The sequence below is a fragment of the Pseudoxanthomonas daejeonensis genome, from assembly GCF_010093205.1.
GTDB classification, from domain to species: domain Bacteria; phylum Pseudomonadota; class Gammaproteobacteria; order Xanthomonadales; family Xanthomonadaceae; genus Pseudoxanthomonas; species Pseudoxanthomonas daejeonensis.
Genome location: NZ_PDWN01000001.1, coordinates 113,285 through 170,574 on the forward strand (window position 1 = coordinate 113,285; position 57,290 = coordinate 170,574).

48 protein-coding genes and 1 pseudogene (1 of these 49 cut by a window edge) are annotated in these 57,290 nt (G+C 69.1%); 23 read left to right on the top strand and 26 right to left on the bottom strand.

What is annotated here, in order from left to right; all coding sequences use genetic code 11:
• Positions 1-275, bottom strand: partial view of an SURF1 family cytochrome oxidase biogenesis protein gene (locus CSC65_RS00505; RefSeq protein ID WP_162408010.1) — the start only. The gene continues 451 nt to the left of window position 1, outside the view; only the first 275 of its 726 coding nucleotides appear in the window; it begins with the start codon at positions 273-275; its stop codon lies off the left edge, out of view.
• Positions 276-341: 66 nt separating this feature from the next.
• On the opposite strand from CSC65_RS00505, the gene CSC65_RS00510 reads away from it, so the two are divergent.
• Positions 342-560, top strand: a complete 219-nt coding sequence (locus CSC65_RS00510) for a twin transmembrane helix small protein (RefSeq protein ID WP_162408011.1) — start codon at positions 342-344, stop codon at positions 558-560.
• Positions 561-678: 118 nt separating this feature from the next.
• Here CSC65_RS00510 and CSC65_RS00515 read toward each other — a convergent pair whose 3' ends face one another.
• The 6 genes from CSC65_RS00515 to CSC65_RS00535 all read right to left on the bottom strand — a co-directional run bounded on the left by CSC65_RS00515 (position 679) and on the right by CSC65_RS00535 (position 5,549).
• Positions 679-1,548 carry a cytochrome c oxidase subunit 3 gene (locus CSC65_RS00515; protein WP_162408012.1) on the bottom strand — a complete coding sequence of 290 codons (870 nt, stop codon included), beginning with the start codon at positions 1,546-1,548 and terminating at the stop codon, positions 679-681.
• Between the two features lie 20 nt (positions 1,549-1,568).
• Complete coding sequence (locus CSC65_RS00520) at positions 1,569-2,171, bottom strand: cytochrome c oxidase assembly protein (protein ID WP_162408013.1); 603 nt, start codon at positions 2,169-2,171, stop codon at positions 1,569-1,571.
• The gene (locus tag CSC65_RS16105; protein WP_202922800.1) at positions 2,168-2,305 is read right to left on the bottom strand and encodes a hypothetical protein; all 138 of its coding nucleotides are present in this window, start codon (positions 2,303-2,305) and stop codon (positions 2,168-2,170) included. Before CSC65_RS16105 ends, CSC65_RS00520 begins: the two co-directional genes overlap by 4 nt.
• A 100-nt stretch (positions 2,306-2,405) precedes the next feature.
• Positions 2,406-4,019, bottom strand: a complete 1,614-nt coding sequence (ctaD, locus tag CSC65_RS00525) for a cytochrome c oxidase subunit I (RefSeq protein ID WP_162408014.1) — start codon at positions 4,017-4,019, stop codon at positions 2,406-2,408.
• A 77-nt stretch (positions 4,020-4,096) separates the two neighbouring features.
• On the bottom strand, positions 4,097-5,047 hold the full coding sequence (gene coxB, locus CSC65_RS00530; protein ID WP_162408015.1) for a cytochrome c oxidase subunit II: 951 nt from the start codon (positions 5,045-5,047) through the stop codon (positions 4,097-4,099).
• A 19-nt stretch (positions 5,048-5,066) separates the two neighbouring features.
• Positions 5,067-5,549 (bottom strand): DUF2244 domain-containing protein, encoded by a 483-nt coding sequence (locus CSC65_RS00535; RefSeq protein WP_162408016.1) that lies wholly within the window; start codon positions 5,547-5,549, stop codon positions 5,067-5,069.
• Between the two features lie 421 nt (positions 5,550-5,970).
• On the opposite strand from CSC65_RS00535, the gene CSC65_RS00540 reads away from it, so the two are divergent.
• The 6 genes from CSC65_RS00540 to CSC65_RS00565 all read left to right on the top strand — a co-directional run bounded on the left by CSC65_RS00540 (position 5,971) and on the right by CSC65_RS00565 (position 15,777).
• Positions 5,971-6,357 (top strand): BlaI/MecI/CopY family transcriptional regulator, encoded by a 387-nt coding sequence (locus tag CSC65_RS00540; protein ID WP_162408017.1) that lies wholly within the window; start codon positions 5,971-5,973, stop codon positions 6,355-6,357.
• On the top strand, positions 6,354-7,808 hold the full coding sequence (locus CSC65_RS00545) for a M23/M56 family metallopeptidase (RefSeq protein ID WP_162408018.1): 1,455 nt from the start codon (positions 6,354-6,356) through the stop codon (positions 7,806-7,808). Before CSC65_RS00540 ends, CSC65_RS00545 begins: the two co-directional genes overlap by 4 nt.
• Positions 7,809-7,932: 124 nt before the next feature.
• Positions 7,933-10,155: a TonB-dependent receptor plug domain-containing protein gene (locus CSC65_RS00550; protein ID WP_162408019.1), complete on the top strand. Its 2,223-nt coding sequence runs from the start codon at positions 7,933-7,935 to the stop codon at positions 10,153-10,155.
• Between the two features lie 173 nt (positions 10,156-10,328).
• Positions 10,329-11,027, top strand: coding sequence for an AraC family transcriptional regulator (locus CSC65_RS00555; RefSeq protein WP_162408230.1), 699 nt, complete (start codon positions 10,329-10,331; stop codon positions 11,025-11,027).
• A 174-nt stretch (positions 11,028-11,201) separates the two neighbouring features.
• Entirely contained in the window at positions 11,202-14,444 is a 3,243-nt protein-coding gene (gene putA, locus CSC65_RS00560; RefSeq protein WP_162408020.1) for a bifunctional proline dehydrogenase/L-glutamate gamma-semialdehyde dehydrogenase PutA, read from the top strand.
• A gap of 181 nt (positions 14,445-14,625) precedes the next feature.
• Positions 14,626-15,777, top strand: coding sequence for a GGDEF domain-containing protein (locus tag CSC65_RS00565; RefSeq protein ID WP_162408021.1), 1,152 nt, complete (start codon positions 14,626-14,628; stop codon positions 15,775-15,777).
• A 288-nt stretch (positions 15,778-16,065) separates the two neighbouring features.
• Here CSC65_RS00565 and tyrS read toward each other — a convergent pair whose 3' ends face one another.
• Positions 16,066-17,304: a tyrosine--tRNA ligase gene (gene tyrS, locus CSC65_RS00570; RefSeq protein ID WP_162408022.1), complete on the bottom strand. Its 1,239-nt coding sequence runs from the start codon at positions 17,302-17,304 to the stop codon at positions 16,066-16,068.
• 171 nt (positions 17,305-17,475) lie between these two features.
• Between tyrS and CSC65_RS00575 the strand changes: the two genes are divergently transcribed.
• Entirely contained in the window at positions 17,476-18,891 is a 1,416-nt protein-coding gene (locus CSC65_RS00575; RefSeq protein WP_162408023.1) for a M23 family metallopeptidase, read from the top strand.
• A 161-nt stretch (positions 18,892-19,052) separates the two neighbouring features.
• Positions 19,053-20,165 (top strand): anhydro-N-acetylmuramic acid kinase, encoded by a 1,113-nt coding sequence (locus tag CSC65_RS00580; protein ID WP_162408024.1) that lies wholly within the window; start codon positions 19,053-19,055, stop codon positions 20,163-20,165.
• Between the two features lie 225 nt (positions 20,166-20,390).
• Here CSC65_RS00580 and CSC65_RS00585 read toward each other — a convergent pair whose 3' ends face one another.
• From CSC65_RS00585 to CSC65_RS00595, 3 genes are all read right to left on the bottom strand, one after another.
• The gene (locus tag CSC65_RS00585) at positions 20,391-23,423 is read right to left on the bottom strand and encodes a TonB-dependent receptor domain-containing protein (protein WP_162408025.1); all 3,033 of its coding nucleotides are present in this window, start codon (positions 23,421-23,423) and stop codon (positions 20,391-20,393) included.
• 84 nt (positions 23,424-23,507) lie between these two features.
• On the bottom strand, positions 23,508-24,605 hold the full coding sequence (locus CSC65_RS00590) for a FecR family protein (RefSeq protein ID WP_162408026.1): 1,098 nt from the start codon (positions 24,603-24,605) through the stop codon (positions 23,508-23,510).
• Positions 24,583-25,173, bottom strand: a complete 591-nt coding sequence (locus tag CSC65_RS00595; RefSeq protein ID WP_162408027.1) for an RNA polymerase sigma factor — start codon at positions 25,171-25,173, stop codon at positions 24,583-24,585. Before CSC65_RS00595 ends, CSC65_RS00590 begins: the two co-directional genes overlap by 23 nt.
• 338 nt (positions 25,174-25,511) lie before the next feature.
• On the opposite strand from CSC65_RS00595, the pseudogene CSC65_RS16310 reads away from it, so the two are divergent.
• Together CSC65_RS16310 and CSC65_RS16315 are read left to right on the top strand one after the other, a co-directional pair.
• Positions 25,512-26,072 (top strand): annotated as a pseudogene (locus tag CSC65_RS16310) (cyanophycinase); the annotation flags it as partial.
• A 204-nt stretch (positions 26,073-26,276) separates the two neighbouring features.
• Positions 26,277-27,257 carry an isoaspartyl peptidase/L-asparaginase family protein gene (locus tag CSC65_RS16315; RefSeq protein WP_338015084.1) on the top strand — a complete coding sequence of 327 codons (981 nt, stop codon included), beginning with the start codon at positions 26,277-26,279 and terminating at the stop codon, positions 27,255-27,257.
• A gap of 24 nt (positions 27,258-27,281) precedes the next feature.
• Here CSC65_RS16315 and CSC65_RS00605 read toward each other — a convergent pair whose 3' ends face one another.
• The 4 genes from CSC65_RS00605 to CSC65_RS00620 form a co-directional block, all read right to left on the bottom strand.
• Positions 27,282-27,791 (bottom strand): O-acetyl-ADP-ribose deacetylase, encoded by a 510-nt coding sequence (locus CSC65_RS00605; protein ID WP_162408028.1) that lies wholly within the window; start codon positions 27,789-27,791, stop codon positions 27,282-27,284.
• An 11-nt stretch (positions 27,792-27,802) separates the two neighbouring features.
• On the bottom strand, positions 27,803-28,030 hold the full coding sequence (locus CSC65_RS00610) for a hypothetical protein (RefSeq protein WP_162408029.1): 228 nt from the start codon (positions 28,028-28,030) through the stop codon (positions 27,803-27,805).
• Between the two features lie 70 nt (positions 28,031-28,100).
• Positions 28,101-29,420, bottom strand: coding sequence for an AmpG family muropeptide MFS transporter (locus CSC65_RS00615; protein WP_162408030.1), 1,320 nt, complete (start codon positions 29,418-29,420; stop codon positions 28,101-28,103).
• Positions 29,417-30,226: an exodeoxyribonuclease III gene (locus CSC65_RS00620; RefSeq protein WP_162408031.1), complete on the bottom strand. Its 810-nt coding sequence runs from the start codon at positions 30,224-30,226 to the stop codon at positions 29,417-29,419. The genes CSC65_RS00615 and CSC65_RS00620 overlap by 4 nt, the downstream gene beginning before the upstream one ends.
• A 304-nt stretch (positions 30,227-30,530) precedes the next feature.
• Between CSC65_RS00620 and pyrE the strand changes: the two genes are divergently transcribed.
• Together pyrE and CSC65_RS00630 are read left to right on the top strand one after the other, a co-directional pair.
• Positions 30,531-31,190 (top strand): orotate phosphoribosyltransferase, encoded by a 660-nt coding sequence (pyrE, locus tag CSC65_RS00625; protein WP_162408032.1) that lies wholly within the window; start codon positions 30,531-30,533, stop codon positions 31,188-31,190.
• Positions 31,191-31,212: 22 nt separating this feature from the next.
• Entirely contained in the window at positions 31,213-31,914 is a 702-nt protein-coding gene (locus tag CSC65_RS00630) for a hypothetical protein (protein ID WP_162408033.1), read from the top strand.
• Positions 31,915-32,205: 291 nt separating this feature from the next.
• Here the strand turns inward: CSC65_RS00630 and CSC65_RS00635 are convergent, their stop codons facing one another.
• Genes CSC65_RS00635 through coaBC form a run of 3 tightly spaced genes read right to left on the bottom strand, consistent with a single transcriptional unit; the run spans position 32,206 to position 36,257 of the window.
• A complete protein-coding gene (locus CSC65_RS00635; protein WP_162408034.1) occupies positions 32,206-34,530 on the bottom strand; it encodes a phosphomannomutase/phosphoglucomutase in 2,325 nt (774 codons plus the stop codon).
• Between the two features lie 27 nt (positions 34,531-34,557).
• Complete coding sequence (gene dut, locus CSC65_RS00640) at positions 34,558-35,019, bottom strand: dUTP diphosphatase (protein WP_425501289.1); 462 nt, start codon at positions 35,017-35,019, stop codon at positions 34,558-34,560.
• A 5-nt stretch (positions 35,020-35,024) separates the two neighbouring features.
• Entirely contained in the window at positions 35,025-36,257 is a 1,233-nt protein-coding gene (coaBC, locus tag CSC65_RS00645; protein WP_162408036.1) for a bifunctional phosphopantothenoylcysteine decarboxylase/phosphopantothenate--cysteine ligase CoaBC, read from the bottom strand.
• Between the two features lie 95 nt (positions 36,258-36,352).
• Here coaBC and radC point away from each other — a divergent pair, with 95 nt between their 5' ends.
• From radC to CSC65_RS00670, 5 genes are all read left to right on the top strand, one after another.
• Positions 36,353-37,027 (top strand): RadC family protein, encoded by a 675-nt coding sequence (gene radC / locus CSC65_RS00650; protein WP_162408037.1) that lies wholly within the window; start codon positions 36,353-36,355, stop codon positions 37,025-37,027.
• A gap of 55 nt (positions 37,028-37,082) precedes the next feature.
• A complete protein-coding gene (locus CSC65_RS00655; RefSeq protein ID WP_162408038.1) occupies positions 37,083-37,667 on the top strand; it encodes a DUF1697 domain-containing protein in 585 nt (194 codons plus the stop codon).
• Positions 37,668-37,702: 35 nt separating this feature from the next.
• The gene (gene argS, locus CSC65_RS00660; RefSeq protein WP_162408039.1) at positions 37,703-39,391 is read left to right on the top strand and encodes an arginine--tRNA ligase; all 1,689 of its coding nucleotides are present in this window, start codon (positions 37,703-37,705) and stop codon (positions 39,389-39,391) included.
• 41 nt (positions 39,392-39,432) lie between these two features.
• The gene (locus CSC65_RS00665) at positions 39,433-40,170 is read left to right on the top strand and encodes an SPOR domain-containing protein (protein ID WP_162408040.1); all 738 of its coding nucleotides are present in this window, start codon (positions 39,433-39,435) and stop codon (positions 40,168-40,170) included.
• A 228-nt stretch (positions 40,171-40,398) separates the two neighbouring features.
• Positions 40,399-41,148, top strand: coding sequence for an SDR family NAD(P)-dependent oxidoreductase (locus CSC65_RS00670; protein ID WP_162408041.1), 750 nt, complete (start codon positions 40,399-40,401; stop codon positions 41,146-41,148).
• Between the two features lie 66 nt (positions 41,149-41,214).
• Here CSC65_RS00670 and CSC65_RS00675 read toward each other — a convergent pair whose 3' ends face one another.
• Both CSC65_RS00675 and speA read right to left on the bottom strand, forming a co-directional pair.
• Entirely contained in the window at positions 41,215-41,892 is a 678-nt protein-coding gene (locus CSC65_RS00675) for a MarC family NAAT transporter (RefSeq protein ID WP_162408042.1), read from the bottom strand.
• A 94-nt stretch (positions 41,893-41,986) separates the two neighbouring features.
• Positions 41,987-43,876: an arginine decarboxylase gene (speA, locus tag CSC65_RS00680; RefSeq protein WP_162408043.1), complete on the bottom strand. Its 1,890-nt coding sequence runs from the start codon at positions 43,874-43,876 to the stop codon at positions 41,987-41,989.
• A 154-nt stretch (positions 43,877-44,030) separates the two neighbouring features.
• Here speA and speE point away from each other — a divergent pair, with 154 nt between their 5' ends.
• The gene (speE, locus tag CSC65_RS00685) at positions 44,031-44,891 is read left to right on the top strand and encodes a polyamine aminopropyltransferase (RefSeq protein ID WP_162408044.1); all 861 of its coding nucleotides are present in this window, start codon (positions 44,031-44,033) and stop codon (positions 44,889-44,891) included.
• Positions 44,892-45,053: 162 nt separating this feature from the next.
• On the opposite strand, the gene CSC65_RS00690 is transcribed toward speE, so the two are convergent.
• Both CSC65_RS00690 and CSC65_RS00695 read right to left on the bottom strand, forming a co-directional pair.
• On the bottom strand, positions 45,054-45,299 hold the full coding sequence (locus CSC65_RS00690; protein ID WP_162408045.1) for an SHOCT domain-containing protein: 246 nt from the start codon (positions 45,297-45,299) through the stop codon (positions 45,054-45,056).
• Between the two features lie 164 nt (positions 45,300-45,463).
• Entirely contained in the window at positions 45,464-45,802 is a 339-nt protein-coding gene (locus tag CSC65_RS00695; RefSeq protein ID WP_162408046.1) for a P-II family nitrogen regulator, read from the bottom strand.
• Between the two features lie 179 nt (positions 45,803-45,981).
• Between CSC65_RS00695 and ubiK the strand changes: the two genes are divergently transcribed.
• The 3 genes from ubiK to CSC65_RS00710 all read left to right on the top strand — a co-directional run bounded on the left by ubiK (position 45,982) and on the right by CSC65_RS00710 (position 50,166).
• Positions 45,982-46,260 (top strand): ubiquinone biosynthesis accessory factor UbiK, encoded by a 279-nt coding sequence (gene ubiK / locus CSC65_RS00700; RefSeq protein WP_162408047.1) that lies wholly within the window; start codon positions 45,982-45,984, stop codon positions 46,258-46,260.
• 7 nt (positions 46,261-46,267) lie between these two features.
• A complete protein-coding gene (locus tag CSC65_RS00705) occupies positions 46,268-47,788 on the top strand; it encodes a YifB family Mg chelatase-like AAA ATPase (protein ID WP_162408048.1) in 1,521 nt (506 codons plus the stop codon).
• Positions 47,789-48,078: 290 nt separating this feature from the next.
• The gene (locus tag CSC65_RS00710) at positions 48,079-50,166 is read left to right on the top strand and encodes a S9 family peptidase (protein ID WP_162408232.1); all 2,088 of its coding nucleotides are present in this window, start codon (positions 48,079-48,081) and stop codon (positions 50,164-50,166) included.
• Positions 50,167-50,284: 118 nt separating this feature from the next.
• On the opposite strand, the gene CSC65_RS00715 is transcribed toward CSC65_RS00710, so the two are convergent.
• Positions 50,285-51,451, bottom strand: a complete 1,167-nt coding sequence (locus CSC65_RS00715; RefSeq protein ID WP_162408049.1) for a putative peptide maturation dehydrogenase — start codon at positions 51,449-51,451, stop codon at positions 50,285-50,287.
• A gap of 81 nt (positions 51,452-51,532) precedes the next feature.
• Between CSC65_RS00715 and CSC65_RS00720 the strand changes: the two genes are divergently transcribed.
• Complete coding sequence (locus CSC65_RS00720; RefSeq protein WP_162408050.1) at positions 51,533-51,850, top strand: NHLP-related RiPP peptide; 318 nt, start codon at positions 51,533-51,535, stop codon at positions 51,848-51,850.
• On the opposite strand, the gene CSC65_RS00725 is transcribed toward CSC65_RS00720, so the two are convergent.
• The 3 genes from CSC65_RS00725 to aceA all read right to left on the bottom strand — a co-directional run bounded on the left by CSC65_RS00725 (position 51,835) and on the right by aceA (position 57,107).
• The gene (locus CSC65_RS00725) at positions 51,835-54,408 is read right to left on the bottom strand and encodes a putative peptide modification system cyclase (RefSeq protein ID WP_425501282.1); all 2,574 of its coding nucleotides are present in this window, start codon (positions 54,406-54,408) and stop codon (positions 51,835-51,837) included. The two genes, CSC65_RS00720 and CSC65_RS00725, sit on opposite strands and share 16 nt — an antisense overlap.
• 10 nt (positions 54,409-54,418) lie before the next feature.
• On the bottom strand, positions 54,419-55,456 hold the full coding sequence (locus CSC65_RS00730; protein WP_162408052.1) for a GGDEF domain-containing protein: 1,038 nt from the start codon (positions 55,454-55,456) through the stop codon (positions 54,419-54,421).
• Between the two features lie 358 nt (positions 55,457-55,814).
• Entirely contained in the window at positions 55,815-57,107 is a 1,293-nt protein-coding gene (aceA, locus tag CSC65_RS00735; protein ID WP_162408053.1) for an isocitrate lyase, read from the bottom strand.
• Positions 57,108-57,290: the final 183 nt, after the last annotated feature.

The following is a 57,290-nucleotide window of genomic DNA, read 5'->3' on the forward strand; positions in this document are numbered from 1 at the left end:
CGCCCGTCGCGGTTCTGGTTGTCCAGCAGCACCGCCGGCAGTGGCAGGAAGCGGCCTTCGCCGGCCGCCCAGTCGTAGGCGCGCGTCCTGGAGGGATCGGCGGCCCATTCAAGCGGCTGCGCGCGGCGTTCATCCAGCACCTGCGCCGACGCTTCCAGCAGGGCCTGCTTGGCGTGCATGCGCTGCAGCTGCCACAGGCCCAGCAACGCGCATGCGCACGCCACGGCCAGGGCCAGCAGCCAGCCCGCCCACAACGGCAGGCGCCGACGGCTCATCGCGCCATCCCCGTGCGCGCCTGCGATAATGCCGGCCATCGCATTGCTGCCGCCAAGGCCACCGCCATGAACGACTCGCTGAAGACCCTGCTGGTGGTGGCGTTCCTCATCGTCATCCTGTGGAACCTCGGTTCGGCCCTGTACTACCTGCTGGTCGACCGGGGCCAGAGCAAGCGCACGGTCAACGCGCTGACCCGCCGCATCGGCCTGTCGGTCGCGCTGATCCTGCTGGTGATCCTGGGCATCTGGACCGGTGTGATCCAGCCGCACGGCGTGGGTCGCTGACCACCGACCCGCGGGCGCAAGCCCACGCTTTCCGTTTCCTGAAAACAGCAGGGACGCCCGGAGGCGCCCCTGTCGTTGTCGCGTCGCGCTTCAGGCTGCCGGCCAGGGCCGGCGGCACTCAAAGCACGTAGACGAACAGGAACAGCGCCAGCCAGACCACGTCCACGAAATGCCAGTACCACGCGGCTGCTTCGAAGGCGAAATGGTTGTCGGAAGTGAAGTGGCCCTTGGCCACGCGCAGCCACATGATCGCCAGCATGATCGTACCCAGCAGCACGTGCGCGCCGTGGAAACCGGTGAGCATGAAGAACGTCGAACCGTAGATGCCCGAACCGAGGGTCAGGTTCAGGTCCCTGTAGGCGTGGATGTATTCCTCGACCTGGAAGAACAGGAACGCCAGGCCCAGCACCACGGTCAGGCCCAGCCACAGCAGCACCTGGCCGCGGGCATTCGCCTTGAGCGCGTGGTGGGCAATGGTCAGGGTCACGCCCGAGGTCAGCAGGATCAGGGTGTTGAGCAGTGGCAGGCCCCAGGCCGGGATGGTCTGGAACTGGCCACCGACCTCGCCCGGGCCGGCGGTCGGCCAGGCGGCGGTGTAGCCGTCCCACAGCAGCGCGTTGGTCATCACGCCGTCGCCTTCGCCGCCAAGCCACGGCAGGGCCAGGTGGCGGGCATAGAACAGCGCGCCGAAGAACGCGGCGAAGAACATCACTTCGGAGAAGATGAACCAGATCATCCCCATCCGGAACGAGACGTCGACCTGGCGGTTGTAATGCCCGGCCAGCGACTCACGCACCACCTCGCTGAACCAGTAGAAGAGCACCGCCAGCATCGCGGCCAGGCCGACGAAGAACGTCCACTTGCCCCACGTGATGCCGTTGAGCCACGTGGCCACGCCCAGCATCAGCGTGAACAGCGCGACCGAAGCCATGATCGGCGCCTTGCTGTGGGTCGGTACGAAATATTGGTCCGCGTTCGGTTGGGCCATGGCGTGTGGTTCCGTGCTCGTCAGGGCGCCGAATGCGGCGCGTTTGAAGCCTGTGCCACGCCAAGTCGCGCGGTCAGGTCGTCGTTCTTGAAGAAAGTGTAGGACAGGGTGATCGTCTTGACGTCGCCCGGCAGGTCGGCGTCGACGATGAAGCGCACCGGCATGTCGCGCGATTCGCCCGGCTGCAGGGTCTGCGCGGTGAAGCAGAAACATTCGGTCTTGGTGAAGTGCCCCGACGCGCGCGCCGGTGCAACCGACGGCACCGCGCTTCCGACGATGGGCCGGTCGCCGTCGTTGCGGGCGAAGTACATCGCCTCGTTCAGTTCGCCGGGCACCACCTGCATGGTCAGCTGCTCGGGCTCGAACGCCCAGGGCAACTTCGAGTTCACGCCGCCATCGAACTGCACGGTGACGGTGCGCGCCTTGCGCGCCTCGCCGGCGACGGCCGCGGTGCCCGCGCGCGCCTGGCCGGTGCCGCCCTCGAGGCGGATGCCGAACACTTTTTCGCAGGCGATCCGGTACAGCGGCACCAGCGAGAAGGTGAAGGCGAACGCGGCCAGCGCCACGCCGGCCAGCTTGAGCCAGCCCGCACCGCGCTTCGCCTGGGCCCGGGGCTCGCTCATGCCGCGCCCAGCACGCCGGACAGGATGAAGCCGACGTAGATCGCGATCGCGATGATGCCCACGATCCACGCCGTGCGCGCCACGCCCTTGCGGCGCTGCGTGCTGTCCTGGTTGTGGTTGCTCGGTGCGGTCATGGCTGCTGCTTTTTCTTCAGTGCCGGCATCCGGTCGGAGGCCAGCGCTTTCGGGTTGATCACCCGCACATGAATGTGCGGGCTCTTGCGAAGGACTCGCCTCAGTGACTCACGTCACCGTGGGCCAGGTCGCCATCCTTGATCACCGGCGGCGTGGCGAAGGTGTGGTGCGGCGCCGGCGACGGCACGGTCCACTCCAGGCCACGCGCGCTTTCCCACGCGCGGGCATCGGCCTTGGCGCCGTTGCGCAGAGAGTGCAGCAGGATGCCGGCCATCAGGAACGGGGTGGCAAACATGCCGAACGCACCGATCGAGCTGACCAGGTTCCAGTCGGCGAACACCACGTTGTAGTCCGGGATACGGCGCGGCATGCCGGCCAGGCCCAGGAAGTGCTGCGGGAAGAACAGCACGTTGACGAACACCATGGTCCACCAGAAGTGGAACTTGGCAGCGGTCTCGTTGTACATGCGCCCGGTCCACTTCGGCCACCAGTAGTAGACCGCGGCGATCAGGCCGAACACCGCGCCGGTGACCAGCACGTAGTGGAAGTGCGCCACCACGAAGTAGGTGTCGTGATACTGGAAGTCCGCCGGGACAATGGCCAGCATCAGGCCGGAGAAACCGCCGATGGTGAACAGGATCACGAACGCGACCGACCACAGCATCGGTGCTTCGAAGCTCAGCGAGCCCTTCCACATCGTGCTGACCCAGTTGAACACCTTCACGCCGGTCGGCACCGCGATCAGCATGGTCGCGAACATGAAGTAGATCTCGCCACCCAGTGGCATGCCCACGGTGAACATGTGGTGGGCCCAGACGATGAACGACAGGAACGCGATCGAGGCGGTCGCGTAGACCATCGCCTGGTAGCCGAACAGCGGCTTGCGGCTGAAGGTCGGGATGATCTCGCTGACCACGCCGAAGGCGGGCAGGATCATGATGTAGACCTCGGGGTGTCCGAAGAACCAGAAGATGTGCTGGAACATCACCGGGTCGCCGCCACCGGCGGCGTTGAAGAAGCTGGTGCCGAAGAACTTGTCGGTCAGCAGCATCGTCACCGCGCCCGCCAGCACCGGCATGACCGCGATCAGCAGGAACGCGGTGATCAGCCAGGTCCAGCAGAAGATCGGCATCTTCAGCAGGTCCATGCCCGGCGCGCGCATGTTCAGCACCGTGGCGATGATGTTGATCGAGCCCATGATCGAGCTGACGCCCATCATGTGGATGGCGAAGATCGTGAACGCCACGTTGTAGCCGCCCTGCAGCGACAGCGGCGGGTACAGCGTCCAGCCGCCGGCAGGCGCGCCGCCCGGCAGGAACAGCGTCATCAGAAGCAGGGTGAAGGCGAACGGCATGATCCAGAAGGACCAGTTGTTCATGCGCGGCAGCGCCATGTCCGGCGCGCCGATCTGCAGCGGGATCATCCAGTTGGCCAGGCCGACGAAGGCCGGCATCACGCCACCGAAGATCATGACCAGCGCGTGCACGGTGGTCATCTGGTTGAAGAATTCGGGGGTGACGTGCTGCAGGCCCGGCGTCATCAGCTCCAGGCGGATGATCACGCTCATGCCCGCGCCGATGATGAACATCACGAAGGAGAACAGCAGGTACAGCGTGCCGATGTCCTTGTGGTTGGTCGAGAAGAACCAGCGATCGAAGAACCCCTGCTTGTGGCCGTGGTGGTCGTCGTGGTGGTCGACTGCGGAATGGGCCATGGCGTTGCTACCTCTGGAATGCGTGTGCGTGGCGGCCGCCGGGCGGCCGTTGCCTTGTTCTTGTCGGACCGGGCGGATCAGCCCTGCGCGGCGCCGGCTTCGGGAGCGGCGTCCGGCGCGGCGGCTTCGGGAGCGGCGCCGGCATCGGCCGGGGCGCCGGCGTCGACCGGAGCGGCCTCGGGTGCCGGGGCAGGCTCGACCGGTGCAGCAGGCGCGGGCTTCTTCGATGCCAGCCAGCGGGCGAACTCTTCCTTCGACACCGCCTCGACCACGATCGGCATGAAGCCGTGGTCCTTGCCGCACAGCTCGGCGCACTGGCCGCGATACACGCCGGGGGTCTTGATCTCGGTCCAGGCCTCGTTGATCAGGCCGGGGATCGCATCCTGCTTCCAGCCCAGCGCCGGCACCCACCAGGCGTGGATGACGTCGTCGGCGGTGATGACGAAGCGGACCTTGGTGTCGACCGGCAGGACCAGGCGGTTGTCCACGTCCAGCAGGTAGTGCGGGTTGGCCTCGAGGGTCGGCTGCTCGCCGCTCTGGCGGATGCGGTCGGACTCGCGGTCCAGGCGGCTGGTGAACGACACGCCCTCGCCCAGGTAGTCGTACTTCCACATCCACTGGTAGCCGGTGACCTTCACGGTCATCGCGGCGTCGCGGGTGTCGTACATCGCGATCAGCTTGGCCGTCGCCGGCCAGGCCATGGCGATCAGGATCACGACCGGGATCACCGTCCAGATCACCTCGGCGGTGGTGTTGTGGCTGAACTGCGCCGCGACCGCGCCCTTGGAGCGGCGGAACTTGAACATCGCGTAGCCCATCGCACCGAACACGATCACGCCGATGACCACGCACACGATCAGCACGATCATGTGCGCTTCATACGCGTTCTGCGAGGAAGCGGTCACGCCGCGCCCCATGTTCAACTGCCAGCGGTGCGGATCCGCCGACTGGGCCCAGGCCAGCGCGGGGGACGCCAACAGCGCGCCCGTCGCGATCAACCGCTTCCACCAACCCTTCGCTTGCATCATTGCCTAGACCCTGTCTGCGTCATCGGTTGCGGCCATCGCCATGGGCTGCGGCCGCCAGGAATTCGTTCAAACACCGCGCCAGTTGCGAGCGTTCGGCCGGGCCCAGGAAAGCGCCCACCTCGACCCGTCTGCCGCTGGACGACAGCGTGACCCTGCCGTCGTCCCCCTCCACGCGCACCCGCACCCAGTACGGATGGGCGCTGAAAACAGCATCGGCCCCGCGACGGACTTCCACCGTCCCGGGACCGATGGCGATCTCCTCGCCCCGTTCCCCGCTGCGCCACACCCATCGCAGCGCCAGCGCGACCCCCGCGCTGTGCAGCAGGGCGAAGGCCGGCGCGAAGACGTTGCCAGCCAGCCAGCCAAGCCCGGCCACCAGCCACATCGCCCCCGCCAGCGCGGCGAACAGCGACCTGAACTGGCGGGCCGTCAGCGCCCGCGGCGGGCGCAGCCGCAGCTGCGCGCCGGCGTCGCCGGATCTGGACGGAACCACCTCGATCATGTCGCCCACCGCCGCTTGCCGCCTGCGGAAAACACTAAAGATGGTAAGCGTTGGGCATACCCAGCGGCAACTTGCATTGATCCGGAGCAAGTAATGGAGCGGGGACTGCCGGGACTCGCAGCGCCCGCATGCCGGGTCCGTGGCCCCGTCTCCAGCACCGCCACGCGAGCCTCTGGACGGGACAAGGTGACATCGCCAATGCACAGGCCAGCTACGTCTGGACACCGATGCCGGCCCGCCCTCGGCCGCCAACGATCCATCACATGGCCGAGCAATCAGCCTTCTCCCACCCGTTAGACGATGGCTCATCGCGACCGCACAGAGGGGCAGCAGGAAGCCTAGCCCGGAATTCGGACGCCTCTTGACGACGTGCGACACATGTCGCATGGTTGCGACACAAATCAAACGCCGGAGCGCCTCGATGGGCAGTTCGCCGACCCCGTCCAATGCGGAACTGGAAATGCTGAAATGCCTCTGGCGCCACACCGCCTGCAGCGCCCGCGAGCTGCACAACAGCGTGGCTCCGGCGCTGGACTGGTCCTACTCCTCCACCCGCAAGACCCTCGAACGCATGGTCGACAAGGGGCTGGTGGCGGAGGAATCCCTCCACGGCCTCAACGTGTACCGGGCCAAGGTCGGCAAGGTGGCGACCCTGGCTGCGCTGAGCGCGGACTTCGCCCGCCGCGTGCTGGAGATCGATGGCCCCTTGCCGGTGCAGGCGTTCGCCGACAGCCGCCTGCTGAGCGAGACGGAGATCGAACAACTCGAAGCGTTGTTGCGCTCCCCCGACGCGGAGGACCGGTCATGAGCCTGCCCGCCTCCAGCTTCTGGATCGTCCATGTCTTCGGCTGCCTGGTGGCCGGTGCACTTGCCTGGGGCCTGGGAGTAGGGCTGCAGCGCTGGCTGCGCATCTCCCATGCATCGCGCAACTACTGGCTCGGGTTGTGGCTGCTGGCGGCAGCGCCGGCCGTCATCGCGGTTGCGCTGGATCTGTGGGCTCCTGCGGTCGTTCCGCTGCCGGCGTACTTGCCCCTGCCTTTGGCGATCGACGACGGCGTGGATGCCGGGATTGCCGCAAGAACGTCGGCCCTTTCCCTGCCGCAACCTGCCCTGCTGCTGGCCGCGCTGTACCTGGCCGGTGTCGGCGTCGCCCTGCTCGCCCAACTGCGTGGCGCGCTGGCGGTACGGCGCGTGTTGCGCGCATCAACGCCCGTGGGCCGTACCCGCTGGCCGGGGCAGGCCTGCGCGGAGGAAGTGCGGCGCCTGATGAATGCCGGGATCGGTGTGCGCCTGACCGCGCAGACGGTCAGCCCGTTTGCGGTGAGCTGGCCGCAGCCGGTCATCGTCCTGCCGGCCACCGCGCTGGAACGCTTCAGCGACCGCCAGCTGCACATGGTCATCCGCCATGAGGCCGCGCATCTGCTGAACCACGATCCGCAGCGGGCGGCATGCATGCGGCTGGCCGGCGCCGTGCTCTGGTTCGACCCGTTCGTCCGCCTTCTTGCCGCGCGCGTCCAGATGGCGGCCGAACTGCGCTGCGACGCCTGGGCGCTGCAGGTCGATACCGCGGCCGGACGCGACCTTGCTTCGGCCTACGTCGACACGTTGCGCATGGACCACACCGGCGGCCACGCCACCATGGCGTTTGCCGGGCGGCGCATCGACGATCACCTGCTGCGCTTGCGGCACATGCTGGGCGGAGATCCGGACCGGGCCTTGCCGCTACGTCTACGCGTGCTGTTCACGGCCATGGCGATAGCCGTCGGCGGCCTGCTGGCCTCGATGCAGGCCGCGCTGGCGGACCCGCGCGTTCCCGTCGCCAGTTCCAGTGTCGGTACCGCCCTCCATGTAGCCGTGGCCGAGCCCGAGCCGCTTTTCTCCAGCCCTGTCCCCTCGGCACGCGTGAGCAGCCATTTCCAGGACACCGGCGGCGGCCGCAAGCGAGCGCACAACGGCATGGACCTGGCAGCCCGGCGAGGCACGGACGTGCTTGCGCCCGCCGACGGCATCGTCGTGGCCGCCACCACGCAGTACCCGGGCGGCCCGCGCTACGGCACCGTGGTCGTGCTCGACCACGGCCACGGCTGGCAGACGCTGTATGCCCACCTGGACAGCTTCGACGTGACGCCGGGCCAGCAGGTCAAGGCGGGCGAACGCATCGCCGGCATCGGCACCACCGGCGAGACCACCGGTCCCCACGTGCACGTGGAGCTGCTGCGGCACGGGCAGCGGATCGATCCGGAACCGCGACTGCGATGAACGCGTAGCCCGCCCCACAGATACCCCTTCTTCAGGCGCACCACTTTCCTGGCCGCAGGACGGGCGAGTGCGCGCGCGAAACACCCCACGACACGGAGAACACGACCCGATGCCATGCCGCCGCATGCTTCCCCTGGCGATCGCGATCGCCCTGCTGTGCGCCACCCCGCTCGCTTCGGCGCAATCAACCCAGGCGCAATCCGCTCCGGTGCAAGCGACCTCGGCGCCTGCCCCGGCCCCCTCCGTGCCGGCGACGCCCGCCAACGCGACCGCCACCACGGACCTGGACAGCGTATCGGTGCAGGGTGAACGCTACGACGCCCGCCGCGACGACACCGCGACCCGCATCGTGATCGCTCGCGAAGAACTGCTCCGGCAGGGTGACACCACGCTGGGCGAGGCCCTCAAGCGGCTGCCCGGCGTCACCATCGGCAGTGGCACGCCCGGGCGCTCCGGAGCGGTCGCGTTGCGCGGCATGGCCGGCTACACCCAGGTCCTGATCGACGGACAGCGCGCACCCACCGGCTTCGATTTCGACTCGCTGACGCCGGACATGGTCGAGCGCATCGAAATCCTGCGCTCCCCGACCGCCGACCTCAGCGGCGAGTCCATCGCCGGAACGATCAACATCGTGCTGGCGCAGACCGCGCGCACGGACGCCAGGCAACTGACCCTGGCCTGGGCCACGGCCGATGGTCGGCAGGCGCCATCGGCAAGCTGGCGCTCGAGCCGTCGCGAGGAAAGCCGCAGCCATGTGCTCACCGCCACCGCGGCGCGGCGCGAGTTCCTCTACGAAGACACCGGCCTGGAGCGCGGCTACGATCCTGCCGGCGTGGAAAACCTGCGCCGCACCACCCGACTGCGCTCCATCGGCGTGCGCGATGGGCTAACCCTCGCCCCCACCCTGGACCTGCGCCTGGCCAACGACGACACCCTGGCGCTGCAGGCCTTCCTGGACAGCAGCCATCTCAAACGCACCGGGGACGTGGACTGGGAAACGCTGCTCGGCCCGCAGCTGGACCACGTCCGCTACCGCCAGGGCAACGACATCGACAACACCCAGTTCAACGCCAGTGTCGCGTGGACCCACCCGTTCGCGGCCGCCGGCACACTGACCGCCAAGGCCAACGCCGCCTGGAACCGCGAGGACTACCTGTTCCGCGAACAGGGTTACGCAGCCGACGGCTCGCTCAACCTGGAGGACCACACCACCGCCGACATGGACGTCCACAACCTCGGCAGCAGCGGCAAGTGGTCGTTGCCGCAGGCCGGGCGGCACCAGGTCCAGGCCGGGTGGGATGCCGGCGTGGACCGGCGCCGCGAAACCCGCGTCCAGCACCTGTTTCCGGTGGCGGGCAACCAGGAGTGGATCAGCGACCTGTCGTTCGATGCGCAGATCCGTCGCCTCGCTGCCTACGCCCAGGACGACATCACGTTCTCGCCGCAGTGGTCGATGTACCTGGGCCTGCGCTGGGAGACGATCGAAACCACCAGCGACGGCAGCGGACTTGCCGCCGTGCGCAATCGAGCCAGCGTGCTTTCCCCGGTCATGCAGTCGCTGTGGAAGATGCCCGGAAGCGACAAGGACCAGGTCCGCCTGGCGCTGAGCCGCACGTTCAAGGCACCCACCCTGGCCGCGCTCAGCGCGCGCCCCTACACCTCCACCAACAATCGCCCGTTGAACCCGGACGTGCGCGGCAATCCCGGACTGGAACCGGAACTGGCCACCGGCCTGGATGCGGCATACGAACGTTATGGCAAGGACGGCGCGCGACTGAGCGTCGGCGGCTACGTGCGCCGGATCCGCGGCGTGATCCGCACTGAAACGCGGATGCTCGAAGGCCGCTGGGTCGCCTTCCCGGCCAACGGCGGCGACGCCAGCGCCTGGGGCCTGGAGATGGATGCGCGTGCCGGCCTGGCGCAGCTGCATGCCGGTGCCCCGGCCATCGACCTGCGCTTCAACGCCACCCTCAACCGCTCCAGGGTCGACGGTGTTCCTGGCCCCGACAACCGCATAGACCAGCAGGTTCCGTTCAGCGCCACACTCGGCGCCGATTGGAAGTTCGATCCGGAGTGGACCGCCGGCCTGGGCTACACCTATCGCAGTGGCGGCCCGGTGCGGATCACCGCCTCCCGCGGCAACCTGGACGCGTACCGGCGCGAGCTGGACATGTACCTGCTGTGGGCTCCGGCCAGGCGCGCGAAACTGCGCCTGGCCGTCACCAACGCCCTGTATCCGACCCTGGAAACAGGCCAGTGGTATCTGGACGCCGATGGCCTGCAGCGGATCGACCGGCAGCGCCGCCCGCCGGTGGGCGTGCGGCTGCAATGGGAGATGCAGCTGTAGCCTGCGGCGATCAAAGGACGACGTCGAAACCGGCCAACGCACGCGGCAGCGGGGGCATGCCGCAGGTCCTGACCCGTCCGCAAGCGGGGCACCGGCCCGGCAAGCCCTAGAATGGCCGCCTCCCGTCCGCTCCGGACCCCTGCGCGCCCCGTCACGCCGTGAAGCCCACCCCCCTGGCCGTGGATGCCGCCGAGGTCGAAGCCCTGTTCGACTCGATCCCGGACGTGCTGTTCTTCATCAAGGACCGCGAGGGCCGCTACACCCACGTCAACGCGACCATGCTGCGCCGGCTGGGCCTGCGTTCGCGGCGCGAGATCATCGGCCGCCGCGCCATCGAGCTTTACCCCGGCGGCCTGGGCGTGACTTATGGCCTTCAGGACCAGCAGGTGCTGGAAGGCGCGGTGATCGACAACCTGCTGGAACTGCAGCTGTTCCCCGACCAGGAGCCGGGCTGGTGCCTGACCTGCAAGCGGCCCTTGCTGGTGGACGGGCAGGTGGCCGGCCTGGTCGGCATCTCCCGCGACCTGGCCAGCCGCGAGGGCCTGGCGGCCGACTACCAGTCGCTGCGGGAAGCCCTCGTCCACATGAACCGGCATTACGCCGGGAACATCCGCATCCACGACCTGCTGGCGATCACCGGCTTCTCGGCTTCCAAGCTTGAACGCACCTTCCAGAAAGTGTTCCAGCTCACGCCGCTGCAGCTGCTGAGCCGGATCCGGATCCAGGCGGCGATGCATCGCCTGCACGGCCCGGGCAACATCGCCTCGATCGCCCAGGCCTGCGGCTTCGGCGACCAGAGCGCATTCACCCGCCGCTTCGTGGCCCTGGTCGGAATGACCCCGAGCGAATACCGGGCGCTGCGCCAGCCCTGAGCCTGCCGCGGGGCGGTTTGTGCCGGCCCGGGCGGCCATCGCGCCGGAATCCGTCAAGCCAGCCGCGGCCGGCGGCGCCATCATGGCCGCTTCCCGCGCCCGCCCGGGCCCGTCGCCACTGCGCCCGTCCGAAGCCGGATGCCGGCGGCGTTCGTCCTCCTGCCGATACCCGCCATGACCGCCCAAGCCACGCCCCCATCCTGCACGCCGCCCGCCGACGCCCCCGCTGCCGATGCGCCGATCCCGGTCGTCGCCACCGGCAGCGCCGCCACGCCATCGCCGCTGCGCGCCGCGATCACCGCGGCTTGGCTGCGCGACGAGGACACCCACGTCCGCGAGCTGCTGGTGCAGGCCCGGCAGGACGCGCTGGCACAGGACGAGATCGACGCGCTGGCCGCCGACCTGGTCCGCCGCGTGCGCGCCCGCGCCCAGGACCAGGGCGCGATCGAAGCCTTCATGCGCCAGTACGACCTGGGCAGCGAGGAAGGCGTGCTGCTGATGTGCGTGGCCGAAGCCCTGCTGCGCATCCCCGACCAGGAAACCGCCGACAAGCTGATCCGCGACAAGCTCGGCGACGCCGACTGGGAAAAGCACCTGGGCCAGAGCGAATCGGTGCTGGTCAACGCCTCGACCTGGGGGCTGATGCTCACCGGCAGGCTGGTCAACCTCAACGACCTCACCCGCCACGACGTGCCCGGCGCGTTCAAGCGCCTGGTCGGCCGCGTCGGCGAGCCGGTGGTGCGCCTGGCCGTGCGCCAGGCGATGCGGATCATGGGCCATCAGTTCGTCATGGGCCGCACGATCTCCGAAGCGCTGTCGCGTTCGAAGAAAGGCGACAACGCCGCCTACCGCTATTCGTTCGACATGCTCGGCGAAGGCGCGCTGACAATGAAGGACGCGCAGCGCTACCTGCAGGCGTACCGCGACGCGATCCACGCGATCGGGCGCAGCGGCAACCATGCCGCTGGCGACGTCTTCGCCGCGCCCAGCATTTCGATCAAGCTTTCCGCGCTGTTCCCGCGCTACGAACACGCCAAGCGCGAGCGGGTCATGGCCGAGCTCGCACCGGCGGTGCTGGAACTGGCGCACCTGGCGAAGGGCTATGGCATCGGCTACACGGTCGATGCCGAGGAAAGCGACCGCCTGGAGCTGTCGCTGGACCTGATCGAGGCGACCTTCTCCGATCCGTCCCTCGATGGCTGGGAAGGCTACGGCCTGGCGGTGCAGGCGTACCAGAAGCGCGCGCCGTTCGTGATCGACTTCCTCGCCGACCTGGCCCGCCGCGTCGGCCGCCGCATCCCGGTGCGCCTGGTCAAGGGCGCGTACTGGGACGCGGAGATCAAGCGCGCCCAGGTCGAGGGCCAGGCCGGCTACCCGGTGTTCACCCGCAAGCAGAACACCGACGTGTCCTACCTGGCGACGGCCCGGCGCATGTTCGGCCATGGCGACGCCTTGTACCCGATGTTCGCCACGCACAACGCGCAGACCATCGCGGCGATCAGGGCGATCGCGAAGGGCCGGCCATACGAGCACCAGAAGCTGCACGGCATGGGCGACGACCTGTATGCCGAAGTGGTGCCGGCCGACCGCCTCGGCGTGCCGTGCCGCGTGTACGCGCCGGTGGGCAGCCACGAGGACCTGCTGCCGTACCTGGTGCGCCGCCTGCTCGAGAACGGCGCCAACTCCAGCTTCGTCAACCGGATCACCGACGAGGACGTGCCGGTGGCCGAACTGATCCAGGACCCGGTCGCCGCGGTGGCCGGCTTCGATTCGGGCGGCTCCTCCATCGCCCATCCGCGCATCCCCTTGCCGCGCGATCTCTTCATCCAGCAAGGCTTCGACAGGAACAACTCCATGGGCGCCAACTTCGCCGACGACAACGAACTGAAGACGCTGGCCGGGCGCCTCGGCGAACATGCCGGCCCCTGGCGCGCCGCACCGCTGGTGCCTGGCGCCGCGCAGGCCAGCAGCGAAAGCCTCGCGGTCACCAGTCCAGCCGACCGCCACCAGGTCGTGGGCCACTGGCAGCCGGCCGATGCCGCCACCGTGCAGCGCGCGCTGGCCAATGCCGTGTCCGCGCAGCCGGCCTGGGACCTCACCCCCGCCGCCAGCCGCGCCGCGATCCTCGAACACGCCGCCACCCTGCTCGAGCAGCGCATGCCGGAGTTCATGGCGCTGTGCGTGCGCGAAGCCGGCAAGACCCTGCCCGACTCGGTCGCCGAAGTGCGCGAGGCGGTCGACTTCCTGCGCTACTACGCCAGCCAGGCGCGCCGCCAGTTCGGCGCACCCGAGCAGCTGCCCGGGCCGACCGGCGAATCCAACGTGCTGCAGCTGCAAGGCCGCGGCGTGTTCGTGTGCATCAGCCCGTGGAACTTCCCGCTGGCGATCTTCCTGGGCCAGGTCGCCGCAGCGCTGGCCGCCGGCAACAGCGTGATCGCCAAGCCGGCCGAACAGACCAACCTCATCGGGCATGCGGCGGTGAAGCTGCTGCACGAAGCCGGCGTTCCCGAACAGGTCCTGCAGTTCGTGCCCGGCGACGGCGCCACCGTCGGTGCGGCGCTGACCGCCGACGCGCGCGTGGCCGGCGTGGCCTTCACCGGTTCCACCGACACAGCACGCGCGATCAACCGCGCGCTGGCCGCGCGCGACGAGGCGCCCATCGCGGTGCTGATCGCCGAGACCGGCGGCCAGAACGCGCTCATCGCCGACTCCTCCGCACTGCCCGAACAGCTGGTCAAGGATGCGATCGGTTCCGCCTTCACCTCCGCCGGCCAGCGCTGCTCGGCCGCGCGCGTGCTGTTCGTGCAGGACGACATCGCCGACAAGGTGATGACGATGCTCGCCGGCGCGATGGCCGAACTGAAGGTCGGCGACCCCGGCCTGCTGGCCACCGACGTCGGCCCGGTGATCGATGCCGACGCACTGGAGCTGCTGCAGGCCCATGCCCAGCGCATGGACCGCGAGGCCCGGCACATCGCCACCGTCCCGGTGGACGCCGGCGCCGCGCAGGGCACGTTCTTCGCCCCGCGCGCCTACGAACTGCAGTCGCTTTCGCAGCTGCGAAGCGAGGTGTTCGGTCCGGTGCTGCACGTGCTGCGCTGGAAGGCCGAGCACCTGGACGCGGTGATCGAGCAGGTCAACGCCACCGGCTACGGCCTGACCCTGGGCATCCATTCGCGCATCGACGAGACCGTGGACCGGATCGTGTCGCGGGTGAAGGTCGGCAACGTCTACGTCAACCGCAACCAGATCGGCGCGGTGGTCGGCGTGCAGCCCTTCGGCGGCCAGGGCCTCTCGGGCACCGGCCCCAAGGCCGGCGGCCCGCACTACCTGCCGCGCTTCGCCACCGAGAAGACCGTGACCGTCAACACCACCGCCGCCGGTGGCAACGCTTCGCTGCTGACCCTGGGCGACTGATCGCAGCTGAACGCGAGTGACGGAGGAAGGGGCGCTCGATGCGCCCCTTCCTGTTTGCGCGCGCGGGTGACTTCAGGGGCTTGCCTGCCCGCAACGCATCGGCGACGCTTGGGTCGTCCCGATGGAAGCGGGGCACATCGGAGGCGGGCCGGCGGCGTCCGCGGCGGGGACAGGGAGGCGGATGACTACCGATTTCTACAACCTTCTGCTGACCGACTGCGCGCTGGCACTGATCCTGCTGGGCCTGTTCTGGTACGTGTCGAGGGTTTCGCGCGGGGTGCGCGGCATCGCGTCGTGGGGCGCGGGGCATTTCATCTATTCGCTGGGTGCGGCGATGCTCGACGGCACCGCCACCGGGCTGGAGCGCGCCGGTTCGGCGACCGCGACCGTGGTGGTCGCGGCCATCGGCGGCATCCTCGCCTGCGGCGGCCTGGCCGTGCTTGCGGGCGCGACCATCAAGTTCGTCCAGCAACGCCCGCTGCGGCGCACCGAATGGATGCTGGTGCCGGCATTCGTCGCCCTTTCTTTGCTGGCCTGGCTGGCCGGCGACGCGATCGACGGCCAGGGCGCGGCGATGAGCCTGGCCGAACTGGCCATGCTGGCGGTGATGCTGTGGCAGCTGCGCCAGCTCGACACCCCGCCGCTGCGCGTGCCGGCGCGACTGGTGATGCTGGGCTGCATGGTGCTGGCCTTCCTCTATGGCCGCGACCTGTTGCATGCCTTCACCGGCCGCTACGGCCCCAACGACGCCTGGGTCAATGTCGACCTGTCGACGTGGTACCTGATCAACTTCTGCATGCTGATGCTGACCAGCTTCCGCGCCGCCGAATCCTTGCGGCAGACCGCGATGCTCGATCCGCTCACCGGCACGCTCAACCGGCGCGGACTGTTCGCCCGGCTCGACCCGGACCTGGAACGGCTGACCCGCGAGGGCCACCTGGCGGTGATCGCGCTGGACCTGGACCACTTCAAGCGGGTCAACGACCGCTACGGGCACGAGATCGGCGACCTGGTGCTGCAGAAGCTCAGCGACACGATCCGCAGCCAGACCCGCGAGCACGACGTGTTCGCGCGCACCGGGGGCGAGGAGTTCGTGATCGTGGTGACCGGCCCGGACGCGCATAACGCGCACCACCTGGCCGAGCGCATCCGCGTCTCGCTGTCGACCATGCGCCTGGATCCGCCGGCGCCGCCGGTGCGGGTCACCAGCAGCCTGGGCGTGGCCATGTCGAACCGGTCGATGCCGCTGTCGATGCTGATGCGCGGCGCCGACGAGGCGCTCTATACCGCCAAGCGTGCCGGCCGCGACTGCGTGGTGACGCACACGCTGTAACGGCGTGCAGGCGCCAGTTCCACCGCTTCCCACAGGGTTGCGCCGACTTGCCTCTCTTTGTAGGAGCGGGCATGACCGCGACACCGACGCCGTCGGTAGATGCGACACCTTCGTCCACCAATGCTCCGGCCGTTACTACGTCATCCAACATGACGGCCGTGCACCACTTGCAGGCGCGAGGGAGAAGGCATCGACGGACCGGGGCGCCTTCAAACGTCGATCATGCCGACGGCGTCGGTGTCGCGGTCATGCCCGCTCCTACAGAAGCGGAGCAATGCGTCGGCCGCTTCAGCCGGCGACCAGCCTCACCCGCGCGAAGTTGCGCTTGCCGACCTGCAGCACGCCTTCGAAACCGGGCGCGAACGACTGGGTCGCGTCCTCGACCACCACGCCCTCGACCTTGACCGCGCGCTCCTTGAGCTTGCGGTTGGCCTCCGAGTTGGACGGGGTGATCCCGGCGGCGGTGAGCAGCGCGGCGATGCGGATACCTTCGGCCGGCACCAGCACGTCCTGCAGCGGCAGGGATGAAGTATCGCCCTGTCCGGTGACCACCGCATGCCAGCCGGCGATGGCCTGCTCGGCGGCGGCGGCATCGTGGAAACGCGTAGCCAGCTCGCGCGCCAGGCGCAGCTTGACCTCGCGCGGGTTCAACGCGCCGGACTCGACGTCCGCGCGCAGCTTCGCCGCCTCGGCCACCGAGATGTCGAAGCTGAGCAGGTCGATCCAGCGCCAGGTCAGGTCGTCGCCGATCTTCATCGTCTTGGTCACGATGTCGATCGCCGGCTCGCTGATGCCGATGTAGTTGCCCAGCGACTTGCTCATCTTGTTGACGCCATCCAGGCCTTCCAGCAACGGCATGGTCAGCACGATCTGCGGCTTCTGCCCGTGGTGCTCCTGCAGGCCACGGCCCATCAGCAGGTTGAACTTCTGGTCGGTGCCGCCCAGCTCCACGTCCGCCTCCAGCGCCACCGAGTCGTAGCCCTGCACCAGCGGGTAGAGGAACTCGTGGATGGCGATCGACTGCTGCGCCGCGTAGCGCTTGGCGAAGTCGTCGCGCTCGAGCATGCGCGCCACCGTGTGCTGGCCGGCCAGGCGGATCATGTCGGCCGCCGACATCTTCCCGAACCACTCGCTGTTGAAGCGCACTTCGGTGCGCTCGCGGTCCAGCACCTTGAACACCTGCTCCTCGTAGGTGCGGGCATTGGCCAGCACGTCCTCGCGGGTCAGCGGCTTGCGGGTGACGTTCTTGCCGGTCGGGTCGCCGATCATCCCGGTGAAGTCGCCGATCAGGAAGATCACCTGGTGCCCCAGGTCCTGGAACTGGCGCATCTTGTTCAGCAGGACGGTGTGGCCGATGTGCAGGTCCGGCGCGGTCGGGTCGAAGCCGGCCTTGACCCGCAGCGGGCGGCCCCCGGCCTTCATCGAGGCGGCGAGGCGCTCCGCCAGCTCCTCGCGCTTGAGGATCTCGTCGGCACCGCGACCGAGCAGGGCTAGGGACTCTTCAACGGACTTCTGCTCGGAAAACACGACCGACTCCACAGTTCTGGCGATGACAAACTTGAACGAAATGTTACGTGCGGGTTAACTGGAAAGCCAGAAGAAAGTTCAGGTTCTTCAATGGTTTGACGCACTACTTTCAGGTGACTATGTTACGCGCCAGTGGGCCGCGCTCCGGGGTCCCGTGAAGGAAGTTAAGCGATGTCCCTGACCGACCACGGCCGCGTCCGCAAGCAGCAGTTCCACGACCGCCTCGGCATCCTTCACCACCGTAACCTGCACCGCAAGCTGAAGGAGCGGTTCCCCGCCGCCTTCAACACCCGCTGGACGCGCCGCCACTGGCTGCACGCCAGCCTGTTCGCCACCCTCGGCGCGCTGCTGGCCACCATCGTCCCCGGCTTCTCCGCGCAGCTGGAACCGGAGCGCCAGGCCAACGCGATGCTGCCGCTGGTCCTGCCCCCGCTGACGGTGCGCTCCACCGGCGAGACGGCCGGCTACTGGGAAGTCGTGCAGATCGAGCGCGGGCAGACCCTGGGCTCGGTGTTCGGGCAGGTCGGCGTGCCGGCCAGCACGATGCACCGGATCCTGGACAACCCGGCCAACCGCGACGCGCTGACCCGGCTGCGTCCCGGTGCCGAAATCGCTTTCCAGCGCGACGCCGACGGCGAGCTGCGCGGCTTCCGCTTCGACCGCAGCCCGACCCAGCGGGTCGAACTGCGCCTGCAGGGCGAAAGCATCCACGAGAAGGTGCTCGAGCGCGCCACCACCACCCGCCTGGCGGTGACCAGCGCCGAGATCGACCACTCGCTGTATGCCGCGGGCCGCAAGGCCGGCCTGAGCCCGGCGGCGATCGCGGTGATGACCGACGAGATCTTCAAGTACGACATCGACTTCAAGGACGTCCAGCCGGGCGACCGCTTCAGCGCGGTGGTCGAGGAGACCTGGCGCGAGGGCGAGCGGATCGGCACCGGCCGGATCCTGGCCGCGACCTTCAGCACCAACGGCAAGAGCTATACGGGCTTCCGCTTCGAGCGCAACGGCAAGGCCGAATACTTCACCGCCGACGGCCGGCCGCTGAAGAAGAGCTTCATCCGCATGCCGATCCCGTATGCGCGCCTGTCGTCGAACTTCGGCGCGCGCCGGCACCCGGTGCTGGGCAAGATGCGCATGCACAAGGGCGTGGACTATGCCGCCGGCACCGGCACGCCGATCATGGCCGCAGGCGATGCGCGCGTGCAGTTCGTCGGCACCCAGCGCGGCTACGGCAACGTGGTGATCCTCGACCACGGCCGTGGCCACACCACGCTGTACGCGCACATGTCGCGCTTCGGCAAGGTCAGGAAGGGCCAGCAGGTCGGCCAGGGCACCGTCATCGGCTACGTCGGCGCCACCGGCCTGGCCACCGGCCCGCACCTGCACTACGAATTTCGCGTCAACGGCGTGCACCGCAACCCGCTGTCGGTGACCATGCCCCCGCCGGAGCCGCTGAAGGGCGGCGACCTGGCGGCGTTCCGCGCGGCGACCGCGCCGACCCTGGCGCGGATGGAGTCGATGGAGAAGCTGATGTTCGCCCACGCCGACACGGCCAAGGCGAAGAAGAAGGACAAGCGCGGCTGAGCCCAGCGCAGGCGCCCCGGCGCGGACGCCTGCCCGCGAACCGCCACGCCAGGGATGCCGCATCACCACCTCCGTCGTCCAGACGCCCTGTCGCGGCCATGCCTGCTCCTGCAGGCGGATGCGCCATCGCCGCGACCCCGGGTTCCGGATAACCTGCGCGCATGTCGCACCTCTACCTTGGCCTGATCTCCGGCACCAGCGCCGACGGCATCGACGCCGCGCTGGTCGAATTCCCCGATGGCACCAGTGCACGCGGCCTGCAGTTGCGCGCCGCGCGCGTGCACCCCTGGCCCGCCGCCCTGCGCGAGCGCCTGGTCGCACTGGGCCAGGGCGGCGAGCTGACATCGCTGGATGAACTGGGCCGGCTCGACGTGCAGGTGGCGCAGCAGTTCGCCGACGCGGCCCTGTCGCTGCTCGACGATGCAGGCATCAGCCCGCGACAGGTCGCCGCGATCGGTTCCCACGGCCAGACCCTGCGCCATCGGCCGCATGGCGATGCACCCTTCACGATGCAGGTCGGCGATGGCAGCGTGATCGCCGAACGCACCGGCATCGCCACCGTCGCCGACTTCCGTCGCCGCGATGTCGCCGCCGGTGGCCATGGCGCACCGCTGGTGCCGGCCTTCCACGCCGCGCTGCTGCATTCGCCGGACGAAGACCGCGCGGTGCTCAACCTCGGCGGGATCGGCAACTACACGCTGCTGCCGCGCGTGGGCACGGTGCGCGGCTTCGATACCGGCCCGGCCAATGCCCTGCTCGATGCCTGGTGCCTGCGCCACACCGGCGAGGCGTTCGACGCCGGTGGCGCGTTCGCCGCCCGCGGCCGGATCGACGACGCGCTCCTGGCACGGCTGCTCGACGACCCCTGGTTCGCACTGCCGCCGCCCAAGAGCACCGGCCGCGAACAGTTCCACCTGGACTGGGTGCGCACGCGACTGCATGGCGGCGAATCACCCGCCGACGTGCAGGCGACCCTGCTGGAGCTGAGCGCGGTGACCATCGCCCGCGCGCTCGGTGCGCACCAGCCGGGCACCGCGCGGGTGATCGCCTGCGGCGGTGGCGTGCGCAACCCGCAGCTGCTGGCGCGCATCGCCGCGCACCTGCCGCACGCGCGCATCGGATCCACCGACGCGCATGGGCTGGATCCGGATTTCGTCGAGGCCATGGCGTTCGCCTGGCTGGCGCGGGAAACGCTCGCCCAGCGGCCGGGCAACCTGCCCGCGGTGACCGGCGCGCGCGGGCCGCGCGTGCTCGGCGTGGCGCATCCCGCCTGAGAGCCGAGCGCTCGCAGAGCGGGCATCGCTCCGCTGCTCCTTCGCTTTTCATAGGACGGGGCTTGACCCGCTGCCTTGCGTTGCCGTGTGCGTGAAGAGCAGCGGGCCAAACCCCGCTCTACGAAGCCGCCGCGTCGTTATCGATGCGAGTGCCGCACCGGCACCGCCAATCGAAAAATGAAACGGCCCCGCCTCCGCCATGGAAGCGGGGCCGTTTTGCGATCGTTACTGCGCGCTGCCGCCGAAGTGGTGGGTGAACTGCAGGTTGATCGTGCGGCCGACCGAATCGAACCAGGAGATGTCGTAGTACGGATACGCCGTGTAGGTCGGATCCTTCGGCGGCATCTTGTTGGCCAGGTTGGTCACCGCCAGGGCCAGGCGCGACTGGCCGTTGAAGCGGTACGACACCGACGCGTTGTAGCGGTAGGTCGCCTCGATCCACGGACCCGGGTCGCCCTCCTCCCACACCTGGTCGTAGGACCAGCCATTGGGCAGGCTGCCCAGGCGCTGGCCGTAGAGCGTCGCCGACCAGGTCCCGTTCTCCCAGCCGATGCTCGCATTGCTCTTGTTGCGCGGGATGTCGAAGCCGCTGTTGATCGCGAACTCGTCCTCGACCGGATCTCCGGGGAACTGCTGGAAGTCGTGCTCGTTGACCCAGGTGTGGTTGAAAGTGAAGGTCCAGCGCCCGATCGAGGTGTCGAAGCGGTAGCGCGCGGCCACGTCCACGCCGTTGGTCCTTTCGCGGGCGACGTTGATCGGGTTGACGTAGATCCCGTACAGGCTGTCGTTGGACGTGCGGGTCACCCGCGAGAGCGCGTCCACGCAGGTCGGCGAAGCGATGTCCAGTTCGCCGAGCCTGCACGCGGCCTCGTCGCGCAGGATCGCGTCCACGCTCATGTCCTGGACCTGGTCGCGCATGTCGATGTCGAACCAGTCCGCCGACAGGTCCAGGCCCTGCAGCGGCGACCAGACGAAACCGGCGGTCCACGACGTGCTGGTCTCGGCGTCCAGCTCGCGGTTGCCCTCGCGCGTGCGGATCAGGCCTTCCTCGTAGTCGGAGCAGTCGTCGGCATCGTCGAGCAGGCAGTAGTAGTAGTCGTTGCCCGAGGTTTCGTCGTTGCCGATGCCCGAATAGACGTAGTGCAGGTCCGGCGCGCGGAACGCGGTGCCGTACGAGCCGCGGACCAGCAGGCTGTCGACCGGCCGCCATTCCAGGCCGGTGCTCCAGGTCGGCTTGCCGATCGAGTTGCCCGAGTAGCGGTACTGGTCGTAGCGCGCGGCCAGGCTCCAGTTGAGGCTGTCCAGCACCGGCATGCGCAGCTCGCCGGCGGTCGCCCAGCGGTTGCGGCTGCCATGGCCGTCCGAATCCTTCCAGCTGTAGTAGTAGTACTGCGTGGCCAGCGGATCGGGGTTGAGGTCGTAGGACTGGTTGCCGAACTCCACCGTGCCGGCGAAACCGGCGTCGCCGCCGGACAGCGTGAACAGGTCGGCCTTGCTCACCGTCAGCGCGAGCGTGCCGGTTTCCGATTGCGGCCTGTAGACCGAACGTGCGGCGATGCTGTCGAACTCTTCGCGGGTCAGCGGCGTGTACAGGCGGTCGGGGTCGGCGCTGAAGATCGGGAAATCGTCGTCGTCCACGCCCAGCTGCGGGCCCAGGAACAGTTCGTTGGCGCGCGCGGCCACGATCTGCGGCCAGCTGATCTCGGCCTTGTACTGCGAGTAGCTCAGCGAGGCCTCGTAGTCCCAGTCCTGGGCGAAGGTGCCCTTGAAGCCGGTGGTCAGGCCGAAGGTCTTCTGCGTGGTCTCGACCATGCCGCGATCCAGCCCGCCCATCTCCTCGGGCGAGAACTGGCGCTGCCAGTACTCCACGTCGCCAGTGGCGTCGTTGTAGAAGTAGCCTTCCTCGTTGCCGTCCGGCGCCATGTAGCTCCACGAGCTCACGTCGCGGAACAGCTCGACGTTGTGGTAGCCCAGCTGCACGTCGGCGAACCATTCGCTGCCGTTGTCGAACGCGTAGGACAGCGAGGCGTAGCCGTTGGCGCCACGGCGCTTGCTCAGGATCGTGCCGTAGCCGATCGACTCGTCGCTGCCGCAGTAGTAGCCGTAGCGTGGGCGGAACGCGTAGTAGGTGGTGCCGCCGTTCTGGCCGGCCAGCGCGTCGCAGGTGTCCTGGCCCGGATCGAGGTAGTCGTCGTACCAGTCGGTGCGCAGGTAGGCGCGGCGCGCGATCTGCGAGCCGGTGGTCGGCCCGTCCTTGGTCGAATCCTGGATCGGGCGCTCGTAGGCCCACAGCGGCGTCTGCGACTGCAGCTCGATGCCGTACAGGCCGCTGAAGCGGCCGCGCTCGAAGCCGTCGACGAAGGTGCCGTTGAACGACTCGCCGCCGCCATCGCTGGTGGTGCCCAGGCGCATGTCGACCAGGACGCCATCCACCTTCTTCTTGAGGATGAAGTTCACCACGCCGGAGATCGCGTCCGAGCCGTAGATCGCCGAGGCGCTGCCGGTCAGCACCTCGACCCGCTCGATCATCCCGATCGGGATGCCCGAGATGTCGGTGAAGTTGCTGCGGCCCTTGAACGGCATCGGGAAGTCGGCGATGCGGCGGCCGTTGACCAGGACCAGGGTGTGGTTCGGGCCCAGGCCGCGCAGGTCGACCTGCTGCGCGCCGGGCGAGAAGTCCGCGCCGCTGGCCGACTGCTGGCTCTGCGTCTCGCCGCCGTTCTGGGTCATGCCGCGCAGGATGTCGGGCACCGACGTGAAGCCATTGGCGCGGATCTCCTCGGCGGTGATCACGCTGATCGGGGCGGGGCCATCGATCTGCGCGCGCGGGATGCGCGAGCCGGTGACCTGGACCGCTTCGATCTCGGTCACTTCCTCTTCCTGGACGACGGGCGGGCTGCCGGAGCTGGCGTCCTGCGCGGCCGGTTGCGGGGCCGGCGCGCGGCGCGCGGTATCGACCCGCGCCACCAGCACCGCGCCGGTGGCCTGGTCGCGTTGCGCACCGAATCCGCTGCCATGCAGCAGCTGCTGCAATGCCTGGTCGGTCGAGGCCGCGCCCTGGACGCCGGCGGTGCGGCGGCCCTTGAGGTCATCGGCCCGGTAGACCAGCTGGGTATCGGACTGGCGGGCCAGGGTATTGAGCGCGGCCGCCAGGTCGCCGGGCGGGACATTGATCGGACCGGACGAATTGGCCGCCTGCGCCGCCAGCGCGGTCGAACAGGCCAGGCTCAACAGCAGGACTCGCGACGGATGACGCATCGGTTCTTCTCCCCGGTACCGGAACGGCACTCTTTCGAGCTATGGACGAACGACGCGGCCGATGCCCCCATGGCCGCGCATGGATCAACGCGAATGCAGCACGATCCGGTCCGGATGACGCTCGGCACGGACCGGGAAACCCTGTTCGAGCAGGCCCACGAAACCTTCGAGGTTGGACCAGCGGAAATTGCCGCCGATGCGCAGCTGGGCCACGGCAGGATCGGCCAGTTCGAGCCGGCGGGCATTGAAGCGGTTGAATTCGTCGGCCGCGGTCGTGAGCGGCACGTCCTCGAAGGCCAGGAAGCCCTTGCGCCACTCCAGGTAGCGCTTCGCCTGCGCCAGCGGCAGGGAGCGCACCAGCACGCCTTCGCGGCCGGCCGTGGCCAGGCTGCCGGCCGGAAGCAGGGCGGAAGGCACAGCGCGGCCATCGGCACCCGGCGCGGACTCCAGCCGCACCCGGCCCTCGGTCACCACCACCCGCAGCGTCTCGGCGTCGCGGCGCACCGCGTAGCGCGTGCCCACGGCCACCGCGCGATGGCCGTCGGCCTCGACCACGAACGGACGCGCGCGGTCGTGGGCGACGTCGAAGAACGCCTCACCCCGGACCAGGGCGACATGGCGCTGGCCGCGGTCGAAGCGCAGGTCCAGCCGGCTGTCGCTGCTCAGGGTGGCGCGGCTGCCATCGGCCAGCACGACCTCGCGCACCTCGCCGATGGCGCTGGCATAACTGGCCTGGTGGCGCCCGCCCAGCTGCCACCCGCTCCAGCCCAACCCGGCCGCCAGGAACAGGACCGCGGCGGCGGCCGCCGCCGAGGGCCAGCGGGCGCTGCGTGTCGCCCTGGGCCTGGGCGCGAATGCGAGTGCGCGCAGGTCCGGGGCCGCGTTGACCGCGGACCCGACCGCATCCATCGGAACTGACACCGGCTCGCGCGCGCCTGCCACGATCCAGTCCGACCACTGGTCGCGCGGTGGAATCTCGCCTTCCGGCAGGCCCGCGGCCAGCGCCTGCAGGCGCCCCGCTTCGGCCCAGGCCGACTGCAGGCGCAGCAGCGCCACCCGGTGCGCGGTGCTCTCGGCCAGCCAGGCCTCCAGCGCCTGCTGGTCCTGCGCGGTCCACGGCCCGGCATCGCGCCGGGCCAGCCAGGCCGCGGCGGCGGATTCAATCTTCCTGCTGTCGGCCATGTCCCGGATCCCCTTCCGCGTCGGCCCGTGGCACCCGCCGGCCGGGTACGGGCGCGCCGCCACCGTAGAGGTGGTCGGCGATCAACCGCATGCCCTTGGCCAGGTGTTTTTCCACGGTCCTTCCGCTGATGCCCAGGCGCTGGGCGACGTCGTTCTGCGACAGCTCCTCCACCCGCCGCAGCCAGACCACCTGGCGGCAACGTTCGGGCAGCGCGTCCAGGGCTTCGGCCAATCGCCGCAGCGCCTGGCGGGTGCCGACCCAGCGTTCGGGCGACACCTCGTCGATCAGGTAGACGTTCGAGGACTCGAAATCACCCACCGGCTCGATCGACACCACCCGGCTGCGGCGCAGCCGGTCGGTCATCAGGTGCCGGGCGGTGGTGAACATGAAGGCGCGCGGGGCGGTCGGGCGACTGCGCGCGGCGGCTTCGTACACGCGGACATAGACCTCCTGGCGCAGGTCGTGCAGTTCGTCACGGCGCGGCCAGCAGCGCTGCAGGAACTGCATCAGCGCCCGCTCGTGGACCAGGACTTCGCGGACGAACCAATCGTCTAGTTCGGTGGACATGCCCGCACTCTAGCCCAGCGCGCGGCCGGCGATGGGGGGACATCGATGGGGGAATGCAGCCGCAGGTTCGTCTAGGCTGGTGGCGGCCCGCGGTGTCCTTCCGCGGCGCCAGAACCGGGAGTGCTGGAATGACGATGCGTGGCGGCAGTTTGCGGAAGGTAGCGGGCGCGGTCCTGGCGGGCCTGCTGGGGGCCGGCATGCTGGCGATGCCGGCGGCGGCGGCCGACTACGGCCACTACGTGCTCGGCGACACCACGGCCCGCACCCCGGGCAAGGTCCAGCCGGGCCTGCTGCTGATGGGTGGCGGCGACCGCAACTTCGACGCGATGCACTGGTTCATGAAGAAGGCCGGCAACGGCCACATCGTCGTGCTGCGTGCCTCGCAGGGCGGCGAGATCGGCGAGGAGTTCTTCAACGAGATCGGCGGCATCGCCTCGGTGGAGACCTTCGTGTTCAAGGATCGCGAGTCCGCCTCCGATCCGGCCGTGCTGGCCGCGCTCAAGCGCGCCGACGGCATCTTCCTGGCCGGCGGCGACCAGTCGCGCTACGTGCGCTACTGGCGTGGCACCCCGGTGGCCGAGGCCCTGGACGCGCACGTGCGCGCCGGCAAGCCACTCGCCGGCACCAGCGCCGGCCTGGCGATGCAGGGCGAATACCTCTACGGGGCGATGGACGGCGGCAGCCAGACCACCCCGCAGGCGCTGGCCGACCCGCTCGGCGACGGCAACACGATCGAGACCGGCTTCCTGCACCTGGACAAGCTCAAGGGCGTCATCACCGACACCCACTTCACCGAACGCGGCCGGCTTGGCCGCCTGGTCGCCTTCGTCGCCAAGGGCGAGTCGCTGGCCGGAAGGCCGCTGATCGGGCTGGGCGTGGACGAGGACGCGGCGGTCGCGGTGGAAGGCGACGGACGCGCCCGCGTCTACGCCACCGCGCCGGGCGCCGGCGCCACGGTGGTCAAGGGCGGCTTCGCGCAGAAGCAGGCCGAAGACGAACCGATGCAGCTGGCGCAGGTGGAAACCGTCGTCGCCGGCGTGGATTCGGTGCTGCACCTGCCATCGGGCAAGATCGACCGCCCTGCCGCGCAGCGCCGTTACGCGGTGCGCGACGGCGTGCTGGTCGCGCTGGACGCGCCTTTGCTGGTGATCCATGGCGGTGCCGGGGTGGAGCGCGCCAGCCTGTCGGCGGAGGAAGAAGCCGAGGCGCGCAAGGCGCTGGCCGCCGCGCTGCGTGCCGGACACGCGCAACTGAAGGCTGGCAAGCCGGCGGTCGAGGCTGTGTCCGCCGCGATCCAGGTGCTGGAGGATGCGCCGCAGTTCAACGCCGCCCGCGGCGCGGTGTTCACCCACGACGGCAAGAACGAACTGGACGCCTCGATCATGGACGGCGCCAGCAATCGCGCCGGCGCGATCGCCGGCGTGCACCGGGTGAAGAACCCGATCCTGCTGGCGCGCGCGGTGATGGACCACTCCCGGCACGTGATGATGGTCGGTGACGGCGCCGAGGCGTTCGCCGCCGAACAGGGCATCGCGCTGGTCGATCCGTCGTACTTCCGCACCGAGAAGCGCTGGCAGCAGCTGCAGCAGGCGCTGGCCGAAGAAGCCAAGGCGCAGGCCTCCAGCACGCCGCTGGTGCTGCCGGGCAAGGCCTACTTCGGCACGGTCGGTGCGCTCGCCCTCGATGCGCAGGGCAAGCTGGCCGCAGGTACCTCCACCGGCGGCATGACCAACAAGCGTTATGGCCGCGTCGGCGACGCGCCGATCATCGGCGCCGGCACCTGGGCCGACGCGCGCTGCGCGGTGTCGGGCACCGGCTGGGGCGAGTTCTATATCCGCAGCGCCGCCGCGCACGAGATCTGCGCGCGCGTGCGCCTGGGTGGGCAGCCGCTGGCGCGCGCGGCCGAAGGCGTGATCGACCGCGACATCCCCAAGGCCGGCGGCGACGGCGGCGCGATCGCGCTGGGCGCGGACGGCAGCGTCGCCTTCCCGTTCAACACCGAAGGCATGTACCGCGGCTGGATCGGTGCCGACGGCGTACCGCACGTGGCGGTGTTCCGCGGCGAAGAACTCGCCCGCCCCTGATCGCACCCTGCCCCGGCGCGGATTTCACTCCGCGCCGGCGAGCAGCGCCTCGTAGCACTGCAGGTCGGCGACGGAGAAACAGCAGAACAGCACTTCACGGACCGCACGGCCGCTGGAGCCGGCGACGCTGGCCACCGCGACCGGTGCCGCCAGCGCCAACGGATAGCCGTACACGCCGGTGCTGATCGACGGAAAAGCCACGCTGGCGCAGCCGGCCGCGTCGGCCAGGGCCAGGCTGTTGCGGTAGCAGTCGGCCAGCAACGCCGCCTCGCCGTCGCCACCACCGCGCCAGACCGGACCGACGGTGTGGATCACGTACCGCGCCGGCAACCGGTAGCCGGCGGTGATGCGCGCCTGGCCAGTCGGGCAACCGCCCAGCGCCCTGCACTCGGCCAGCAGTTGCGGACCGGCGGCGCGGTGGATCGCGCCATCCACGCCACCGCCGCCAAGCAGCGAAGCGTTGGCCGCGTTCACGATCGCATCGACCGCCAGGGTGGTGATGTCGACGCGGACCGCGCGCAGGGCCGGGCGCATGGGCCGGGCGCTCAGAAACCCTTGCCCGCCGGCACTTCCTTCAGCGCGGCGATCGCATCGGCGAGCGCCTCGACTTCGGTGTTCTCGAAGCCGCCGCGGACCTCGTGTTCGGATGCGAACAGGCCCTGTTCGAGCAGGCGCAGGATGGTTTCGTGCTGGTCCCAGCCGCGCGCCACGGAGACCCGGCGGATCCGCTCGGCCAGGATCGGATCGATGTCGCGAAGCAGCAGGTCGGTCATGACGCCCCCTGTCGGCTGTCCCAAGACTGCCATGAATCGAACGCCGGCTGGTATCCCGAACGGCCGGCCATCACCCCGTCGCCGGCGCGCCCTGCTCGCGGATGCGCGGCCACAGCCACGCCAGCAGCAGCAGGGTCGGCACCACGGTCAACGCGCTGAATGTGAAGAACGTGGCGTACGAACTGGCCTCGACCAGGTATCCGGACAAACCACCGGCGAACTTGCCCGGCAGGTTGGCCAGCGACACCATCAGCGCGAACTGCGTGGCGGTGAAGTTGCGGTCGGTCAGCGAGGACATGAAGGCGACCAGGGTGGTCCCGGCGAAACCCTGGGCCACGTTGTCGAAGGTGATGGCCGCGTAGAACGCCCAGATCTCCGACGGGTGCGCGGCCATCAGCAGGAACGCGAGGTTCGAAAGCGCCACGCCCAGCGCCGCTGCCAGCAGCATGCGCCGGAACCCGAACGCGGCCACGCACACGCCACCGAGGAACGCACCGCCGATCCCGGCCCAGATGCCGTACAGCTTGGACACGGTGGCGATGTCGGCCTTGGTGTAGCCCGAGTCCAGGTAGAACGGGCCGGCCATCACCCCGATCACCTGGTCGGGGAACTTGAACAGGCCCACGAACAGCAGCAAGGCGATGCCGAAGGTCAGGCCGTTGTTGGCGAAGAAACTGGAGAACGGCTGCCAGAACGCACCGAGGAAATCGATCCGGCGCTGCACCGAGGCTTCCGGTGCCACCGGTTCGCGGCTGAGCAGGGTCGCCAGCAGCGGCAGCACCATCAGCGCGGCCAGGCCCAGGTAGGCCACGGTCCAGCCGGCGAAATCGGCCAGGTACAGCGCACCGGCACCGCCCAGGATCAGGCCGATCCGGTACCCCAGCGTGTAGGTCGCCGCGAGCGCGGCCTGCGCGTCGGCCGGTGCCACTTCGATCCGGTAGGCGTCGACCACCGAATCCTGGGTCGCGCCGGCGAAGGAAGTGAACAGCACCCAGCCCACCAGCGGCATCACCCCCAGTTCCGGGCGGACGAAGGCCAGTGCACCCAGGCCCAGCGCCACGCCCAGCTGCGCGGCCACCAGCCACGAACGGCGTCGGCCGAGGAAGCCCAGCGGCCGGAACAGGTAGCGGTCCAGCAGCGGCGCCCACAGGAACTTGAGCAGGTAGAAGAAGCTGGCCAGGCTGATCAGGCCGATGCTGTGCAGGTCCAGGCCCGAATCGCGCAGGCGCGTGGACAGGGTCAGCGAGGCGATCGGCAGGAACGGCAGGCCGCTGCCGAAACCCAGCACCGCCAGGGTCAACGCCGAGGGCGTGCCGAAGGCGCGGCGGATCCCGGCCCACCCCTTGTAGGCGGGCTTTTCCGCTGCGGCGGGCGGCGTCCCGGCGCTCACTTGCCGGCGTCCGCGTAGTCCACGGTGAACGGGGCGTGGTCGGAGAAGCGCTGCTCGCGGTAGATCGAGCAGCCGCGCAGCCGCTCGCGCAGCGACGGGGTGACGAACTGGTAGTCGATCCGCCAGCCGACATTGTTGGCGCGCGCCGCGCCGCGGTTGCTCCACCAGGTGTAGTCCTGGCCTTCCGGGTGCAGCACGCGGTAGGCATCGACCCAGCCGCGCCCGGACTTCGCGTCGGCCTCGCCGGCCTGGTCCGCGCACAGGCCGTTGAGCCAGTCGCGCTCCGGCGGCAGGCAGCCGGAATTTTTCTGGTTGGAGGTCCAGTTCCTGATGTCCAGGCGGCTGCGGACGATGTTCCAGTCGCCGCACAACACGTAGTCGCGGCCGCTGGCCAGCCACTGGTCCAGGATCGGCCTGAGCCATTCCATGACCTCGAACTTGTAACCCTGGCGCAGCTCGCCCGAAGACCCGGACGGGATGTAGAACGACACCACGCTGAGGTTGCCGAAGCGTGCCTCGATGTAGCGGCCCTCCTCGTCGAAGTCCGGCCGGCCCAGCGACGTGCGCACCTCGTCCGGCTCGCGCCGGGCATAGATCGCCACGCCGCTGTACCCCTTCTTGGTGCTCGCGTCGCGGTAGAAGCAGTGGTGGCCGTCGGGGCGGAAGCGTGGATCGGACAGCTGGTCCTCCTGCGATTTCGTTTCCTGCAGGCAGACCACGTCGGCCTTCTGCGCGTCGAGCCAGTCGAAGAAGCCCTTGGTGGCGGCGGAGCGGATGCCGTTGGCATTGAAACTGATGATGCGCATGCGGGCGACGACCGGAACGGGAGCAGCAGGTAGCCTAGCGAATCGCGCGGCCCACGGGCGGCCTTCGGGCACGGCCCCGCGGGCCGGCGGCCGCTCCATCGCTGGCTGCGTGAACGGCTTGCACATCATCGCCGCGCGCGAAGGGTGCATGGGCCCCGCAGATCGGATCGAAGACGGCCGCGCCCACCGGTGGTCCGCCCGTCCATACATCCGAGCAGCCGCGAGCGACTTCCGACCGCAGCTGGCGATGCATCGAAGGCAGGCAGGTATCCTGTCGACCTCCACCGAACGATCCACGCCCAAGATGTCCGACCATCGCACCCGTTTCCTGCAGCTGGCACTGGACGCCGACGCGCTGCGTTTCGGCGAGTTCACCCTGAAGTCCGGGCGCACCAGCCCCTACTTCTTCAACGCCGGCCGCTTCGACAGCGGCGCGCGCCTGGCCGCGCTGGCCAGCTGCTATGCCGATGCGATCGATGGTGCGGGGATGGATTTCGACCTGCTGTTCGGCCCGGCCTACAAGGGCATCCCGCTGGCCACCGCGCTGGCCTGCGAGTACGCGGGCCGCGGTCGCGACCTGCCGCTGGCCTTCAACCGCAAGGAAGCCAAGGCCCACGGCGAAGGCGGCACCCTGATCGGCGCGCCGCTGGCAGGCCGCCGGGTGCTGGTGGTAGACGACGTGATCACCGCCGGCACCGCGATCCGCGAGGCGCTGGCGACCATCGGGGGCGCCGGAGGCCAGGTGGCGGGGATCGTCGTGGCGCTGGACCGCCAGGAGATCGCCGCCGATGCGGACCGCCGTTCAGCCGCGCAGGCGGTGGCCGAGGAAGCCGGCGTGCCGGTGCGCGCCGTGGCCGGGCTGGCCGACCTGCTTGCATTCGCCGACGGAAACGAGAAACTGGCAGCATTCCGCGCACCCCTGCAGGCATACCGTGTCCGCTATGGTTGCGATCCGACAGGCTGACTGACAGCAGGGGGCTGCCGCGATGCCAGTGAAGACCGAACATCGCACCCTGCGGGTGCTGCTGGCGGCAGGCCTGGTCCTGCCGGCGCTGGCGCTTGCCCAGGGCAAGAAGGACGAGGCGCCCAAGAAGCTTTACTGCTGGAACGAGAACGGCCAGCGCAAATGCGCCGACTCGCTGCCACCGGAGGCCATGGCCGCCGCGCGCGAAGAGATCAGCATCCGCAGCGGCATGCGCACCGGCGAGGTGCAGCGCGCGATGACCGGCGAGGAGCGCGCCGCGCAGGCCGAGGAAGAAGCCAAGCGCAAGACCGAGGCGCTGGCCGCCGAGACCCGGCGCCGCACCGACCAGGCGATGCTGACCTCGTTCCAGAGCGAGGACGAGCTGCGCCGGGTGTTCTCGGAGCGGATCAACCTGGTCGACAACAGCATCAACACCGCGCGCTACAACGTCACCAGCCTGCGCGAGGGCCTGGTCACCCTGCTGCGCAGCGCCGGCGAGCGCGAACTGGCGGAAAAACCCGTCCCCGAGAAGCTGGCCACCGATATCCGCGTGCGCCATGCGCAACTGCTGTACCACTCGGCGCTGCAATCGAGCTTCGAACGGCAGCGCGCCGAACTGGACGTCGAGATCGAAGACATCCTGCAACGCTATCGCCAGCTCAAGGCGAGCGACGCGCCGGGCGCGCGCGTGGCCATGGACCTGCCGCCGAAGCCGCGACAGTAGGGCACGCCCTGCCGCGCCTCAGCGCGGCCGCCGGATCAAAGCAGCGGGCAAGCCAACTCTACGAAAACGTCTCTTCAGGCCGTGGCGCACACTGGCGGCGGCGATCCCGGACCGTGCCGGCAACCATCCCGGCCTGCGCCACGCGCTCGACGGGCCTTGCCGGACCGCCGCATCCGGCGGCATGCGATGACGTCGAGGGTCGGCGCCTCGTGGTCCACGCGTTCCGAGGAGGTGTCACGCGCCCCCAGGGACGGTCCGGCACCCGACAGGTGCCGGCAACGCCAGCAGGCCTCAGAACTCCAGCGTCGCGTCCGGCAACAGCGCGCGCAGCTGCTCGCGATAGAGGTCCTTGATCCGCGCCAGCGCGGCCTGGTCGTCGGCCTCGAAGCGCAGCACCAGCACCGGCGTCGTGTTGGACGCACGCAGCAGGCCCCAGCCATCGTTCCAGTCCGCGCGCAGGCCGTCGATGGTGGTCAGGCGCGCGCCGGCGAACGGCGCATCCTCCACCTGTGCGGCCGAAGCGAACCTGGCCACCACCGCATGCGCGTCGCCAGCGACCGGCACCTTGATCTCCGGGGTCGACACGCTGTCGGGCAGTTCGCCCAGCACCTCGGACGGGGTCTCCATCCGGCCGGCGAGGATCTCCAGCAGGCGCGCGGCCGAATACAGGCCGTCGTCGAAGCCGTACCAGCGCTCCTTGAAGAAGAAGTGGCCGCTCATCTCGCCGGCCAGCTCCGCCTCGGTCTCGCGCATCTTCGCCTTGATCAGCGAATGCCCGGTCTTCCACATCAGCGGGCTGCCGCCCTGGCGCAGGATGTAGTCAGACAGCTTGCCGGTGCACTTCACGTCGTAGATGACCAGCGCGCCCGGATTGCGCTGCAGCACGTCGGCTGCGTACAGCATCAGCAGGCGGTCGGGGAAGATGATCTGGCCTTCCTTCGTGACCACGCCGAGGCGGTCGCCGTCGCCGTCGAAAGCCAGGCCCAGGTCGGCGTCGAAGCGCTTGACCATCTGCACCAGGTCTTCGAGGTTGTGCGGCTCGCTCGGGTCCGGATGGTGGTTGGGGAAGCTGCCGTCCACGTCGCAGTACAGCGGGATGACTTCGGCGCCGATCGCTTCCAGCAGGCGCGGCGCGATGTCGCCGGCCACGCCGTTGCCGGCATCGACGACCACCTTCAGCGGCCGCTCCATCTGCACGTCGTCGGCGATGCGGCGGATGTAATCCTCGTCCACCGCCTGCTGCTGCAGCGAACCGGTGCTTGCGGCGCGGAGCAGGTTGTTGTCGCGGATGCGTACGTACAGGTCCCGGATGGCGTCGCCGGACAGGGTCTCGCCGCCGACCACGACCTTGAAGCCGTTGTAATCGGGCGGGTTGTGGCTGCCGGTCACCGCCACGCCGCTGCCGGCGCGCAGGTGGTAGGCGGCGAAATACACCACCGGGGTCGGCACCATGCCCACGTCGATCACGTTGCGGCCGGCGCGGCGCAGGCCCTCGATCAGCCCGCTGGCCAGCTCGGGGCCGGACAGGCGTCCGTCGCGGCCGACCACGATGTCGGTCAGGCCCTGCTCGGCCATCACGCTGCCGATCGCCTGGCCGATCCAGGCCGCGACCTGCGGGGTCAGCTCGCGGCCGACCACGCCGCGGATGTCGTAGGCGCGGAAGATGCCCGGCTCCAGGGCCACCTCCGCCGCCGTGGGCGCGGTGCGCACCGGCGCCGGCGGCGCCGCCTCCAGCTCCCGCTGGATGGTTTCCCCGAGCGTAGGGACTTCCTCTTCGATGGCGCCTTCGGCGACGCGGCGGCGGCGCTGCGGCAGCTTGCCCCAGGCCAGCAGCATCACCCCGATGGCCAGCAGCGCCAGCACCACGGCGGCGACCAGGCAGGGCAGCGCGCCGAGGCCGAATGGCCCGCGGGCCACGTCCGGCACCGCGGCCGCGGCACGCAGCCCGGTCTTGCCGACCTCACGCGAAAGCACATCCGCGCTTCCGCCCAACTCGGCATTGCCGCGCTCGATCACGTTGTAGCCGCCTTGGCGCAGCGCCAGGTAGGCACCTCCGGGGACGGCGGCCTTCTCCAGCCCCGCAGCCAGCGGGGCCACCGGCAGGCGCACGTAGGCGACCGCGGGTGAACCGGCCAGGCTCACCGGGATGGCAACACCCAGGCGCGGAGCCTGGTCCTCGCGCACCACCGCGACCACGGCGGCGCCTTCGTTCATCGCTTTTTCCAGCAGGCCCAGCCGCGCGTAGCCGAAGCGTCCCGCATCGGCATAGGCCGGACCCAGGTCGGCGGTCAGCACCTGCGCCTGTTCGGCGTCCGTCCAGCCGTCGGTGAGCGCGGCGGCGGCGGCGGCGGCATCGCCGGCCGCGAGCGCGGCCTGTACGTCCGGGCGCTTGATCCGCTCGTCCAGGGTCCGGGTCTGCGCCACGAGCGCAGCCGTGGCACTGGCCACCAGTCCGTCGCGGGCGGCGGTCAGTTGCTGTTCGCGGGCATCCGCCCGCCATTGCGCCACACCGCTCCAGGCGAACCACGCGGCCAACAACGCCAGCAGCGCCGCCAGCAGCGGCGCGCGCTTCCTGAACTCCCCCGCTGGCACCCGGCCTGCATCCATATGGCTCATCACCCCGAAACTCCCCCTGTTATACGGTTAACGCACGCCGGTGTGGCCGAAGCCCCCTTCGCCACGCGCACTGCCCGCAAAAGTATCCACCACCTTCAGTTTCGCACGCACGATTGGTGCCAACACCAGCTGGGCGATGCGGTCGCCGGGCTGGACCGTGAACGGGTCCCGCCCCCGGTTCCACAGGCTGATCAGCAGCGGCCCCTGGTAATCGGCATCGATCAGGCCGGTGCCGTTGCCGAGCACGATGCCGTGCTTGTGGCCCAGTCCCGAGCGGGGCAGGACCAGCGCGCACAGGTTCGGGTCGGCGACATGGATGGACAGGCCGCTGGGCACCAGCGCCGCGTCGCCCGGCAGCAGGACCAGTTCGGTCTCCAGCGCCGCGCGCAGGTCCATGCCGGCGCTGGCCTCGGTCGCGTACTCGGGCAGCGGCCAGGTATCGCCGAAACGCGGGTCGAGCAGCCGCACTTCCAGTTCGGTCGAGGCCATCGGACTCATGCCTGCAGCCGCTGCGCGACCAGCTCGACCAGCCCGTCGGCCAGGCGGACCTTGGGCGCGGGCGGGAAGTCGCGCTCGCCGCCGGGCCAGTACGCGGTCATGGCGTTGTCGTCGCTCTCGAACCCCGCCCCGGGCACCCCGACGCGGTTGGCCACGATCAGGTCCAGGCGCTTGGCCGCCAGCTTCTGCCGGGCGTAGTCGGCGATGTTGTCGGTCTCGGCGGCAAAGCCGACCACCAGCTTCAGGCCGGCATCCTCGCGGCGCGCGACTTCGGCCAGGATGTCCGGCGTGCGCACCAGGTCCACGGCGAGCGTCTCGCCAGTCCCGGTCTTCTTGATCTTGTTCGGCGAGAACGCGCGCGGGGTGTAGTCGGCGACCGCCGCCGCACCGATATAGATGTCAGCCGGCAATGCGGCCGAAACCGCCTCGCGCATCTGCGCGGCCGAGCGCACGTCGACCCTTCGCACGCCAGGCGGCGTCTCCAGTTGCACCGGACCGGCGACCAGGACCACCTGCGCGCCCTGCCGGGCGGCGCTGGCGGCCACGGCGAAACCCATCTTGCCGCTGCTGCGATTGCCCAGGTAACGCACCGGGTCCAGGTCTTCGTAGGTCGGGCCGGCGCTCACCACCACCTTCAGGCCCTGCAGCAGGCCCGGGCCTGCCTGCACGGCCGTGGTGGAGGCCAGTTCGGCGACGATGGCGTCCGGTTCGCGCAGGCGACCCGGGCCGGACTCGCCCTCGGCGAGCGGGCCGTCATCGGGTCCGATCACCTGCGCGCCGCGCGCGCGCAACACCGCCACGTTGGCCACGGTCGCCGGGTGCTGCCACATGCGGTGGTTCATGGCCGGGACCACCGCGAGCGGTGCCTCGGTCGCCAGGCACAGGGTGCTGACCAGGTCGTCGGCCAGGCCATGGGCCAACCGTGCCAGCAGGTCGGCGGTCGCCGGGGCGACGACCACGCGATCGGCCCAGCGCGCCAGTTCAAGATGTCCCATCGCCTGCTCGGCGCTGCTGTCCCACAACGTGGTGCGCGCCGGATGGCCGGAAAGTGCCTGGAAACTGAGCGGGGTGACGAACTGCTGCGCGCCGGCGGTCATCGCCACCTGCACTTGGGCACCCGCTTCGCGCAGGCGCCGCACCAGTTCCAGTGCCTTGTAGGCGGCGATCCCGCCGCCGACGCACAACAGGATCCGCTGCCCGCCGAGCGGGCCGGTGGCCGAAGCTGTCACCTGGCATTTTCCTACGCTGAACAGGGCGACCAGCTTACTCCAAGCACCCCCGCGCACCGATGCCCGCGTTCAGCGGAAAACGGCAGCCTGCGGTCATGCATATCCGCGACTGGCCCAGCCACGAACGTCCCCGCGAAAAACTGCTCGCCCGGGGCGCGGGCGCGCTTTCGGACGCCGAACTGCTGGCGATCTTCCTCGGCTCGGGCCTGGCCGGCCGCGACGCGGTGCAGACCGCGCGCGAACTGCTGGCCGCGCACGGTCCACTGCGCAGCCTGCTGGACCATCCACCATGCGAGCTGGCCCGCCTGCCCGGGCTGGGCCCGGCCCGCGCTTGCCAGCTGGCGGCCGCGCTGGAACTGGGCAACCGCCACCTCGCCGCGGCGCTGGAGCGCGGCGACGCGTTGACCGACCCGGTCGCTGCCGGCCGCTACTTCGCCCGGCGCCTGCGGCCGCGCCCGCACGAGGTGTTCGCTGCGCTGTTCCTTGACACCCGGCACCGCGCGCTGGCGTTCGAAGAGCTGTTCCAGGGCACCATCGACGGGGCCGAGGTGCATCCGCGCGAAGTCGTCCGCCGCGCCCTGGCGCACAACGCCGCGGCGGTGATCGTCGGCCACAACCATCCCTCCGGATGCAGCGAGCCTTCCGCTGCCGACCGCGCCGTCACCGTGCGCCTGAAGCAGGCGCTGGCACTGGTGGAAGTCCGCCTGCTCGACCACTTCGTGGTCGGCGACGGCGAGCCGGTATCACTGGCTGCGCGCGGGATGGTCTGAACCCCACGCTCGCCGGCACGGTAGATTGAAGGCCCGTTCCCGCCGGAAATCCGCGATGACCGCCTACGCCGCCCTGCTGCGCGCGGTCAACGTCGGAGGCACCGGCAAGTTGCCCATGTCCGAGCTGCAGGCGATGTGCGAAGCCGAAGGCTATGCCGGCGTGCGCACCTACATCGCCAGCGGCAATGTGGTGTTCCAGACCGCACTCGGCGAGGCGCAGGTCAAGGCGGCGCTGGAGCGGCGACTGCACGAGTACGCCGGCAAGCCGGTGCGAGTGCTGGTCCGCACCGCCGCGGAACTGGCCCGGATCCTGGCGGCCAATCCCTTTCCGGACCAGGCGCCCAACCGCACCGTCGCCATCCTCCTGGACGATGTGCCGTCCCCCGACGCGCTCGTGACCGTGGTCCACCAGCGGAACGAGCGCCTGGCGCTGGGCGAACGGGAGATCTACGTCGACTACGGCACCGGGATGGCCGATTCCCGGCTGCGGATCCCGGCCGGGGACGTCGGCACCGGCCGCAACATGAACACCATCGCCCGGCTGGCGGCGATGACCGCCGCGCTGGGGATGGACCCGCCGGCGGCACCAAGCGCACCCGCGGCCAGGCCACCCCCGGCCCGGGCGCGGCGGAGCAGGTAAAATGGCCGACCGAACCGCATGAACCGCCTCCCCGAGTGAAGACCCTCCTCAACGCCCTGATCATCCAGGGCATCGACGCACTGCGTGCCGCAGGCACCGTGCCGGCCGACGCGGCCACTCCCGACTTCGTGGTCGAGCGGCCCAAGACCCGCGAGCACGGCGACTTCGCCACCAACGTGGCGATGCTGCTGGCCAAGGCCGCGCGCACCAATCCACGCGCGCTGGCGCAGGCGCTGGTCGCCGCACTGCCCCCGAGCGAGGACGTGGCCCAGGTCGAGATCGCCGGGCCGGGCTTCATCAACTTCCGTCTCGCACCGGGCGCCTGGCAGCGCGAAGTCGCCGCCGCGCTGCGCCATGGCGACGAATACGGCCGCAACACCTCCGGCCAAGGCCACACCGCGGGCGTGGAGTACGTGTCGGCCAACCCGACCGGGCCACTGCATGTGGGCCACGGCCGCGCCGCGGCGATCGGCGACTGCATCGCGCGCGTGCTCGACGCCAACGGCTGGACGGTCAAGCGCGAGTTCTACTACAACGACGCCGGCGTGCAGATCGAGAACCTGGCGCGCTCCACCCAGGCGCGCGCGCGCGGCTTCAAGCCCGGCGATGCGGAATGGCCGGCGGAAGCCTACAACGGCGACTACATCCAGGACGTGGCCGACGCCTACCTGCGCGGCGACGCCGTGCAGATCGAAGGCCACAGCGTCACCGGTGCGGGCGACCCGCAAGATACCGATGCGATCCGGCGCTTCGCCGTGGCCTGGCTGCGCAACGAGCAGAACCAGGACCTGGCCGCATTCGGCGTGGACTTCGACATCTATTTCCTCGAGAGCTCGCTGTACACCGGCGGCAAGGTCGAGGAAACCGTGCGCGAGCTGGTGGCCAAGGGCCACACGTACGAAGAGGGCGGCGCGCTGTGGCTGCGCACAACCGACTTCGGCGACGACAAGGACCGCGTGATGCGCAAGTCCGACGGCACCTACACATACTTCGTGCCGGACGTGGCCTACCACCTGAGCAAGTGGCAGCGCGGCTACGAGCGCGCGATCACCGAACTGGGCGCCGACCACCACGGTTCGCTGGCGCGGGTGAAGGCCGGCCTGCAGGCGCTGGACGTGGGCATCCCCAAGGGCTGGCCGGAATACGTGCTGCACCAGATGGTCACGGTGATGCGCGGCGGCGAAGAGGTGAAGCTGTCCAAGCGCGCCGGCTCGTACCTGACCCTGCGCGACCTGATCGAGGAAGCCGGCCGCGATGCGACGCGCTGGTTCCTGATCGCGCGCAAGCCCGATTCGCAGCTGGTGTTCGACATCGACCTGGCCCGCCAGCAGAGCAACGACAACCCGGTGTTCTACGTGCAGTACGCGCATGCCCGCGTGGCCGCGCTGCTGCGCCAGTGTGCCGAGAAGGGCTACGCGTACGACCAGGCCAACGCGCTCTCGCGCCTGGCGCTGCTCGACGACGAAGGCTCGCTGTCGCTGATGGTCGAACTGTCGCGCTGGCCGGAGACGGTCGAGGCGGCTGGCCAGTCGCTGGAACCGCACCTGATCGCCCAGTACCTGCGCGACCTGGCCTATGCTTTCCACACCTGGTACGCGAATACGCCGGTACTGGTGGAGGACGCGGACCTGCGCGACGCGCGACTGGCCCTCGCCCTGGCGGTCCGCCAGGCACTGGCGAACGGACTTGGACTGCTCGGCGTCAGCGCGCCGGAGCGGATGTAACGCGCTGCATCCATCGCGCTGAATAACGGAGACAGGTAGTAATGGCGGCAAGACGTGGCAAGAACCAGGCACGACGCAACGGCGGCAGCAATGGCCGTCCGGCGTGGGTCTGGGTGGTGGCCGGACTGGCGATCGGCGCGGTGGTGTTCCTCGCAGGCCCGGGCCTGTTGAAGAAGGACGGCGACGGCTTCGTCCGCTTCGGACCGCAGGCCAATCCCGACGCGCAGCCGGCGCCGATCGCCGACACCGAAGCGATCGCCGAGACGCCGGGCACGGAGACGCGACCGGCCGAAACCGCGCCGCAGTACGACTTCTACACGGTGCTGCCCGGCAACGAAGTGCGCATGTCCGATGCCGAGCTGGCGGCGAGCGCACGCGAAGAAGATGCGCGTCGTGCGCAGGACGAGGCGCGCCGCGCCCGGGATGCACTGGAAGGTCGTGCCCCGGCGCCCGCCGCGACGACTGCCGCCGCGCCCGCGACGGCGGTGGCGGCGACCGACACCAGCCCGACGCAGGTCGCCAGCGCCGCCCCTGCGGCGGCCGATGGTGCGCGGTACATCCTCCAGGCTGGCGCCTTCGGTACTTCCAACGACGCCGAGCAGGTCAAAGCCAAGATCGCACTGCTCGGCCTGAGCGCGCGCGTCGAATCCGGCCAGGCGGCTGGCAAGACCGTGTATCGCGTGCGCATGGGGCCGTACGGCACCGCCAGCGAACTGGCCGAAGCCAAGCAGAAGCTCGCCAGCGGCGGCCTGCCCGCGATGGCGATCAAGGCGCAGTAAGTCCGCGCAGCAAGTCCGCTTGGCGGAATTACCCCCAAGGTTTGCAGATGCAAACCTTGGGCCCCGCGCCCGCTAAACCCACAACCCCCACGCCTGCCGGCGCGCCCCCTAGACTCAAGGGGCTGATTCTTCGGCCGATGTTTTCGGCAGAAGGACTTGCGCCATATCCGGCGGACCGCTGCCCCTGATGGTGCGAGAATCAGCGGGCTTCTTCCAAAGGAAATCGCGATGTCCAAGACCGCCCTCATCACCGGCGCCACCTCCGGCTTCGGCCTGGCCGCCGCACGCCGCTTCGCCGCCGCTGGCTGGAAAGTCGTTGCGACCGGTCGCCGCGGCGACCGCCTGCAGGCGCTGGTCGACGAACTGGGCGCTGCGAACGTGCACGCGGCGCAATTCGACGTGCGCGACGCGGCGACGATGGGCGCGGCGATCGACGCGCTGCCCGAAGGCTTCCGCGACATCGACGTGCTGGTCAACAACGCAGGCCTCGCCCTGGGCACCGCCTCGGCGCAGCAGGCCAGCCTCGAGGACTGGCGGGTCATGATCGACACCAACATCACCGCGCTGGTGACCCTGACCCATCGCCTGCTGCCCGCACTGGTCGCGCGCAAGGGCGTGATCATCAACGTCAGTTCGGTGGCCGGCGTTTATCCGTATCCGGGCGGCAACGTGTACGGCGGCACCAAGGCCTTCGTCAGCCAGTTCTCGCTGAACCTGCGCACCGACCTGCACGGCAGCGGCGTGCGCGTGACCACGATCGAGCCGGGCATGGCCGAGACCGAATTCACCCTGGTGCGCACGCACGGCAACCAGGTCGCATCGGACACGCTGTACAAGGGCGCGCAACCGATGACCGGCGAAGATATCGCCGAGCAGATCTTCCACGTCGCCACCCTGCCGGCGCACCTCAACATCAACCGGCTGGAAATCATGCCGGTGACGCAGTCGTTCGCCGGATTCCAGGTCTACCGCGGCTGAGGCCGCGCGCGGATCCGCTACGCTTCCCCCGTCCCGATCGACGGCCGAACCGCGCAGCGCCACCACTCAGCGCAGCAGCGCGGCCACTTCCTCGGCGACTTCGTAGAAGCCGTTGATCACGAACTGCACGCCGATGCAGACCAGCAGGAAGCCCATCAGCCGCGAGAACGCCTCCACGCCGCTGTTGCCGAGCACGCGCATGATCGCGCCGGAACTGCGCAGGCACAGCAAAAGGATCAGGCTGGCCAGGAAGAACGTGAGCGGCGGCGCCGTGTGCATCACCCACTCGGCATAGGGCCGCTCGTCCTGCACGGCCGCCGCGGTGCTGATGATCAGGGCGATCGTGCCCGGGCCGGCGGTGCTGGGCATGGCCAGCGGAATGAACGCGATGTCCTCGGTGCGGCGCTGGCGCAACTCCTCGTTGCGGCGCTCCACCTCCGGCGTCTCGTCGAGCTTCTGCTGCGGGAACAGCATGCGGAAGCCGATGAACGCGACGATCAGCCCGCCGGCGATGCGCAGGCCGGTGATCGAGATGCCGAAGACGTTCATCACCAGCTGCCCGGTGTAATACGCCGTCGCCATGATCACGAACACGTAGATCGCGGCCTTGAGCGCCTGCCGGTCGCGCTCTTCCTCGCTCATGCCGCGCGACAGGCCCATCAGCAGGGCTACCGTGGTCAGCGGATTGGCCAGGGGCAGCAACGTCGCCAGGCCGATGCCGACCGCCTTCAACAATTCAAGCACGCAGTGACTCCCGCCGGGTCCGGGAGTCACGATACACGCCCCGTCGTTTCGTCGCACCGCCGCCGGCGGTGCAACCCGGTGCAGGCACGCCGGATCAGGCCAGCGGTTCGTCCGACAGGTAGGTGTAACCGGTCAGGCCCGCTTCCAGCGCCTCGGCCAGCGCCAGCGACTCGGCTTCCGGCAGCGCCGCGTCGTGCACCCGCTGCGCGTAGGCCTGCCGCAAGTCGTCGAGGCGGTAGCCGACGTAGTCGAGCATCACGTCGGTGGTGTCGCCGCGGCGCTGCTGGGTCAGCTCGTAGCCACCACCGGCGGTCAGCCGCACTTCCACCGCGTCGGTGTCGCCGAACAGGTTGTGGATGTCGCCGAGGATCTCCTGGTACGCGCCGACCAGGAAGAAGGCCAGACAATAGCTCTCGCCATGGCGCACCGGGTGCAGCGGCAGCGAGGTATCCAGGCCACCGTGCTCGACATAGGTCTTCACCGTGCCGTCCGAATCACAGGTCATGTCGGCGATCACGCCACGCCGCGTCGGTGCCTCGTCCAGGCGGTCGATCGGGACGATCGGGAATACCTGGTCGATCGCCCAGGCATCGGGGATGGATTCGAACACGCTGAAGTTGACGAAGTACTTGTCGACCAGGCGGTCGTTGAGCTCGTCCAGCACCGCTCGATGGTTGCGCTCGCCCATGTCCAGGCGCGCGCGCACGCCGTGCGCCACGGCGTAGAACAGGTCGTCGACACGGGCGCGCTGCGGCAGGTCGATCTGGCCCAGCGCGTAGGCCGAAAGGCCTTCGGCATGGAAGTGCTGGGCTTCGTGGAACAGCTCCAGCGGCGGTCGCCGGTCGAGGTCGCCATGCAGTTCGCGCAGGTGGCGGATCGCGGCCGGCTCGTCGTCGTGCACGTCGGGCACGCGCCCCTCCGGCGCGGTCTCCACCTCGGTCGTGTTGGCCACCAGCACGGCGTGGTGCGCGGTCATCGCGCGGCCGCACTCGGTGACGATGCGCGGCGGCACCAGCCCCTGCTCGGCGCAGGCCTCGGCCAGTGGCTGGACGATGTTGGCCGCGTACTGGGCCAGGCCGTAGTTGATCGAGCACTCGCTGCGCGAGCGGGTGCCTTCGTAGTCGATGCCCAGGCCACCGCCCACGTCCATGTAGCGCACCTTCGCGCCCAGCCGCGACAGCTCGCTGAAATAGCGCGTGGCTTCGCGCATGCCATTGGCGATGTCGCGCACGTTGGAGATCTGCGAGCCCATGTGGAAGTGCAGCAGCTGCAGGCAGTCGCTCATGCCCGAGTCGCGCAGCGATTTCCACAGGTCCAGCAGCTGGCGCGGGGACAGGCCGAACTTGGCCTTGTCGCCGCCGCTGTTCTGCCACTTGCCCGCGCCCAGCGAGGCCAGGCGCATGCGCACGCCCAGGCCGGGGCGCACGTCGAGGTTGCGCGCCTCTTCCATCACCAGCGCCAGCTCGGAGGGCTTCTCGATGACGATGAAGGTCTCCAGGCCCAGCTTGCGGCCGATCAGCGCCAGCCGGATGTACTCGCGATCCTTGTAGCCGTTGCAGACGATCAGCCCGCCGGGCCGCGACAGGGCCAGCACCGCCATCAGCTCCGGCTTGCTGCCCGCCTCCAGGCCGAAGCCCTCGCCATGGTGGCTGGCCAGGGTGCCGGCCACGCCGCGATGCTGGTTCACCTTGATCGGATACACGGCGGTGTAGCCGCCGGCGTAGTCCCAGTCGGCCATGGCCTGGGCGAAGGCGGCCTGCAGCCGGCCCAGGCGGTCGCCGAGGATGTCCGGGAAGCGCAGCAGCAAAGGCAGCTGCATGCCCTGGGCGCGAGCGGCCTCCACCAGCGCCGGCAGCGCCAGCGACGGACCGCCCTCGCCGCGCGGCAGCACCTGCATGGCACCCTCGGCCACGTCGAAGTAACCGCCGGACCAGTGCGGGATGGACCAGGTCTTGCGGGCGAGGTCGGCGGACCAGTCGCTCATCGGCGTAAAACTCGGGCTGCAATGAAGGACGCGCATTCTAACCCCGGCGTTCAGAAGGGTCCGTTACAATGCGCGCCCTTCGCCACCGGCCCGCCTGCCGGACCGGCCCGCCCCCTTACGACGCCCCTACGCGCCCAGCCCCACGAGGACCGCCATGAGCACCCAGGACAACTGGTACATCGAGCACTTCGAGCCGACCGGCTCGGCCATCGGCTACCGGATCAAGGCCAAGCTGGACGAGGTGCAGTCGCCGTTCCAGAAGATCGAGATCTACAGCACGACCGACTGGGGCAACCTGATGCTGATCGACGGCGCGGTGATGCTGACCAGCCGCGACAACTTCCTGTACCACGAGATGATCGCCCACCCGGTGCTGTTCACCCACGCCGCCCCCAAGCGCGTGGTGATCATCGGCGGCGGCGACTGCGGCACGCTGCGCGAGGTGCTCAAGCACCCGGGCGTGGAGAGCGCGACCCAGTGCGACATTGACGAGCAGGTCACGCGCATGGCCGAGAAGCACTTCCCGGAGCTGTGCGATTCCAACGGCGATCCGCGCGCCGAGCTGCTGTTCGACGACGGCGTGGCCTACATGGCCAACTGCCCGGCCGGCAGCGTGGACGTGGTCATCGTCGACTCGACCGATCCGGTCGGCCCCGCCGAAGGCCTGTTCAACAAGGACTTCTACGCCAGCTGCTTCCACGCCCTGAAGGACGACGGCATCCTCGTGCAGCAGTCCGAATCGCCGCTGGCCCAGCTGGAGCTGATCAAGTCCATGCGTTCGGAAATGGGCAAGGCCGGTTTCTCGACGTTCAAGACCCTGCCGTTCCCGCAACCGTGCTATCCGACCGGCTGGTGGAGCGTGACCCTGGCGCGCAAGGGCCAGGGCTTCGGCTTCCGTGACGGCGATGCGGCCGCCAAGACGTTCAAGACGAAGTACTACAGCGCCCACCTGCACCAGGGCGTGCTGGTCGCGCCGCCGTTCGTGGCGGAGGCGCTGGGCGAAGCGCAGGGCTGAAACGCGGTCAGATCCCGCGCACGGGGTCGAAGCCAGCCGGGAGCGACCAACCCTGCTGCGCGCTCTCCCTGCGTTCGCCGGCGACGGCGCGTGTATGACTGAAATGCCCCGCCATGGCGGGGCATTTTCTTCGCGGTCGTGCCGCAGCGACGGGCGTCGCGTTCACGCCAGCAGCTTGGCCTTCTCCGCGGCGAACTCCTCGTCGCTCAGCACGCCGCTCTTCTGCAGTTCGGCGAGCTTCTGCAGCATCGCGAGTTTCTCGTCGGTCATGCCGGCCGCCGGTGCCGGTGCGGCAGCCGTTTCCGACGGGGGTGCCGCAGCGTTCCCCCTGCCCATCACCGCCTTGGCGGTGCCTGTGATGACCGCGGTGCGTGCCACCGTTCCAAGCAGGCTTCGGGTCCTTCTCATGGCCACCCTTCCTGTCAGTTCATGCGGCCGGGCCGCATCCCGCACCGTCGCGCAATGGCAAGGTGCGCAGCCACTCTACGCCCGCCGGCAAGGGCAAACATGACTAGGGCAGCGCAGGTCCCGTGTGACAGGCGCAGTCTCCGGCCATGCGCCGGACCTGCTCCTTACAGCGCGTCGGCGTCCAGCTCGCCAGTACGGATCCGCACCACCTGGCCCAGGTCATAGACGAAGACCTTGCCGTCGCCGATCTTGCCGGTGCCCGCCGCGCGCACGATCGCCTCCACCACGGACTCGACCTGGTCGTCGGTGACGGCGACTTCGACCTTCACCTTCGGCAGGAAGTCGACCACGTACTCGGCGCCGCGGTACAGCTCGGTGTGGCCCTTCTGCCGGCCGAAACCCTTGACCTCGGTGACGGTGATCCCGGCGATGCCCTGGCCCGACAGCGCCTCGCGCACGTCGTCCAGCTTGAACGGCTTGATCACGGCCATGATCATCTTCATCCGGGAACTCCAGTGGTGGGGCAGGCAGACAGGATAACTCGACCCGCGCTTGCCACGTCCGCGGGCCTCCGGTCCAATGCCGACGCATGCTTCGGACTTTTCCGACCGCATGCACCGCCACCGCCCGATTCCCGCCGTCGCAACGCCGGCGCATGCTGCCCCCAACGCCGGAGAACCCCATGATCGACCTCAACCACATCGACGACCTCGCCCGTCGGCTCAGCGAGCTGGTCCCGCCGGGACTGCGCGCCTCCGGCGAAGAACTCCAGGCCAGCTTCCGCAGCGCGCTGCAGGCCGGCCTGGGCAAGCTGGACCTGGTCACCCGCGAGGAGTTCGACGTGCAGCGCGCGGTGCTGCTGCGCACCCGCGAAAAACTGGAAACCCTGGAGCGCACGGTCGAGGAGCTGGAAGCGCGCCTGCACGCCGCCAGCCAGCCGCCAGCCGCCAGTCCGTACTGACGCCGCCATGGGCCTGGCGCTGGTGCACAGTCGCGCCCGCGCCGGGATCGCCGCGCCCCCGGTGCAGGTGGAAGTACACCTGTCGGGCGGCCTGCCTTCCACACAGATCGTCGGCCTGCCGGCCGCAGCGGTGCGCGAATCGCGCGACCGCGTGCGTGCCGCGATCCTCTGCGCGCAGTTCGAATATCCACAGCGCCGCATCACCATCAACCTGGCCCCGGCCGACCTGCCCAAGGACGGCGGCCGCTTTGACCTGCCGATCGCCCTGGGCATCCTTGCCGCCAGCGGCCAGATCGACCGCGACGCCCTGGCCGGCTGCGAGTTCCTCGGCGAGCTGGGCCTGACTGGCGAACTGCGACCCATCGACGGCGTGCTGCCGGCCGTGCTGGCCGCCACGCGCGCCGGGCGCCGCCTGGTGGTGCCGGCCGGCAGCGGTGCCGAGGCGGCGCTGGCCCGCGATGCCGAGGCCTACGTCGCCCGCACCCTGCTGGAAGCCTGCGCCGGGCTCGGAGGACAGACCCCGCTCCCGCGGGCGCAGGCGGCGCCCGTGCAAGGGGAAGGTCCGAACCCCGGCACCGCAGCCGACATGGCCGATGTGCGTGGCCAGGCCCAGGCCCGGCGTGCGCTGGAGATCGCCGCCGCCGGTGGACACCATCTTCTGATGAGCGGACCGCCTGGTTGCGGCAAGACCCTGCTCGCCTCGCGCCTGCCCGGACTGCTGCCGGAGGCCTCCGAGGCCGAAGCGCTGGAGACCGCCGCGGTCGCTTCGATCAGTGGGCGCGGCTTCGATCCGGAACGCTGGCGCCAGCGCCCCTGGCGCGCGCCCCACCACGGCGCCAGCGCGGTCGCCCTGGCCGGCGGTGGCAGCCCGCCGCGGCCGGGCGAGATCTCGCTGGCGCACAACGGCGTGCTGTTCCTCGATGAACTCCCCGAATGGAACCGTGCCGCGCTGGAAGTGCTGCGCGAGCCGCTGGAATCCGGGCGGATCACCGTTGCCCGCGCCGGGCGCAGCGCCGAATTCCCCGCGCGTTTCCAGCTGGTCGCGGCGATGAACCCCTGCCCGTGCGGCTGGGCGGGCGACCCGTCCGCGCGCTGCCGCTGCACGCCGGACCGGATCCGGCAGTACTGGAGCCGGATCTCCGGGCCATTGCTCGATCGCATCGACCTGCACCTGGCCATGGCCCGGCTGCCGCCACGCGCGTTGCGCGCCGACACGCCGCCGGGTGAGTCCAGCACGACGATCCGCGGACGCGTGGTCGCCGCGCAGGCGCGCCAGCACCGGCGCGGCGGTCCGCTCAACGCCCATCTGGACTCCGCGGCCCTGGCGTCCGCATGCCAGCTCGATACGCGAAGCCAGGACCTGCTCGAACAGGCCGGCGAACGCCTGCAGCTGACCGCGCGCAGCCTGCACCGGGTACTGCGCGTGGCCCGCACCATCGCCGACCTCGATGGCGAGGGCGCCATCACCACGGCCCACCTGGCCGAAGCACTGGGCTATCGCGCGCCGTTGCACGCCGGTGGTCGTTGACGCGCGGGCTTGCAGTCCGGCGGGCGGGCGCTGCGCCGCTTGCGCACCCCGCAAATTGCGGCGCGATGCCCTGCGTGCTGGCTGTCCCGGCACCCAAGGCACCGGTCGCACGCACGCACCCGCCCGGCGGCGCCTTCAGCCCCTCGCGGGCGGCGCCCCCCCTCCCATCGGTCATGCCCCTGGTTTAACGCGTCGGCAACGACGTCGGCCCGCCCATGCGCTAGCGTGGCGTTCCAATGCCATCCCGGCATCCCCGGAGCCCGCCACCCATGCATCGCTCGCACACGTCACTGCGCACGACCCTGCTTGTCTCCAGCCTGGCCCTGGCCCTGTCCGCCTGCGGCGGCAAGCAGGACGACACCACGGCCGCGGCCAACGCCACGCCCGAAGCACCCGCCGTGCCGAAGGAAGTGGAACTGATCCCGCGCGAAGCCCTGTTCGGCAATCCCGAACGTGCCGGCGTGCAGATCAGCCCCGATGGCAAGTACCTGAGCTGGATCGCGCCGGTCGACGGCGTGATGAACGTATGGGTCGCCCCGGCCAACGATCCGTCGGCCGCGCGCGCGGTCACCGAAGACAAGGCGCGCGGCATCCGCAACTACTTCTGGTCCTACCACCCCGACACGCTGCTGTACCTGCGCGACAGCGGCGGCGACGAGGACTTCCACCTGTACTCGGTCGACCTGGCCAGCAACCAGAGCCGCGACCTCACCGCGTTCCCGAAGACCACCGCGCAGGTGGTCGGGGTCAGCCCGACCCAGCCCGGCAGCATCCTGGTCGGCATGAACGACCGCGACGCGAAGTGGCACGACCTGTATCGCGTCGACCTGGCCAGCGGTGCGCGCACCCTGGTGGAGAAGAACACCCAGGAGATCGCCGGCTACATCGCCGATGGCGAATACAACCTGCGCTATGCCCAGCGTTCGCGCCCGGACGGCGGCATGGACATCCTCAAGCGCGCCGGCGATGCGTGGGAGAAGTCCGACGACATCCCGTTCGAGGACGTGCTGACCACCAGCACCCTGGGTCTGACCAACGATGGCAAGACCCTGTACCTGGCCGACTCGCGCAACCGCAACACCTCGGCGCTGTATGCGGTCGACAGCGCGACGGGCGAGCGCAAGCTGCTGGCCGAAGACGCGCGCGCCGACATCGGCGGCGGTTTGAGCGACCCGCGCACCGGCGAGCTGCAGGCAGTCTCGGTGAACTACCTGCGCGAAGAGTGGAAGCCGCTCGGCGATGCGCTGGCGGCGGACCTCAAGACCCTGGAGGCGATCGGCCCGGGCGAGGTCGGGGTCAACTCGCGCACGCTCGACGACAAGACCTGGATCGTCACCTACTCGGCCGCCGAATCGCCGGTGGTCTATTACCGCTACGACCGCACGCCCGGCGCGGAAGGCAAGTTGACCAAGCTGTTCTCCGCGCGCCCGGCGCTGGACGGCAAGCCGCTGGCGCCGATGTGGCCGCTGGAAATCAAGTCGCGCGACGGCCTCAACCTGATCAGCTACCTCACCCTGCCACCGCAGGCCGACGCCAACGGCGACGGCAAGGCCGACCACCCGGTGCCGATGGTGCTGCTGGTCCACGGCGGTCCGTGGGCGCGCGACGACTACGGCTACAGCAGCTACGACCAGTGGCTGGCCAACCGCGGCTACGCGGTACTCGGGGTCAACTTCCGCGGCTCGACCGGCTTCGGCAAGGAGTTCACCAACGCCGGCGACGGCGAATGGGCCGGCAAGATGCACGACGACCTGATCGACGCGGTGCAGTGGGCCGTCGGCCAGGGCATCACCACCGACGACAAGGTCGCGATCATGGGCGGCAGCTACGGTGGCTACGCGACCTTGGCCGGCCTGACCTTCACCCCCGACACCTTCGCCTGCGGCGTGGACATCGTCGGCCCGTCCAACCTCAACACGCTGCTGGCCACCGTGCCGCCGTACTGGGCCAGCTTCTATGAGCAGCTCGCCAAGCGCATGGGCGACCCGCGCACCGAGGAAGGCAAGAAGTGGCTGACCGAGCGTTCGCCGCTGACCCACGCCGACAAGATCACCAAGCCTTTGCTGATCGGCCAGGGCGCCAACGACCCGCGCGTGAAGCAGGCCGAAAGCGACCAGATCGTCGACGCGATGAAGGCCAAGAACATCCCGGTGACCTACGTGCTGTTCCCCGACGAGGGCCATGGTTTCGCCCGCCCGGAGAACAACAAGGCCTTCAATGCGATCACCGAGAACTTCCTGGCCAAGTGCCTGGGCGGGCGCGCCCAGCCGATCGGCGAGGACCTCAAGGGCTCCAGCGTCACCGTGCCCGCCGGCTCCGATGGCGTCGAGGGCCTGAGCGCGGCACTGCAGGCGCATACGCAGGACGTGCGGAAGTAACAGCGCGGGGCGCCGATCCTTCGGCGCCCCGTTTTCCATGATTCGCCATCAGTTCGGCGAGGCCTGTGCGGTCGCGGCCGTACGTGTCCGTGGCAAAAAAGCGTTTCTCAGCCAGCGCCTAGGACTTCCAGACCTCGCCCAGCGGGTCCAGCTCCATGGTTTCCATCGCCGGCGCGCGCCAGCCGAATCCACACACGGCCAAAGCACCTTCGTTCATCGAATCCAGGCCGAATGCTTCATCCAGCCATGTCTCATTGATTGCGCATGTCACGTACGCGGCGAGGCCAGCTTCGGTGGCAGAGAGATATAACGTCTGCGAAAGATGCCCCGCCTCGAGCAAGACGGCCCTATATGCCTTGGGATGCTGCCGATACTTCCAGAAATTGCGAGCGTAACGAGGCGCCATGACCACCATTACGTGTGCATCGGCAAACCAGTCCTGAGCGGCGACCGCGCGCAGCATGAGCTCCTGAAGCGGAACGACCGGATCGGGCAAGTGCCGCAACGCATGCGCGACTGGATCATAGTGATACAGCCCCGGTTGAACTCCAGCGACATCCCGTATCAAAAGGTACGCCTCGACCGGGTGCAGCCCGCCTCCCGAGGGACTGCTCTTCTTCAAGAAGACCGTATCTTCAGTTACCCGTACGGAGGCGTGTGCCGAGAAGACCCGCTCCAGCAACTGGGCTGTCAGCTCTAGCGGGACCGTGCGGTTCAGATCGAAGTTCCGGCAGGTGGTACGGCGGCGAAGCAACCTGTCGAAATCGACATGATTACTGCGAGGCAGGGAAATGGATTCGCCGGCCATCTCGTGGGCAATCCGCTCCGGCGGCGGCGGTCCGAGCTGGGCACGCAGTTCTGCTGCGGTTTCTGTCCCGCCTTTCCGCATGGCCGCTACCGAGTCGGTCTCACTCCAGCGAGTGAGCCCGTGAACCAGCGCCGAAAGTGGATGCCAATGCGCGCTCCGTAGCGCATCGTCCTGCCGCAGGTAATAGGCGTGAGCCGGGTCATCGGCCACGACCAGACCTGCGTGAACAAGACGGGCCAGAGCGAGCTGGCTTTCGTCCGGAAACGTTTCCAGTTCGACCCACTTCTGCGGGCTCAGCTGGCCGAACAATTTGCACTCTTTTGGGTCCAGTGAGTGCTCTCGACCGGTATGGGGTGCCAGTGCGATCCAACCCATATCGCGCACCACCCCATTGCCGCCCTCCAGCAGGTTGGCCAAGTCGAAGCGCACACTTTCCCGGGGCTCCAGATAAACCACCCCACATCGCCGAATCCGCACAAGCGCTCCCTATGCAAGCACAATTTTCCCGCTAAGCTTTCGCCCCGAACCCATCCAAGACGGATGGCAAAGGGGAAACCGATGTCAGACAAGATTCCGGGCGCATCACCGACGCCCCTCCCTCCCGACGTCGCCGAACGCCTGCTTGACCTGCTTTCTACCGACGATGAATTCCGCCAGCTTTTCGCAAAGGACCCGGTATCCGCGCTCCTGAAGGCAGGCTACAAGCCGAGCGACGAAGATCTGAAGCAGCTTCGGTCCAACATGAAAGTCGGATCCCTGGCTTCCAAGGACGAAATTGCAAGCGGACGGGATGAACTCAAATCTTCGCTCACATCACTTCTCTGCATGCACCCGATCCAGCTCAATGCGGGCTCTTCCGGTCAGAAATCGGAGTGAGAAGACAAAACCTGCGCCGGCGCAGACCTCTGCGCGTCCATGCGCCGGCGCAGGACATCTTGATCGCCTGCATCTGACTTGAGCGCAGCGATATGCGCTTGGGCCAGCCGTGAATCAACGACATTCAGGGGTTGCTGGCACCAGGAGCAGCCGTATTCGCCATAGGAACGTCCGCGATGGGAAGCCAGCCAATTGGCATTGGCTAAAGCCTCTTCTCTATTTCCTGCCAGCATGTGCGCCTCCATAAGAGCCACACGTGCCTGCACGGGCTCCGTGTCGTCCATAAGGGGCTGCAGTATCTCTATGGCCACTTTCGGTTTCCCGTCATTCGCTGCCCGCCGCGCGCGCATAACGGCGGCCAGTGCGCTGACCGGCTTCAACGATGCGACGTCAGGCGCACCAGCCAGTGCCGCCTCGACTTGCGCAGCGAGTTTGGTATCGCCCAGACGCTGGGCGAAAATCGCCGCATACAACGCAGTCATCGCGTCTCCGCGCCGATCGGTAACGCTCTTTGGCTGGGCAAAGGCCTGCAATGAGAGCTTGACCATCCGACCAAGCTCTTCAATGGCGACGTCTCGATCGCCATCCGACCACAGCGCCACGGCGAGCGGCATGAGACTTTGGCGAGAACGGCTGGGGAACTTATGGGAAAGCTCCACCAAACGCTCGGATTCGACGCGCGCCTCGCTCCACTTTCCTTGATCCAAATAGATCGAAACCCTGTCGAAGTAGGGCACTGAAAGAGATCGCTCGGGGGGCCAGGCTTGCTCAGCCTCCGTGAAGTTCCCCTGGGCGGCATTCCAAACGGATTTCCAGACACAAGCACTGGTCACGGAACTTTCGCAAGCAAACTTCAACGGCTCAAGCGCTCGCTTGTAGTCGTCTCGGGCCAGACGCATTCTGCCGAGATGCTCGGATGAGAGCGCGGAGAATTCGCTTTGCGGGGATACAGCCCGCGCCGCAAACTCTTCGGCCCTTGCGTATTCGTTTAGAACAGCAAGCTCATAAGCCGCGTTGGTCTGAGCGGGGAAGAAGTCCGGATACATCTTTGCCATCTGCATCCAGGCCAACGAAATCTTTTGAGGTTCGTCGACCTGTGAGCCCCAAGAATCCAGATAGACCTGATCTCTTGGCGTCAGATTCTGGCGAAGTGCCTGGGCATGGCGCAGGAAGGGCAGGCCTTCCTGTAGGTGGTCCGTTGCATTCAGGGCGCGTGTCACGCCCAGGTGAGCAAGGGCGAACTCCGGGTCCAGAGATATGGCCTGCCCGTAGAAGCCACGGGCCTGCTCGTACTCCCCTTTCCCATACGCCTCCTGGCCCAGCGCGTAGGCTCGCAGAGCATCCAAGCTTCGTGTGGACACTTGAGGCAGGGGCTTGGAATTCGTCGCCAATTCGATCTGACCTTCGCCAAGTTTTGACCGCAGGAGCGACGTCACCCCATCTATGGAAGTCAGAACCGAATCGAGGCCAGCCCCATCCTCAGAGGCGGAATAAATGGTTTGTGCAGTCGCCGGATCTATCAGTTCCAAGCTGACACGCACCTTGCCCCCCACCTCGGAGACTGTAGGAAGGATCACGGCGCGAGCACCATCACGGATCGCAACTTCCGACGCGGTTGTCCGGTCAAGGGTTGTATCGGCGGGCCGGCGCATACGCGCCAGGCTGTCACGCACCTTCAGATCGCTCAGCACATTGACGTATCGCGACTGCTCCAGGCTGATCCGGAATGCCTGCTCCAGCGAATCGTCGAGCACGGTCTGGCCGGTGAGGTTGCGCAGGTCGCCCACCACCACCCAGTCACGCTCGGAGAACGCGATCGCCGGTTCGGGGCGGGTCATGAACCAGCCGCCCACGATCAGGCCGGAGACCACCGCCAGCTCGGCCGCCAGCGCGATGGGGCGTCGCCAGGCCGGGATGTCACGCCGTGCCTTCGCATCGCCGCGCGGTGCGCGCAGCGGGGCCAGTCCAGGCTCGCCGACCTCGTGGATCTCCTGTATTTCCGGCAGGCCCTTGAAGTACCAGCGGCCGTGCGTGCGCCAGTGCAGCGCCTCGCCGCGCTCGCCCAGCTCGCGGGACGCACGGCGGACCAGCGGTTCGGTGATCGAGGAGATCAGGATCTGCCCGGGCCGCGCCAGCTGCATCAGGCGTGCGGCGAACGGCTTGGCGAGGCCCTCGACCTCGATCGGCTTGGCGCCGGCACTGATGGCCTCGTCGCTGTTGCGCCAGATCAGCACCTCGCCAACATGCAGGCCGGCGCGCGCCAGCATCGGGCCGATGCGGTGCGCCTGGCCCAGCGCATCCAGGCCACGCCGGTAGTCCAGGGCGAAGCCCAGGCCGTCGAGCGGACGCTCGAACAGCAGCAGCAAACCATCGGATCGGTCGATCAGGCGGCCGCGCCAGCGCTGCTGCAGTTCCAGCACCAGGCGGTCATGGTCGCGGAACAGGGTGGCCGCGGTGCTGTCGCCCAGCCGCTCCACCAGGCTCGTGGAATCGCACAGGTCCGTCAGCAGCAGGGTTCGCAGCTGCGGGGCGTGGGCGTCGTGTGGCATGCCGTCCATCGTCGCCGGCTCAGGGTCCCGGCGACCCGAGGTCGTCGATCCAGAACGCGCGGTTCCCGCCCATGCGCTTGGCCTCGTACAGCGCCGCGTCGGCGCGCGCGTACCAGTCGTTCCAGTCCTGCTCGGGCTCGACCATGCAGGCGCCGACGCTGACCGGGCAGATGGTCGGCACGGCCTGCTGCAGTTGCAGCAGGTTGCGGGTGGTGGCGACCACGAACTCGGCGTAGCGCATCACGTCCTCGCGCCTTTGCGCCGACACCAGCAGGCAGAACTCGTCGCCGCCCAGGCGGCACGGCACGTCGTTGGCGCCGGCGACCGAGCGCAGGATGCCGGCGATGTTCTGCAGCACGCGGTCGCCGACGAGATGGCCATGGTCGTCGTTGACCTGCTTGAAACGATCGCAGTCGACCAGCACCAGGCCCATCGATTCCTTCATGCCCAGGCGCCGGCATTCCTGCAGGTGCAGGGTCAGGCCGCGCCGGTTGTACAGGCTGGTGAGTTCGTCGGTGCGGATCAGCTCTTCGGTCTGGTTGAGCTGGTGGGTGGTGGCGTAGAGGTTGTCCAGCGCCGTTTCCAGGTCCTGGTTGCGGCGGCGCAGCTGCCGGATCAGGCTCTGTTCGTTGAGCACCACGCGGGTGATCGAGCGGCGCAGGAACTGCGCGACCAGGCCAGGATCGCGACCGACCAGCTGCTGGAATTCCTCCTCGCCCAGCTCGATCACGCGTCCGTCGCTGGTGGCCACCGCGTCCGCGCTGCGGGTGTGTTCGCCGATCAGCAGGCCCAGTTCGCCGAAGAATTCCTGCGGCCCCAGCTGCTTGGTGGCCAGGTCATTGCCGAAGTCCAGTTCGACCCGGCCATGGTCGATGACATACATGAGGTCGCCGGTATCGCCGCGGCGGAAGATGCGCTCGCCGGACCGCACCGCGCGGGCACGGCCCACCGCGGCGAAAAGATCGAACTCGCACGCAGCCAGGGCGGCGTTTCCGCCACCACTGCCATCCTGCTCGACTCTGTCTCGGACGTTGCGCGTCACGCCGTCGCTCGACATCCCACGGCTCCCATACCCGGCCCCCCCCCGGATCAGCACGGAGCATACCATCGCCCCGCGTACGGAACGGGGGAAAAGCCGGCCCCCGGGCGCCGATGGTCGGACCGGAATGACCACCGGGCGATCGGAGCGGGACCCGGCCCGGCGGACGGGCCTGCGGGACCGCCGCAACCGGCCGCATCCCGGGCGCCGCGGAGTTCCTCATGGTTGCGACCCCCGTTGCCGGCCAGACGCCGGCTCCTACAGGGGTTAACGTCGGAACTGGGGTGGCGGCGGCCTGGAAAGGGGCGGGTGCGCCCCCCCCCGGGCCCACCCGCCGCGCCCACCCCCTACTGGCGGGCGGGCCGAACCTGCGTGCTCAGGCCGCGACGCGGTCGTGGAACTGTTCTTCCTCGGTCGAGCCCTTCAGCGCCGTGGTCGAGGACTGCCCCTGCTGGATCGCCTGGGTCACTGCGTCGAAATAGCCGGTGCCGACCTCGCGCTGGTGCTTGACCGCCGTAAAGCCCTTTCCGGCAGCGGCGAACTCCGCCTCCTGCAGTTCGACGAACGCGCTCATCTGGTTGCGCGCGTAGCCGTGGGCCAGGTTGAACATCGAGTAGTTCAGCGCGTGGAAGCCGGCCAGGGTGATGAACTGGAACTTGTAGCCGTAGCTGGCGATCTCCTTCTGGAACTTCGCGATCGTCGCGTCGTCCAGGTGCTTCTTCCAGTTGAAGCTGGGCGAGCAGTTGTAGGCCAGCAGCTTGCCCGGGTACTTCGCGTGGATCGCTTCGGCGAACTTGCGCGCGAACTCCAGGTCCGGCTTGCCGGTCTCGCACCAGACCAGGTCGGCGTACGGCGCGTAGGCCAGGCCGCGGCTGATCGACTGGTCCAGGCCGTTGCGCACCTTGTAGAAGCCCTCGACGGTGCGCTCGCCGGTGCAGAACGCCTGGTCGTTGGGATCGATGTCGGAGGTCAGCAGGTCGGCGGCCTCCGCATCGGTGCGCGCGACCAGCAGCGTCGGCACGCCCATCACGTCGGCGGCCAGGCGCGCGGCGTTGAGCTTCTCGATCGCCTCCCGGGTCGGCACCAGCACCTTGCCGCCCATGTGCCCGCACTTCTTGACCGAAGCTAGCTGGTCCTCGAAGTGCACGCCCGAGGCGCCGGCTTCGATCATCGCCTTCATCAGCTCGAAGGCGTTGAGCACGCCGCCGAATCCGGCCTCGGCGTCGGCCACGATCGGCTGCAGGAAGTCGATGCTGTCGTCGCCCTCGGCATGCTGCAGCTGGTCGGCACGCAGCAGTGCGTTATTGATCCGGCGCACCACCGACGGCACCGAGTCGGCCGGGTAAAGCGACTGGTCCGGATACATCTGCCCGGCCAGGTTCGCATCGGCGGCGACCTGCCAGCCCGACAGGTAGATCGCGTTCAATCCCGCCTTGACCTGCTGCATGGCCTGGTTGCCGGTCAGCGCGCCGAGCGCGTTGACGAAGTCCTTCTCGTGCAGGTAGCGCCACAGCTTCTCGGCCCCGAGCCTGGCGATCGAATGCTCGACCGGGACGGTGCCGCGCAGGCGGACCACGTCCTGCGCGCTGTAGTTGCGGGTGATGCCGGCCCAGCGCGGGTCGGTATTCCATTCGTGCTGGATCTGCTCGGCGGTCTTCAGCGTGGTCATGGTGTTTCTCCGTGGGGCCTGGTTGGTAAGCAGCGGGGAGTTATCGGTGTGCGTTTTTTGTAGGAGCGGGCATGACGGCGACACGGGCGTCGGAATCACGAAGACGTCGCCTGTGTCGATGGCGTTGGGTCGCGGTCATGCCCGCTCCTACACAGCGGCGCTGGTCGCGACCCGGACATAAGC

Excerpts from the sequence above, each read along its gene's own strand:
- CSC65_RS00605 (WP_162408028.1), bottom strand. The coding sequence starts at position 27,791 with ATGCGCCCGGCCCTGCGCGCGGTCCGCGTCGACATCACCACCCTGGCG.
- CSC65_RS00515 (WP_162408012.1), bottom strand. The coding sequence starts at position 1,548 with ATGGCCCAACCGAACGCGGACCAATATTTCGTACCGACCCACAGCAAG.
- CSC65_RS00670 (WP_162408041.1), top strand. The coding sequence starts at position 40,399 with ATGTCCAAGACCGCCCTCATCACCGGCGCCACCTCCGGCTTCGGCCTG.
- CSC65_RS00535 (WP_162408016.1), bottom strand. The coding sequence starts at position 5,549 with ATGATCGAGGTGGTTCCGTCCAGATCCGGCGACGCCGGCGCGCAGCTG.
- radC (WP_162408037.1), top strand. The coding sequence starts at position 36,353 with ATGCATATCCGCGACTGGCCCAGCCACGAACGTCCCCGCGAAAAACTG.
- CSC65_RS00720 (WP_162408050.1), top strand. The coding sequence starts at position 51,533 with ATGTCAGACAAGATTCCGGGCGCATCACCGACGCCCCTCCCTCCCGAC.
- ubiK (WP_162408047.1), top strand. The coding sequence starts at position 45,982 with ATGATCGACCTCAACCACATCGACGACCTCGCCCGTCGGCTCAGCGAG.
- CSC65_RS00635 (WP_162408034.1), bottom strand. The coding sequence starts at position 34,530 with ATGAGCCATATGGATGCAGGCCGGGTGCCAGCGGGGGAGTTCAGGAAG.
- CSC65_RS00550 (WP_162408019.1), top strand. The coding sequence starts at position 7,933 with ATGCTTCCCCTGGCGATCGCGATCGCCCTGCTGTGCGCCACCCCGCTC.
- CSC65_RS00665 (WP_162408040.1), top strand. The coding sequence starts at position 39,433 with ATGGCGGCAAGACGTGGCAAGAACCAGGCACGACGCAACGGCGGCAGC.
- pyrE (WP_162408032.1), top strand. The coding sequence starts at position 30,531 with ATGTCCGACCATCGCACCCGTTTCCTGCAGCTGGCACTGGACGCCGAC.
- CSC65_RS00510 (WP_162408011.1), top strand. The coding sequence starts at position 342 with ATGAACGACTCGCTGAAGACCCTGCTGGTGGTGGCGTTCCTCATCGTC.
- CSC65_RS00690 (WP_162408045.1), bottom strand. The coding sequence starts at position 45,299 with ATGAGAAGGACCCGAAGCCTGCTTGGAACGGTGGCACGCACCGCGGTC.
- CSC65_RS00705 (WP_162408048.1), top strand. The coding sequence starts at position 46,268 with ATGGGCCTGGCGCTGGTGCACAGTCGCGCCCGCGCCGGGATCGCCGCG.
- dut (WP_425501289.1), bottom strand. The coding sequence starts at position 35,019 with ATGGCCTCGACCGAACTGGAAGTGCGGCTGCTCGACCCGCGTTTCGGC.
- CSC65_RS00655 (WP_162408038.1), top strand. The coding sequence starts at position 37,083 with ATGACCGCCTACGCCGCCCTGCTGCGCGCGGTCAACGTCGGAGGCACC.
- CSC65_RS00595 (WP_162408027.1), bottom strand. The coding sequence starts at position 25,173 with ATGTCCACCGAACTAGACGATTGGTTCGTCCGCGAAGTCCTGGTCCAC.
- CSC65_RS00580 (WP_162408024.1), top strand. The coding sequence starts at position 19,053 with ATGTCGCACCTCTACCTTGGCCTGATCTCCGGCACCAGCGCCGACGGC.
- CSC65_RS00575 (WP_162408023.1), top strand. The coding sequence starts at position 17,476 with ATGTCCCTGACCGACCACGGCCGCGTCCGCAAGCAGCAGTTCCACGAC.
- speE (WP_162408044.1), top strand. The coding sequence starts at position 44,031 with ATGAGCACCCAGGACAACTGGTACATCGAGCACTTCGAGCCGACCGGC.
- CSC65_RS00610 (WP_162408029.1), bottom strand. The coding sequence starts at position 28,030 with ATGACCGACCTGCTGCTTCGCGACATCGATCCGATCCTGGCCGAGCGG.
- CSC65_RS16105 (WP_202922800.1), bottom strand. The coding sequence starts at position 2,305 with ATGACCGCACCGAGCAACCACAACCAGGACAGCACGCAGCGCCGCAAG.
- CSC65_RS00545 (WP_162408018.1), top strand. The coding sequence starts at position 6,354 with ATGAGCCTGCCCGCCTCCAGCTTCTGGATCGTCCATGTCTTCGGCTGC.
- aceA (WP_162408053.1), bottom strand. The coding sequence starts at position 57,107 with ATGACCACGCTGAAGACCGCCGAGCAGATCCAGCACGAATGGAATACC.
- CSC65_RS00730 (WP_162408052.1), bottom strand. The coding sequence starts at position 55,456 with ATGTCGAGCGACGGCGTGACGCGCAACGTCCGAGACAGAGTCGAGCAG.
- CSC65_RS00725 (WP_425501282.1), bottom strand. The coding sequence starts at position 54,408 with ATGGACGGCATGCCACACGACGCCCACGCCCCGCAGCTGCGAACCCTG.
- coxB (WP_162408015.1), bottom strand. The coding sequence starts at position 5,047 with ATGATGCAAGCGAAGGGTTGGTGGAAGCGGTTGATCGCGACGGGCGCG.
- CSC65_RS00620 (WP_162408031.1), bottom strand. The coding sequence starts at position 30,226 with ATGCGCATCATCAGTTTCAATGCCAACGGCATCCGCTCCGCCGCCACC.
- CSC65_RS00590 (WP_162408026.1), bottom strand. The coding sequence starts at position 24,605 with ATGGCCGACAGCAGGAAGATTGAATCCGCCGCCGCGGCCTGGCTGGCC.
- CSC65_RS00585 (WP_162408025.1), bottom strand. The coding sequence starts at position 23,423 with ATGCGTCATCCGTCGCGAGTCCTGCTGTTGAGCCTGGCCTGTTCGACC.
- speA (WP_162408043.1), bottom strand. The coding sequence starts at position 43,876 with ATGAGCGACTGGTCCGCCGACCTCGCCCGCAAGACCTGGTCCATCCCG.
- CSC65_RS00520 (WP_162408013.1), bottom strand. The coding sequence starts at position 2,171 with ATGAGCGAGCCCCGGGCCCAGGCGAAGCGCGGTGCGGGCTGGCTCAAG.
- ctaD (WP_162408014.1), bottom strand. The coding sequence starts at position 4,019 with ATGGCCCATTCCGCAGTCGACCACCACGACGACCACCACGGCCACAAG.
- putA (WP_162408020.1), top strand. The coding sequence starts at position 11,202 with ATGACCGCCCAAGCCACGCCCCCATCCTGCACGCCGCCCGCCGACGCC.
- CSC65_RS00695 (WP_162408046.1), bottom strand. The coding sequence starts at position 45,802 with ATGAAGATGATCATGGCCGTGATCAAGCCGTTCAAGCTGGACGACGTG.
- CSC65_RS00565 (WP_162408021.1), top strand. The coding sequence starts at position 14,626 with ATGACTACCGATTTCTACAACCTTCTGCTGACCGACTGCGCGCTGGCA.
- CSC65_RS00540 (WP_162408017.1), top strand. The coding sequence starts at position 5,971 with ATGGGCAGTTCGCCGACCCCGTCCAATGCGGAACTGGAAATGCTGAAA.
- CSC65_RS00630 (WP_162408033.1), top strand. The coding sequence starts at position 31,213 with ATGCCAGTGAAGACCGAACATCGCACCCTGCGGGTGCTGCTGGCGGCA.